General features: G+C 40.0%; 42 protein-coding genes, 2 pseudogenes and 1 riboswitch. Of the genes and pseudogenes, 15 read left to right on the forward strand and 29 right to left on the reverse strand.

The window, feature by feature from the left end; translation table 11 throughout:
• Positions 1-83 precede the first annotated feature (83 nt).
• Complete coding sequence (locus OMHG_RS09055) at positions 84-911, reverse strand: amino acid ABC transporter substrate-binding protein (RefSeq protein WP_010650259.1); 828 nt, start codon at positions 909-911, stop codon at positions 84-86.
• 229 nt (positions 912-1,140) lie between these two features.
• Positions 1,141-1,247: riboswitch (SAM riboswitch) on the forward strand.
• A gap of 168 nt (positions 1,248-1,415) precedes the next feature.
• On the opposite strand from OMHG_RS09055, the gene OMHG_RS09060 reads away from it, so the two are divergent.
• Positions 1,416-2,519 carry a 5-methyltetrahydropteroyltriglutamate--homocysteine S-methyltransferase gene (locus OMHG_RS09060; RefSeq protein WP_010650260.1) on the forward strand — a complete coding sequence of 368 codons (1,104 nt, stop codon included), beginning with the start codon at positions 1,416-1,418 and terminating at the stop codon, positions 2,517-2,519.
• Positions 2,520-2,576: 57 nt separating this feature from the next.
• Positions 2,577-3,680, forward strand: coding sequence for a 5-methyltetrahydropteroyltriglutamate--homocysteine S-methyltransferase (locus tag OMHG_RS09065; RefSeq protein WP_010650261.1), 1,104 nt, complete (start codon positions 2,577-2,579; stop codon positions 3,678-3,680).
• Positions 3,681-3,761: 81 nt separating this feature from the next.
• Here the strand turns inward: OMHG_RS09065 and menC are convergent, their stop codons facing one another.
• The 6 genes from menC to rbsK all read right to left on the reverse strand — a co-directional run bounded on the left by menC (position 3,762) and on the right by rbsK (position 10,007).
• Entirely contained in the window at positions 3,762-4,892 is a 1,131-nt protein-coding gene (gene menC / locus OMHG_RS09070) for an o-succinylbenzoate synthase (RefSeq protein WP_187116583.1), read from the reverse strand.
• Between the two features lie 106 nt (positions 4,893-4,998).
• Positions 4,999-6,141, reverse strand: a complete 1,143-nt coding sequence (locus OMHG_RS09075) for a M20 peptidase aminoacylase family protein (protein WP_010650263.1) — start codon at positions 6,139-6,141, stop codon at positions 4,999-5,001.
• A gap of 130 nt (positions 6,142-6,271) precedes the next feature.
• Positions 6,272-7,519, reverse strand: coding sequence for a glutamate-5-semialdehyde dehydrogenase (locus OMHG_RS09080; protein ID WP_010650264.1), 1,248 nt, complete (start codon positions 7,517-7,519; stop codon positions 6,272-6,274).
• The gene (gene proB / locus OMHG_RS09085; protein ID WP_010650266.1) at positions 7,512-8,714 is read right to left on the reverse strand and encodes a glutamate 5-kinase; all 1,203 of its coding nucleotides are present in this window, start codon (positions 8,712-8,714) and stop codon (positions 7,512-7,514) included. Before proB ends, OMHG_RS09080 begins: the two co-directional genes overlap by 8 nt.
• 111 nt (positions 8,715-8,825) lie before the next feature.
• Positions 8,826-9,011, reverse strand: coding sequence for a hypothetical protein (locus OMHG_RS09090; RefSeq protein WP_010650267.1), 186 nt, complete (start codon positions 9,009-9,011; stop codon positions 8,826-8,828).
• 99 nt (positions 9,012-9,110) lie between these two features.
• Positions 9,111-10,007, reverse strand: coding sequence for a ribokinase (rbsK, locus tag OMHG_RS09095; protein ID WP_010650269.1), 897 nt, complete (start codon positions 10,005-10,007; stop codon positions 9,111-9,113).
• 424 nt (positions 10,008-10,431) lie between these two features.
• Between rbsK and OMHG_RS09100 the strand changes: the two genes are divergently transcribed.
• The 4 genes from OMHG_RS09100 to cydS all read left to right on the forward strand — a co-directional run bounded on the left by OMHG_RS09100 (position 10,432) and on the right by cydS (position 13,940).
• The gene (locus OMHG_RS09100) at positions 10,432-11,202 is read left to right on the forward strand and encodes an NRDE family protein (protein WP_010650270.1); all 771 of its coding nucleotides are present in this window, start codon (positions 10,432-10,434) and stop codon (positions 11,200-11,202) included.
• Positions 11,203-11,464: 262 nt separating this feature from the next.
• Positions 11,465-12,805: a cytochrome ubiquinol oxidase subunit I gene (locus OMHG_RS09105; protein WP_044476889.1), complete on the forward strand. Its 1,341-nt coding sequence runs from the start codon at positions 11,465-11,467 to the stop codon at positions 12,803-12,805.
• On the forward strand, positions 12,802-13,827 hold the full coding sequence (locus OMHG_RS09110; RefSeq protein ID WP_010650273.1) for a cytochrome d ubiquinol oxidase subunit II: 1,026 nt from the start codon (positions 12,802-12,804) through the stop codon (positions 13,825-13,827). The genes OMHG_RS09105 and OMHG_RS09110 overlap by 4 nt, the downstream gene beginning before the upstream one ends.
• Before the next feature lie 5 nt (positions 13,828-13,832).
• Positions 13,833-13,940: a cytochrome bd oxidase small subunit CydS family protein gene (cydS, locus tag OMHG_RS19455; RefSeq protein WP_419720228.1), complete on the forward strand. Its 108-nt coding sequence runs from the start codon at positions 13,833-13,835 to the stop codon at positions 13,938-13,940.
• A 110-nt stretch (positions 13,941-14,050) separates the two neighbouring features.
• On the opposite strand, the gene cydC is transcribed toward cydS, so the two are convergent.
• From cydC to OMHG_RS09125, 3 genes are all read right to left on the reverse strand, one after another.
• On the reverse strand, positions 14,051-15,778 hold the full coding sequence (cydC, locus tag OMHG_RS09115) for a thiol reductant ABC exporter subunit CydC (RefSeq protein ID WP_010650275.1): 1,728 nt from the start codon (positions 15,776-15,778) through the stop codon (positions 14,051-14,053).
• The gene (gene cydD, locus OMHG_RS09120; RefSeq protein WP_010650276.1) at positions 15,775-17,517 is read right to left on the reverse strand and encodes a thiol reductant ABC exporter subunit CydD; all 1,743 of its coding nucleotides are present in this window, start codon (positions 17,515-17,517) and stop codon (positions 15,775-15,777) included. Before cydD ends, cydC begins: the two co-directional genes overlap by 4 nt.
• A 244-nt stretch (positions 17,518-17,761) precedes the next feature.
• Positions 17,762-18,157: a hypothetical protein gene (locus OMHG_RS09125; RefSeq protein ID WP_010650278.1), complete on the reverse strand. Its 396-nt coding sequence runs from the start codon at positions 18,155-18,157 to the stop codon at positions 17,762-17,764.
• A 177-nt stretch (positions 18,158-18,334) separates the two neighbouring features.
• Between OMHG_RS09125 and OMHG_RS09130 the strand changes: the two genes are divergently transcribed.
• Positions 18,335-18,871, forward strand: a complete 537-nt coding sequence (locus OMHG_RS09130) for a ribonuclease H-like YkuK family protein (protein ID WP_010650279.1) — start codon at positions 18,335-18,337, stop codon at positions 18,869-18,871.
• Between the two features lie 545 nt (positions 18,872-19,416).
• Here the strand turns inward: OMHG_RS09130 and OMHG_RS09135 are convergent.
• The 7 genes from OMHG_RS09135 to OMHG_RS09165 all read right to left on the reverse strand — a co-directional run bounded on the left by OMHG_RS09135 (position 19,417) and on the right by OMHG_RS09165 (position 25,720).
• Positions 19,417-20,319: a carbohydrate kinase family protein gene (locus OMHG_RS09135; protein ID WP_010650281.1), complete on the reverse strand. Its 903-nt coding sequence runs from the start codon at positions 20,317-20,319 to the stop codon at positions 19,417-19,419.
• 95 nt (positions 20,320-20,414) lie between these two features.
• Positions 20,415-20,954: a GNAT family N-acetyltransferase gene (locus tag OMHG_RS09140; RefSeq protein WP_010650284.1), complete on the reverse strand. Its 540-nt coding sequence runs from the start codon at positions 20,952-20,954 to the stop codon at positions 20,415-20,417.
• 68 nt (positions 20,955-21,022) lie between these two features.
• Entirely contained in the window at positions 21,023-21,433 is a 411-nt protein-coding gene (locus OMHG_RS09145) for an NUDIX domain-containing protein (RefSeq protein ID WP_010650286.1), read from the reverse strand.
• The gene (locus OMHG_RS09150) at positions 21,433-22,512 is read right to left on the reverse strand and encodes a metallophosphoesterase (RefSeq protein ID WP_010650288.1); all 1,080 of its coding nucleotides are present in this window, start codon (positions 22,510-22,512) and stop codon (positions 21,433-21,435) included. The genes OMHG_RS09145 and OMHG_RS09150 overlap by 1 nt, the downstream gene beginning before the upstream one ends.
• A 42-nt stretch (positions 22,513-22,554) precedes the next feature.
• Positions 22,555-23,433: an aminoglycoside phosphotransferase family protein gene (locus OMHG_RS09155; RefSeq protein WP_010650290.1), complete on the reverse strand. Its 879-nt coding sequence runs from the start codon at positions 23,431-23,433 to the stop codon at positions 22,555-22,557.
• Positions 23,434-23,468: 35 nt separating this feature from the next.
• A complete protein-coding gene (locus OMHG_RS19345; protein WP_010650291.1) occupies positions 23,469-24,665 on the reverse strand; it encodes a GNAT family N-acetyltransferase in 1,197 nt (398 codons plus the stop codon).
• A gap of 500 nt (positions 24,666-25,165) precedes the next feature.
• On the reverse strand, positions 25,166-25,720 hold the full coding sequence (locus OMHG_RS09165) for a GNAT family N-acetyltransferase (protein ID WP_010650292.1): 555 nt from the start codon (positions 25,718-25,720) through the stop codon (positions 25,166-25,168).
• A 403-nt stretch (positions 25,721-26,123) separates the two neighbouring features.
• Here OMHG_RS09165 and OMHG_RS09175 point away from each other — a divergent pair, with 403 nt between their 5' ends.
• Complete coding sequence (locus OMHG_RS09175; RefSeq protein ID WP_010650295.1) at positions 26,124-26,834, forward strand: cytochrome c biogenesis CcdA family protein; 711 nt, start codon at positions 26,124-26,126, stop codon at positions 26,832-26,834.
• Between the two features lie 328 nt (positions 26,835-27,162).
• Here the strand turns inward: OMHG_RS09175 and OMHG_RS09180 are convergent, their stop codons facing one another.
• The 7 genes from OMHG_RS09180 to OMHG_RS09215 all read right to left on the reverse strand — a co-directional run bounded on the left by OMHG_RS09180 (position 27,163) and on the right by OMHG_RS09215 (position 33,811).
• Positions 27,163-27,834 carry an HAD family hydrolase gene (locus OMHG_RS09180; protein ID WP_010650296.1) on the reverse strand — a complete coding sequence of 224 codons (672 nt, stop codon included), beginning with the start codon at positions 27,832-27,834 and terminating at the stop codon, positions 27,163-27,165.
• 560 nt (positions 27,835-28,394) lie between these two features.
• Positions 28,395-28,649: a spore coat protein gene (locus OMHG_RS09190; RefSeq protein ID WP_010650299.1), complete on the reverse strand. Its 255-nt coding sequence runs from the start codon at positions 28,647-28,649 to the stop codon at positions 28,395-28,397.
• A gap of 12 nt (positions 28,650-28,661) precedes the next feature.
• Positions 28,662-28,847: a hypothetical protein gene (locus tag OMHG_RS09195; protein WP_010650300.1), complete on the reverse strand. Its 186-nt coding sequence runs from the start codon at positions 28,845-28,847 to the stop codon at positions 28,662-28,664.
• A gap of 195 nt (positions 28,848-29,042) precedes the next feature.
• Positions 29,043-29,303, reverse strand: a complete 261-nt coding sequence (locus OMHG_RS09200; RefSeq protein WP_010650301.1) for a hypothetical protein — start codon at positions 29,301-29,303, stop codon at positions 29,043-29,045.
• Between the two features lie 299 nt (positions 29,304-29,602).
• A complete protein-coding gene (locus OMHG_RS09205; RefSeq protein WP_261796327.1) occupies positions 29,603-30,169 on the reverse strand; it encodes a GrpB family protein in 567 nt (188 codons plus the stop codon).
• The gene (locus OMHG_RS09210) at positions 30,169-30,963 is read right to left on the reverse strand and encodes a GNAT family N-acetyltransferase (RefSeq protein ID WP_010650305.1); all 795 of its coding nucleotides are present in this window, start codon (positions 30,961-30,963) and stop codon (positions 30,169-30,171) included. Before OMHG_RS09210 ends, OMHG_RS09205 begins: the two co-directional genes overlap by 1 nt.
• A gap of 127 nt (positions 30,964-31,090) precedes the next feature.
• Positions 31,091-33,811, reverse strand: a complete 2,721-nt coding sequence (locus OMHG_RS09215) for a P-loop NTPase family protein (protein WP_010650306.1) — start codon at positions 33,809-33,811, stop codon at positions 31,091-31,093.
• Positions 33,812-34,248: 437 nt separating this feature from the next.
• Here OMHG_RS09215 and OMHG_RS09220 point away from each other — a divergent pair, with 437 nt between their 5' ends.
• Positions 34,249-35,751 carry a glycine betaine uptake BCCT transporter gene (locus OMHG_RS09220; RefSeq protein WP_010650307.1) on the forward strand — a complete coding sequence of 501 codons (1,503 nt, stop codon included), beginning with the start codon at positions 34,249-34,251 and terminating at the stop codon, positions 35,749-35,751.
• 115 nt (positions 35,752-35,866) lie between these two features.
• On the opposite strand, the gene OMHG_RS09225 is transcribed toward OMHG_RS09220, so the two are convergent.
• Together OMHG_RS09225 and OMHG_RS09230 are read right to left on the reverse strand one after the other, a co-directional pair.
• Positions 35,867-37,354: an amidase family protein gene (locus OMHG_RS09225; RefSeq protein ID WP_010650309.1), complete on the reverse strand. Its 1,488-nt coding sequence runs from the start codon at positions 37,352-37,354 to the stop codon at positions 35,867-35,869.
• A 139-nt stretch (positions 37,355-37,493) separates the two neighbouring features.
• Positions 37,494-37,712 (reverse strand): annotated as a pseudogene (locus tag OMHG_RS09230) (YdbC family protein).
• 221 nt (positions 37,713-37,933) lie between these two features.
• On the opposite strand from OMHG_RS09230, the gene OMHG_RS09235 reads away from it, so the two are divergent.
• Positions 37,934-38,188 carry a hypothetical protein gene (locus OMHG_RS09235; protein WP_010650312.1) on the forward strand — a complete coding sequence of 85 codons (255 nt, stop codon included), beginning with the start codon at positions 37,934-37,936 and terminating at the stop codon, positions 38,186-38,188.
• 19 nt (positions 38,189-38,207) lie between these two features.
• Here OMHG_RS09235 and OMHG_RS09240 read toward each other — a convergent pair whose 3' ends face one another.
• Positions 38,208-38,849, reverse strand: a complete 642-nt coding sequence (locus tag OMHG_RS09240) for an endonuclease III domain-containing protein (protein ID WP_010650313.1) — start codon at positions 38,847-38,849, stop codon at positions 38,208-38,210.
• Between the two features lie 165 nt (positions 38,850-39,014).
• Between OMHG_RS09240 and OMHG_RS09245 the strand changes: the two genes are divergently transcribed.
• Entirely contained in the window at positions 39,015-40,052 is a 1,038-nt protein-coding gene (locus OMHG_RS09245) for a C45 family autoproteolytic acyltransferase/hydrolase (protein ID WP_010650316.1), read from the forward strand.
• Positions 40,053-40,112: 60 nt separating this feature from the next.
• Here the strand turns inward: OMHG_RS09245 and OMHG_RS09250 are convergent, their stop codons facing one another.
• A complete protein-coding gene (locus OMHG_RS09250) occupies positions 40,113-41,333 on the reverse strand; it encodes a DUF819 family protein (RefSeq protein ID WP_010650318.1) in 1,221 nt (406 codons plus the stop codon).
• 254 nt (positions 41,334-41,587) lie between these two features.
• Here OMHG_RS09250 and pdxK point away from each other — a divergent pair, with 254 nt between their 5' ends.
• Positions 41,588-42,394, forward strand: coding sequence for a pyridoxine/pyridoxal/pyridoxamine kinase (gene pdxK, locus OMHG_RS09255; RefSeq protein WP_010650319.1), 807 nt, complete (start codon positions 41,588-41,590; stop codon positions 42,392-42,394).
• 144 nt (positions 42,395-42,538) lie between these two features.
• Here pdxK and OMHG_RS09260 read toward each other — a convergent pair.
• Positions 42,539-43,944, reverse strand: a pseudogene (locus OMHG_RS09260) (MDR family MFS transporter).
• Between the two features lie 296 nt (positions 43,945-44,240).
• On the opposite strand from OMHG_RS09260, the gene fbpA reads away from it, so the two are divergent.
• The 3 genes from fbpA to OMHG_RS17525 all read left to right on the forward strand — a co-directional run bounded on the left by fbpA (position 44,241) and on the right by OMHG_RS17525 (position 45,616).
• Complete coding sequence (gene fbpA, locus OMHG_RS18310) at positions 44,241-44,405, forward strand: Fur-regulated basic protein FbpA (RefSeq protein ID WP_147629037.1); 165 nt, start codon at positions 44,241-44,243, stop codon at positions 44,403-44,405.
• A gap of 116 nt (positions 44,406-44,521) precedes the next feature.
• Positions 44,522-44,836, forward strand: coding sequence for a MerR family transcriptional regulator (locus OMHG_RS09265; protein WP_010650320.1), 315 nt, complete (start codon positions 44,522-44,524; stop codon positions 44,834-44,836).
• Positions 44,837-45,097: 261 nt separating this feature from the next.
• On the forward strand, positions 45,098-45,616 hold the full coding sequence (locus OMHG_RS17525) for a YusW family protein (protein WP_010650322.1): 519 nt from the start codon (positions 45,098-45,100) through the stop codon (positions 45,614-45,616).
• The last annotated feature ends 726 nt before the right edge of the window (positions 45,617-46,342 follow it).

Below are 46,342 nucleotides of genomic sequence, written 5' to 3' on the forward strand. Positions count from 1 at the left end.
GTATTGCTCCCGATAGCATTGGCCAAAGGGAGCTTATGAATAGCTCCCATCCCCCCATATCTGCCGTAATTGTAAATAACAGATTATTGTTTAACAGAAACATCTTCACCAAACCAATCCTCGGAAATGGAAGCAAGCGTACCATCTTCACGCATAGCGTCCAGTTGCTCATTAATGGCTTCTACCAGCTCACTATTTCCTTTATTCAATACAAACGCCATTTCTGAAACTTCTTCTGACTCGTCCACTATTTTAATGCTTTCACTTCCTTGCTGATTAATATAATCCAGTACAGCAAGTTTATCATTTACAGTCACATCGGCACGGCCCTGCTTGATTAATTCGATTGCCTGTGCAAGACCTTCAACACCTACCAGTTCTGCATCATATTCTTCAGCAATAGCGCCATAGTTGCTTGTCAACGATTGAGCTGAACTCTTCCCTTCCAAGTCTTCAAAAGAAGTAATATCCTGATTTTCTTCTGGAACTACCACAACTGCTGAAGAGTACGTATATGGGGTGGAGAAGTCATAGTTTGCTTTCCTATCTTCATTTATACCAACCTGGTTGGCAATCAAGTCGAAGCGCTCTGAATTCAGTCCAGCGAATATGGAGTCCCATTGTGTTTCCTGAAACTCTACTTCCAGATCCATCCGACTTGCCACTTCTTTAATTATCTCAACGTCATAGCCAGTAAGGTTTCCTTGTTCATCATGGAAGGTATACGGGGCATAGGTCCCTTCTGTACCTACTGTAAGTACACCGCTTTCCATTACATCGTCATAAAGGCTTGCTGACCCTGATTCCTTTTTGTTATTATCCGCATTTCCATTATTTTCATCTGATGACCCACATGCAGCCAAAATGAAAACCAGGCCAAGCACTGCCAGCCATCCAATTATTTTCTTCATTTCTTAACCCCCAGTATTTTTATCAGAATGATAGTATAATCCACAGACTTAGAACTGTAAATATATTTGATTCAAGCTTAATATTCCCTATTCGTTAAGTCTTACACCACTTGCATAAACCAGTACATTCAATAAAAGATTGTAAAAATTTAAAAATTTACTGAATTCGGCTTGACAGATTTAGTTCTACCCTGTAATCTGTCTATTAACAACAACTAAATACGTAAATTTCTTATCCAGAGAGGTGGAGGGACTGGCCCTTCGAAGCCTCGGCAACAGACTTGTACAAAGTACTGTGCCAATTCCAGAAGCAGATTGATCGCTTGAAGATAAGAAGGGAATTTAGTCATGGCGTCTAACCCTCTTCTTATCGATAAGAAGAGGGTTTTTTGGTATTTTGAAGGCATAGGCTCTTTTCTTAAGGGATTATTGTTTGTATCTTCTAAGTGCTGAAAACCACGAAAAGGTTTAGGAAACAATCAAACTTATAATGAGGTGAGGAAAATGACAAAAACATTGGTAAAAGCACCATTTAAAGCAGATCATGTAGGAAGCCTGCTGCGACCGGAGGCCATACATAAGGCAAGAAATGAATTTAAATCTGGAAATATTACTGCTGAGCAATTAAGAGAAGTGGAAACAAAGGAAATTAAGCGTATTGTAGACAAACAGATTGAAGTGGGGTTACAGGCTGTTACAGATGGAGAATTCAGACGGATGTGGTGGCATTATGATTTCATTGAAAATTTAAATGGAGTGGAAGGATATCAGCCAGATAAAGGGCAGAACTTCCATGGGGTGGAAACAGAGAAATACAGTGTCCGTAATACCGGGAAAATTTCTTTCAATGAAGATCATCCATTTTTGAAAGACTTTATAGAATTGAAAGAAATTGTAGCTGACCGTGCCGTTCCGAAACAGACTATCCCAAGTCCAAATCAGCTATTTATCGCGGGAATAAGGAATACCGAGATTTATCCTGACATTGAAGAATACGCGAATGATGTTATCCAAACATACCGTGATGCATTAAAAGCATTTTATGCTGCTGGTGTCCGTTACTTACAGCTGGATGATGTCTATATTGCCAGGCTCTCTGCAGATAACATACCAGCAATCGATGAGAATTATTCAAGACAGGAATTGATCGATCTAGCCTTGCGCGTTGTGAATGGGGTCCTTGAGGATAAACCCGAGGATTTAATCGTAACAACCCATCTATGCCGTGGTAACTATCAATCCACATGGGCATTTGAAGGCAGCTATGCAAAAATCGCACCTACTCTTTTTGCTAAGGAAAAAGTGGATGGATTCTTCCTGGAATATGATGACGAACGTTCCGGAAGCTTCGAGCCATTAAAATACATTCCAAACGGTGGGGCACAGGTAATCATTGGAGCCATCACTTCTAAATTCGGAGAACTGGAAGATAAAGAAGCTATTAAAGCACGTGTGAAGGAAGCAGCAAAATATATTCCATTCGATCAATTGTGTTTGAGTCCACAATGCGGATTCTCTTCCACACACCATGGTAATAAACTCTCTGAAGAGCAGCAATGGGAGAAATTAAGATTTGTTGTTGAAGTTTCAAAAGAACTTTGGGGATGAGCTTTTCCTCAACTACCTTTGCGTTATACCATTTTATAATAGAAAAGGGGAAATAAAATGACAAAAACGTTAGTCAAAGTTCCATTCAGAGCAGACCATGTGGGCAGCTTCTTGAGGCCAGACAATCTGCATGCTGCCCGAAAAGATTTCGAGGCCGGAAAAATATCCGGGGAAGCTTTACGGGAAATTGAAACGAAGGAGATCAAACGGATTGTGGATAAGCAGATAGAAGCTGGTCTGCAAACCGTTACAGACGGGGAATTCCGCCGCAGCTGGTGGCATCTTGATTTTCTCGAGAACTTAAATGGTATTGAAGGCTATGAAAAGGAAAAAGGCTATATCTTCGAAGGTATTGAGACAGACAAACATCACATCCGAAATATAGGTAAGATTTCATTTGATCCGGATCATTTTTTCATTAAAGATTTCATAGATTTTAAAGAAATCGTTGGTGATCGAGCTATTGCCAAACAGACCATACCGAGTCCAAACCAATTGTTTGAAGCAGGAATCCGCAATCCGGATATCTATCCTGACATTGATGAATATGCCAATGACATCATTAAAACATACCAGGACGCAATAAAGGCATTCTATGATGCAGGAGTTCGCTATTTGCAGCTGGATGATGTCTATATTGCCGGGCTTTCCTCTCCCGATTTCCAATTGACAGAAGGGGGATATTCAAGGGAGCAGTTAATTGATTTGGCATTGCGGGTTGTAAATGGTGCTCTGGAAAACAAACCGGACGACTTGTATGTAACAACACATTTATGCCGGGGAAATTACCGTTCTACATGGGCATTTACTGGAAGCTATGCTGAAATCGCCCCTACTTTATTTGCCAAAGAAAAAGTGGATGGATTTTTCCTGGAGTATGATGACGAGCGCTCCGGAAGCTTTGAACCACTTAAATATGTTCCGGAAGGCGGAGCAAGAGTCGTCATTGGTGCTGTCACTTCTAAATTCGGAAAGCTTGAGGATAAGGAAGAAATCAAAGAACGCATCAAAGCTGCTTCTGAATTCGTGCCGTTGGAGCAACTCTGTCTCAGCCCGCAATGCGGATTCGCTTCGACGCATCATGGCAATGAACTAACCGAAGATGAGCAATGGGCAAAATTAAAATATATAGTAGATTTATCCAAAGAAATCTGGGGATAATCATAAAAGTTAACAAATCAAAGGAACAGCATTTCCATATGGATGCTGTTCCTTATTTTTATAAATCAAAAGGAAAATCAATTAAAAATCATAGACTCTCGTCCACTCAGTAAAATCTTTCATTACTTGCTCATCGATGTCATAGCCTATTCCAGGTCCTTTTGACACATGGATAATTCCATCTTCGACTCGCACTTCAGGTTTGATTATATCTTTTTCCCAATATCTTGAAGATCCTGCTGTATCCCCAGGCAGAACAAATTGCGGCAGAGTAGTTAAGGCAATATTATGTGCCCTGCCCACACCTGCTTCAAGCATTCCGCCGCACCACACTTGTATCCCATGTCTCTGGCACAAATCATGAATTTTTTTCGCTTCAGTAAGTCCGCCTACCCGGCCAATTTTGATATTAATAATGCGGCAGCTGCCCAGTTCAATGGCTTTTCTAGCATCTTCCATAGAGTTTATGCTTTCATCAAGACAAATGGGTGTCTTTAAAGCGGATTGAAGCGTTGCATGATCAACGATATCATCATGGGCCAGCGGCTGTTCAATCATCAACAGATCCAGATCATCCAGTTCCTGCAGATGGTCAATATCCTTAAGCGTATATGCTGAATTTGCATCCGCCATGATTGGCGTGAACGGAAACTGCTTACGGACTTCCCGTAACACTTCCATATCCAATCCAGGCTTAATTTTTAACTTTATCCGCTTATAACCTTCCTCGAGAAAACGCTCGATTTTTTGAATCAAATCTTTCACCGTTGGCTGAATGCCAATGCTGATTCCTACATCGATTTCTTTTTTTGTTCCGCCAAGGGCCTGCGAGAGAGAAATCTGGTTATTTTTTGCATATAAATCCCAAATCGCGCCTTCCACTGCCGCTTTAGCCATATTATTCCGTTTAACTGGATAAAACAGTTCGGACACTTGATCAGGATGACTTATTTCATTCTCCATTAAAATCGGAATTAAAAAATCCTCCATCACATGGAGACTAGTCTGTACAGTCTCTTCCGTGTACCAGGGACTTGAAAATGCAACAGACTCTCCAAAACCATGGTTACCCTTATCATCTATTGCTTCGGTAATAAAGAAATCTTTGTCCTGAACCGTTCCAAAACTAGTCATGAATGGTTCTTTAAGTCGCATTGTTAACTTATGCAGTCTGATTTGTTTGATTGGCAACAAAATGTGCAGCTCCTTCATTAAGATGTAATACGTATAATTTCTATTATAATCTTACCATAGTGGAAACAACTCAATTTAGTGGTGATTATATGGTGAAGGATATCTGCTTTGCTTCCATCTCCGTTTAAGAAGACCTCTTTATCTGGGAGGATTCTAATGTTCTAAATAAAACATCTACTATAATTTCAACAGATTTCGGTATCATAGCATAATTAAACTTCATGTCCGGATGATGCAGTCCTGGAACAAGATCACAGCCGACAGCAAGCATCGTTGACTTAATGGAAGGCCGTTTAATGGTATAAAAATGAAAATCATCTCCACCTGTTGTACTGATTACTGGTGTAAGTTTTTCTTCACCTACACATTCTATGATCGATTGCTGCATGAAAGATATTGCTTCCTTATCAAGTACTGCAGCAGCTATATTGGTTTCTTCCTCGAGAGCAATATCCACATCATGCAAGCTGGCAAGCGAATCCGCAATATGGGTTATCTTTTCAGTCATTTCCTCCATCAGTTCATTCGTCTGTGCTCTTACATCGATTGAAAAGCTGGCATTCCCGGGTATAATATTGAAACTCTTTCCTCCAGCATGGAAGCTTGTCATCTTAACGGATTGGGAAAGCATCGGATCCATCTGAATGCTATTTAAAGCCTGAAAAAACTCAGTACCAATTTGAATCGCATTTACATTAAGATGCGGTCTAGCTCCATGTGCATCTTCTCCCTTAATATTGCCCATCATGATTTTTGCAGCCCCATGCTCAATGGCAGGCGCAAACTGTCCATTTTCCAATTCCTCCTTGGGCCGCAGATGTAACCCATACAGATATTCCACATCGTTTACGACACCTTTTTCCACAAAAGCTAATGCACCTGTCCCCTTCTCCTCTGCAGGTTGAAATATAAACCGGAATGTACCATTATTCGGCCCACCTGCTTCCAGAACCGACAGCAATACACCAATCACAACTGTCATATGGGCATCATGACCGCAAGAATGATTTGCCTGAAACTTGCCATCCACTTCCTGCCACAATGCATCTATGTCCGCTCTTAAGGCAATCACTGGCTTTCCGCTTCCAACATCTATGATTAATCCAGTTGAGTCCTCAAATGTGCGAATGCGGCAATTCTTGTCTTTGAACAATTTTTTTATAAAAGCTGTTGTCTGTTTTTCTTCCCAGCTTATTTCCGGATTCGCATGTAAATGATCGAACACATTTTTCAATATCGGATTTAACCTCTCCCAATTTATCTCCATCATCTAGACTCCTTTCCTAGGGTGCCTGTCACTTCCCGGTTTTTGTCGAATTTTATCAAATGTGATATCTTCTATCTTCCTTGATCCAGTCCATATCCTTCCAGATTTCTGTAGTCATCGATATTTGCTGCTAGTTACGGATTTGTCCATTTCCCTTAATAAAGAATTTGCTGGATGTTAATGCCTTCAGTCCCATTGGTCCTCTTGCATGCAGCTTTTGCGTACTGATCCCAATTTCGGCACCATAGCCAAACTCGAATCCATCCGTAAATCTGGTAGATGCATTATGGTAAACGGCCGCTGCATCAACATTCCGTAAAAACATTTCAGCATGGTTTTCTTCTTCGGTAATTATGGATTCCGAATGCCTCGTGCCGTATTTATTGATATGCTGAATCGCTTCTCCTACATCATCAACGATTTTAACACTTACAGTTAAATCAAGGTATTCTGTATACCAGTCCTCTTCTTTTGCCATTTTTGCCTGTGGGAACACCTGTCTGACTCGCTGATCTGCATAGATTTCCACACCATTTCCTTCAAGCTTTTTCAAAAACGCTGCTCCATTAAGTGCAAACCAATTTGAATGAATCAGAATGGATTCAAGCGCATTGCAAACTGACGGACGCTGCAGCTTTGCATTTAATACAATCTGTGAGACCATTTCAGCCTGTGCTGTTTCATCAATAAAAATATGACAATTTCCTGCACCCGTTTCGATTACAGGGACAGATGCTTCCTTTACTACTGTATCGATTAAATGTTTGCCGCCTCTTGGAATCAGCACATCCAAATAATCATTTAATCGGAATAATTCCTTTGCTGTTTCCCTGCTTGTATCTTCTATTAATTGAACTGCATCCACCGGCACTTTGCTCTTTTTCAGCGCACGGCGAATGGAGTCCACAAGTGCGTTATTCGAGTTTCTTGCTGACGTACTTCCTCGTAAAATAACCGCATTCCCTGTTTTCAGGGTAAGCGCTGCTGCATCGATTGTTACATTTGGTCTTGCTTCATATATTATGCCTATTACACCGATTGGCACCCTTTTTTTCTGGATATAAAGTCCATTATCCTTTTCAATCCGCTCCAGAACTTCCCCAATAGGATCTTCCAGTTCAACCACCTGCCTGATTGCTTCTGTTATTCCTTTAATTCTGGCTTCATCCAGCATAATCCGGTCGAGTACAGATTCTGAAAGCCCCTTATTTTTACCGTCAACAATATCATGTTTATTCTCTTCTAAAATATGTTTGCAATCGATGATTAATTGTTGCGCAATCAGAACCAGAGCAGCATTTTTGTCTTCAGTTGTTAATCCTGTCATCAAATAGCCTGCCTTTTTGGCCAACTTGCCTTTTTGCATGACCTCACTCACTTAAATCTCCCCCTTTTTGTATAGCCCGGGCCCAGCCATGACGATGAATGACTTCTATCGTTGGTGAATTTGGCGATGGTGAATTTGGCGATGCTGAATCTGGAGATGCTGAAGAACCCGGTGAAGCTATGTCTATTGAAGGTAAAAGAATAACCTTTTCATTTCCCATCCTACTGTTAACTAAAGCTGTCAGTTCTTCTGAAGAGCAGCTCACCTGCCCTTTACCCAGCAGTCGATGTGATCCATATACCTCAACCACATCCCCTGTTTGGAAAGTTCCGATTACGTTAGAAACACCTGGAGAAAGCAGGCTCCCCCCTTGATATAATATCGCCTCTTCCGCTCCCTTATCGACGTATATTTTCCCCATCGATTCAGAGTGGAACGCTATCCATTGTCTTCTAGTATTAATAGTAGTATTAGGTATACTTGATATATATGTTCCGTTTCCTCTCCCGTTTAGAATTTCGAGCAGTTTTCCATTCCCATCTCCAATTCCAATAAATACAGGTACACCAAGTGAAATTGCAGTCCTGGCAGCCATCAGCTTCGATTTCATCCCGCCTGTTCCGACCTTGGAACCGCTTGTATCTGCAGCAGCTATCAGCTCATCTGTTATTCCTTCAAGATGGTCGAACTTTTCCGCTGCCCGATCTGTTCGTGGGTCACCACTGTATATACCATTAATGTCAGTCAGAATTATCAGCTGGTCTGCGTGTATGAAACCACTGACAAGCGCAGAGAGCATATCATTGTCTCCAAATGTCAGTTCTTCTACAGACACTGTATCATTTTCATTGATGATTGGTACTATTCCCCTTTCCAATAGCTCTATCATGGTGGCATAAGCATTCTTGAAACGATTACGATTGGAGAAATCTCCCCTCGTCAACAGCAATTGCGCTGATGTAATGTTGTATTCCCCAAAATTATCCATGTATTTCCCGATTAGTAAGCTCTGTCCGACAGCAGCTGCCGCCTGTTTTCCTTTAAGCGTTACTGGTCTTGAAGAATAGCCAAGTTTAGCAAATCCAGCTGCCACTGCACCCGAAGACACCATGATCACTTCATGATTTGCATGACGAAGCGCAGCAAGTGCCCCAACATGATCAGCCAGCTTTCGCTCATCGATTTCGCCTTTATCATTCGTTAAAGAACTACTGCCAATCTTGACTACGATCCGTTTTTTGTCCATCCTTCATACTCCTTTTTTTATCATGGTATTGACCATCAAGTTGAAGACAGTGAATGCCGGCTCCAGTTAGACTTCCGCCTATATCTGAGAAAAATTAACAAAAAAGCCCAATCATCCTATATTATAAGGACGAAAGGGCTTTGCTTCCGCGGTACCACCATTACTTGAATGCTTGAACATTCCGCTTAATCCATAACGCCGGAGGTGCGCCCATGTATTGGCATGGGACTCTGAAGACAGGTTCTGCAGGCTGTATATGACGGTATCTTTCAGCTGGTAGATTCCGCTCTCTTTCATAACATTTCCTGCATACTAATTCTTCATCAACGTTCGCTATTGTTGCTATTATTATGGATACAAATCCGCTTGATGTCAAGATGAATCAATTGATTTTTCTCAATTTTTTGTTTGCTTTTCGCTAATAAGCTTTTCAATCGCATCAATACGTGGCATGGCACCTTGTGCACCGACACCTGTAACGGATAATGCTGCACCTGCGTTTGCAAACATCACGGATTCCTGTAAATTCTTTCCGTCTGCAAGCTGTGCTGCAAGTATTCCATTGAATGTATCTCCTGCACCGGTCGTATCAACTACTTCCACCTTATATCCAGGCAGAGAGCACGCTTTCCCCTCATGATAAAAACGTACCCCCATTTCACCCTTCGTAACAATGAGCTTTTCTATTATCTGCTGTCTATCTGTATCTTTTTGTAATGACGATGCTTCCAGGTCATTAGGTGTTAGGTAGGAAACTCCATCTATAATTTCACTGCTTATTGATTGAAATGGGGCTGGGTTCAACACAACCGGGACGGAATGCTCATTTGCAATTTTGATGGTATGCATCACCGACTCCATCGGGATTTCAAGCTGCATCAAGACTACATCACTTTGTTGAATTATTTGTTTATGCTGATCAATCCAATCTGGGGTAACAACGCTATTGGCACCAGGAGCAACAATAATCCGATTATCATTTTCGGATAGAATAATCGAGGCAATTCCAGTAGGTTTTTCGGCATTGAGTAGGACACCGTCTGTGATGATTCCTTCATTCTTCAGATGCGATAGCAGCTCCTTACCAAAAGTGTCTTCTCCTACAGCTCCAATCATGTTAACCAGTGCACCCGCCCTTGCAGCAGCAACAGCCTGATTTGCCCCTTTCCCTCCAGGATAGGTGGCAAAACTGTCTCCCAGCACTGTTTCACCCTGTTCCGGCATTTTCCCGGTCTTTATTGTTAAATCCATATTGATACTGCCTACAACACACACCTTTTTCTGCTCAGACATCGGCTATTCCCCTTTATATGTATTTTCTACCTGCTATTTATATTAACAAACTGCACAGCTAGTGGAATACTCGACAAAAATTTTTATGTAAAAAAGAGACTGCTTAAAATAAGTCAGTCTCTTCGTATGCGTTATATAATTGTGGCGCAGGATCGTGTGGTTCACATGCACACGTATTGCCTTATCCTTTCGTCTTACACAATTCAGCTCATCGCCTGCTAAGTATAGCATGAATTTATGAATGGTACTAGCTGTATTTTTTACCAGCAATCCACATCTTTGATAATCCCCTCCAATAATCTTTATAATAGGGAAAAGCCGTTTCTTAAAAGTATCACGTTTGCGGCAACGAATATTCGATGCGGACAGTCGCATTTCAGTACCCTTATTTCGGAAAGTTCTTAATGAGAGGAGCTATTTCATTATGTGTCTAATAAATTTTCAATTGAATGACCACCCAAAATATAAATTAATCATTGCAGCAAATAGGGATGAGTTTTATAACCGGCCTACAGCAGCGGCAGCGTTCTGGAATGACTCTCCTGAAATTCTGGCAGGCCGTGATCTACTGCAGATGGGGACTTGGCTTGGAATTACAAAAACTGGACGCATTGCAGCTCTCACCAATTATAGGAATCCAGATCTGGAAGAACCCGGTAAATATTCACGCGGTGAGATTATAACCAACTACTTGATCAGTAATCAATCTCCCGAGGCATACCTCAATGCTTTACGTGCAAAACGAGGTGATTATTCAGGTTTCAACCTTATAGTCGGGAATTCCGAGGCGCTTTTTTACTACAATAATATGGAGGATAAATTTGACTTGATTCCTAATGGAACGCATGCCTTGAGTAATCATTTCCTGAACACACCATGGCCAAAGGTTGTAAAAGGGAGAACCATGTTAAGAGAATATAGCAATAGCCATGATACGGTCGAGATTGAGAAATTATTTGAAATTGTGGCCGATGCTGAAGAAGCAGGTGATAATGATTTGCCACAAACCGGCATTACATTAGACCTCGAAAGGAAACTCTCTCCACTATTTATTCAAACGCCTGATTATGGCACTCGTACTTCCACCATTTTGCTAATTGACAAAAACGATCAGGTTACTTTCGTGGAAAGAACCTGGGATAAAGGAATTTTTGATAGGGATCGACACTTTACTTTTCCATTAATTAAAGATTAACTCTCCTGCCCTTGGGGTAATTTAATTCTAGGGGAGACTGTTTTGAGATAAATTCATTTTTTATTGGTATCTGGGTAAATACCTGCAGATTACATGATAGTACCATATAAGGATACAATGTAATATATGGGGCTAATGTATGAAGTTATGGAATAGATTCAGAATGGACTTTTCTATCAGCTATTCAGGCAGAAATATTATCCTGCTATCCATCATGCATTATGCTCAGTCGTACACTTGGCAGCAGCAAGGAGGAATTGCAATGTTGTTTGATGATCCGGTATATGCCAGCCGTTTATTGACCCTTCTGACCCTATCTTTTCATATTATCTACGCCACAATTGGGGTAGGGGTTCCACTGATGATTATGATTGCCCAGTGGATTGGCATCAAAAAGGACGATATTCATTATATTTTGATGGCGAGGCGATGGGCAAAAGGCTTCGTCGTGACCGTGGCGGTTGGTGTCGTGACCGGTACGGCCATTGGATTACAGCTGTCTTTATTATGGCCAAGCTTTATGGAGCTGGCCGGTAATATCATTGCATTGCCCTTATTTATGGAAGTATTCGCTTTTTTCTTTGAAGCGATTTTCCTTGGAATCTATCTTTACACATGGGATCGATTCGATAACCCAAAAAAACATCTGCTATTATTAATTCCCGTCGCTATCGGCGCGGGGATGTCCGCTTACTTTATCACCGTTGTAAATTCTTTCATGAATTCACCAGCTGGATTCGATATTGTTAACGGACAGCTTACAAATGCTAACCCGATTGCAGCGATGTTCACAGCATCCATGCCAACCAAGGTTTCGCATGTGCTGTCAACAGCCTATATGACAATTGCCTTTATGCTTGCAGCAATTGCAGCCTTTAAATTGATTAGAGGCTACAACCATGAATACCATAAAAAAGCGCTGTTCATGACGATGAAAATCGGATTCGTATTCTCCATTGCCACCGCTCTTATTGGTGACCTTTCCGGTAAATACTTAGCAGCATATCAGCCTGAAAAGCTTGCCGCAGCTGAATGGCATTTTGAAACGGAAGAGGGAGCACCATTGCTGATGTATGGTGTGCTTGATGAAAATCAGGAGGTCAACTATGCCATACGGGTTCCATTTGCGTTAAGTATTCTTGCACATGGGTATCCTTTCTCAGAGGTTACCGGTCTTAACGAATTCCCTGAGGAGGAACAGCCGCCGCTCGTAGTTCATTATTTCTTTGACACGATGGTGACCATTGGCATGTTTATGATTTTCTTATCGCTTGTCTATTGGATAGGCATCAAGCGAAAATGGCCGTTCATTACAGCGAATTGGTACCGGTGGCTTATCGTTCTTGGCGGCCCTCTTTCCTTCCTGGCCATAGAAGCTGGATGGTGGATGGCTGAAGTTGGACGCCAGCCTTGGATTTTGAGAGGTATTATGACAATTGATGAAGCTGCCACTACAAGCGATTATGTTGGATTAATGTTTATCCTTTTCGCTGGGCTATACCTCGTGTTGGGCATTGGTACAGTGGTAGTCCTTCGCAAAATATTTAAAAATTTCCCTCTGGAGAAGGATCTCGAAAAACTGCAAGGTGGTGAACCGTCATGAGTATAGAGATTCTTGGTATTTCAGTACTTTGGTTGTTCCTGTTTGGCTATGTAATTGTCGGTTCCATTGATTATGGTGCAGGATTCTTTAATGCCTATAGTATCATCCGGGGAAAGCAGCATATATTATCCAAAATCATTCAGCGTTACCTCTCCCCGGTGTGGGAAGTAACCAATGTATTTTTTGTATTCTTTTTCGTTGGTATTGTTGGATTCTTTCCACAGACGGCCTATTACTTTGGCACAATACTGCTTGTTCCGGGAAGTCTTGCACTCGTATTGCTTGCAGTCAGGGGCTCCTACTATGCGTTTGAATCCTATGGTGCCAGGGGACATAAAGGATATGCCTTCATGTATGGTGCATCAGGTATTTTAATTCCTGCATCATTATCGATTGTGCTGACTATTTCAGAGGGCGGCTTTGTTTCTATCGTAAATGGCCATCCCGTACTGGATTATACGGCACTATTTACTAGTCCGTTAACATGGGCAATAGTTGTTCTTAGCATTGCGGCAGTCCTATATATCTCTGCGGTTTTCCTGACATGGTATGCGTTTAAAACCGGCGATTCGGCTGCCACTGATTTAATGCGTCAGTATGCAATTGGGTGGTCCTTCCCGCTAATTATCGCTGCAAGCGGCATAATCTTTGAGTTAAGATTCCATAACGAAGAACATTTTTCACGTATGCTCGATCTCTGGTGGATGTTCGGATTGTCATTTCTATTATGGGCTGGAACAGTCTGGCTTCTTTTGAAGCGCAAGAATTATGGACTTGCATTTGGATTGCTTGCAGGCCAATTTGCGTTAGCATTTTTCGCTTACGGTATTTCCCATTATCCTTATTTACTGTATACACAGTTGAATATATATGATGGATTTACGAATATGGCTATGGCAATATCACTTGTATTCGTATTTATTCTGGGGATGGCTCTTTTGATTCCTTCCTTATACTTGCTGCTTAAGCTGTTCCTGTTTGACAAGAACTATGTGCAAGGAAAGACAACTAAAAAGGAGTGATCCGCTTGCTTAACGATTTTCTAATCTTTGTTGCTCCCATTCTGATACTTATCGGGGCCATAGCACTTTCATTTTGGGTTGCCGATAAGGACGGAACAGGAAATAATTCATAACATAAAAAATGGCAGTCAAAACGGGAAGCCTCTCCCATTTGACTGCCATTATTATTTTCCATTCTGCTAATGGGGGTTTGTGTAAAAAGTCTGATTGCATTCTTTTCCCGTCATTCTCCCCGAAACACACTCTGTTCGATTTCCTTCATTCGGTAAAAATATCCGCGCTTGTGCATCAGTTCCTCATATGTTCCCGTCTCGATAACCATCCCTCGTTCCATTACAATAATTTGGTCCATCCTTTCCAATCCTGTCAGACGATGACTAACAAGGACTAGCGTATCATCCTTCGCTGCTTCAAACAGCTGATTATATAGCTCCCGCTCTGTTATAGCATCAATAGAGGATGTCGGCTCATCCAGCAGCCATAATGGAGCCTTTTTCAACAGGACACGGGCCATGGCCAGACGTTGTTTTTCACCGCCTGAAAGATTCTCCCCCTTTTCCAGAACCGGAGAGTCTAGATTGAAATGGTCCAGCTGCACTTTTAGTAGTACTTCTTCCATTTCTCCATCGTGTATACCTTCCTTGGCAAGTGCCAGATTTTCTCTTATTGTCCCATAGAAAAAATGATTGGACTGCAGGATAACGTTTGAGTTTTGCCAGATGCATTCCTGTGAAACTCCGGCAATTGATTGCCCACTAAATGAAATATCTCCGCTTTCAGCAGGATAGAATTTCAGAAGCAGCTGCATAATGGTAGATTTACCAGAACCACTGGGACCAACAATAGCTGTCTTTGATCCTGCGGGTAGTGAGAAAGATAGATTGGTAACTGTGTCACGTGATCCCCCCGGATAGGAGAAGCTAACTTCGCTCATTCGGATAGATGGTGCAGCTTCCACTTGCAAGGCTTCCATGCCAGTCTCTAACGGCACGGCTTGATGCTGTTTACTGACAACAGCAGCAAGCCGTGCTGCAGCCTGGCGACTATCCTGTAGGTGACTGGGATATACAGCCATTGCTGTTGTGTTTTCAAATACGGTCAAAGAAATCATCACAAGCATTGCAAGGAAAATCCCATCCAATTGCCCTATCGTCACCAAATATGACCCCGCAGCAAGTACGATCACAGAAACAAGCAGGGAAGCAAATGTATTGACCGACTCACTAAACAGATTATGGATTCGTTCCTTTTCCTGTTCGTCCATATAATGGTTTGCTGAATCCGATAGTTCCGCTTCCTTCTTAGATAGCTGCTGATAAATCTTCAATTCGCGGAATCCATATAGAAACTCTGTCACATCTGTAGATAACTTTCCCCTGCTATCCCGAACCATCCGATCCACTTTCTGCTGTCTTAAACCAAAAAATGCAGGAATGATAAAGGTCGTCAGCAATAAGCCAAGCAATATAATCATGGCTGCCTGTATCGAAAAAAAGGCAGTCATAAAGATGGTGACCAGAAACACAAGAACGATAACGATAGGAGGATAAAATACCCGCAGGAAGTAATTTTGCAATGTTTCGACATCCCCTATGATTCTTGCGAGCAAATCCCCGCTGCGGTACCTTTGAAAAATGGCCGGTGCCAGCGGTTCCAGCCTTTCATAAAAGTTGACACGCAAATTACCGAGCATTGTAAAGGTTCCACGATGTGAAAAGTACCTTTCACCGTATCTGCTTAATGCCGAGACAATGCCAAGCAGTTTAACAATCGCTACCAATACCATTAAGGTATATATTGGCGGGGCCAATGCAGCCTTGGAAATAAGATACCCGCTGGAAGAGAACAGCCCAACTGCAGCTATCCCAGCGATAAATCCACAGATTATCGAAAGGATAATATCCTTTTTCTCCTTGAGCAGCACCTTGATAACAGTTCCGAGACCTTTCATTGTGCCATCCCTCCCTGCTGAACAGTTATCATATCTCGATACATAACATCAGATTTCAATAGTTCATCATGGGTTCCTGAAGCTATCAATTCTCCCTTGTCCATTAAAAGGATAAGATCGGCATTTTTGATGGTATGCAGCCTGTGTGCCACCGTAATCACTGTAGAACTTTCCCCGAGCTCCTGTATCGCTTTTGTAAGGATTTGCTCTGTCTGCAAATCCAAACCTGTTGTTGGTTCATCAAAAAGGATAATCGAAGGGTGCTTCAGAAAAGACCTGGCAATGGCAATTCGTTGTCTTTCACCACCGGAAAGTCCTCTCCCCGCTTCACCAATTGGTGTGTCATAAGCATCTTCAAGTGAATTGATTAATTCAGCTATCCCAGCCTTTTGGGAAGCATCTATAATTGCTTCTCTTGTTGCCTCTTCCGCCGCACCTATTGCAATATTGTCAGCTATGGTACCCGAAAAGAGATATGGATTCTGTGAAATATAGCTAATGTTATCGAACCAATCTTTTTCCAGAATCTCTTTGCGATTCTTTCCATTAATCCTTATTTCGCCTTCCAATGGGTCGGAAAGGCCAGCTATCATATTAAGCAGGGTTGATTTACCAGACCCGGTTTTCCCAATGATTGCAACCTGATCATATGGCTGAATCACCGTATGAATGTCTTTTAAAGTAAATGCCCCCGCCCCATAGCTAAAACCAGCATGTATTATTTCTAATGTAGGTATTCTTGAATCTGCCGGATTTTCATGGAGACGATTTTCTCCCCACTGAACAGTCTGGCTCATTTCGGATAGCTCTTCTTCCAGCTTTTTCACTGCCCCCATACTAGTCCTCCCCGTATGGAAAGCACTGCCCAAATCCTTTAATTTCGAATAAAACTCTGGGGCGAGGATCAGCATGAGAAATCCGGTATAGAAAGTAATATCCTGAAATATAATCATACGCACCGCAACTTCCAGTGCCACTAGACCAACACTCAGCATGGATATGAACTCCAATGCCAATGAATTAGTGAAGGCTACTTTTAATACATCCATCGTTGCATCTCTAAAGTCGATGCTGCTTTGGCGAATCCTCTCCTTCTGCTCCCTTGAACGACCGAATAATTTTAGTGTCGGCAATCCCTGCAATGTATCAAGGAATATTCCTGAAAAAGCTGCCAGCCTATCCAGCTGTTTTTCCGATTTATCTTTCGTTTTAAATCCTATGACCATCATGAATACCGGAATAAAAGGGGCTGTAATCAAAATAATGACGCCTGTTGTCCAGTGTTCCATAAAAATAATCACCAGCACCATTATTGGTATAATGGACGATTGAATAACCTGTGGAATGTAACTGCTGAAATAACTGTCTACCTCATCCACCGTATCCATTATTAAACTGACCTTTTTCCCTGACTGACCCTGTACCGATGTTTCCATCGGATTACTCGAAAATCTATTTAAAAGAGATCGTCTAAATGTCGCTTTTGCATGTGAGGACATTTTAATCCCTATTCTTCCATTCATAAAGGTGAGAACTGTCCTGGCTAATAAAGCGACCAGCAAACCAACCAGGAAAGGAATAGCTTCTGAAAATCCATAATCTTTTATAAAAATCCGATCTACAATCATCACCAATAAATAACCCTGCCCAATTATAGCCAAACCAGATAGTGCCGCTAAAACGATCAGCAAAATCATTTTGCTTTTCTGTTCCAAGACCATTTGCTTTAATCTGCCCATCAGTGGCGTTACCTCCTCTTAACAAGGTTAGTGAATCCCTTCACATAAGTATACATGAATTGAATCATGGAAGTAAATCTATGCCCCTTGTCTTAACTTTAAGGCAACTATCAGAACATAATAATGGTTTTGGTTTATTTGATGGGAGATAAGAAATGATTAAGATCAATGGTATGCTGCAGCCATTTCGCCCCAAACGGCATATAAAAACGGGCATAATCTATGCCCGCCTGTTTGGATGATGTTATTTCTTTCTATTTTTATTGAGATGAAAAACAAAATAGATAACTGCCGCAATCAGAGCATAAACGAAGAACATAACGAGAAAGCCCCATAGTCCCATCACCGCATCGGCAAATTCCATATTGCCTCGATTGGTAATCGCCTGCTGCAATTCAATGGCGAACACCAGTACAATCATGATTGTAAATGTATAAATAAAAGAGAAAATACTTGTACTCCATTTCATATTTTCAAGAAGCTTAAAGAACAAATAAACCAGAAAAAACATTCCCATTCCGATTATTCCAATCAACCAAAAATGCAGTTCTTTGTCCGACATGCTTAGTCCAAACATATCTATTAAAATATCGTGTATATTATTTACGATTTCTGCCAGTGTAATTACAATTTCTTTCATTAGTACCTCCAGTAAATTGATAGCCTTCTTCTATTTTACTATGTTTACAGGTAAAGCTACATTAATTTATGTAAATAAAAAAACCTTTGATTGAGATGATTAATAGTATAACTATATGAATATAATAAAAAGGAAATGAACGATATCCTAAATTCTCTGAGGAGGGTCTGTTTACATATGGTTGATTTAAAGGTTTTAAATTACACGTTTCAGAATCTGAGTCAAAAGAACATGTCGTTTAACCAAGTATTCCACTATATCAGGCAATTTATGGAGAAGGATCCAACCGGGTGCTATAAGTTAATGTTTGGTACCGATTCACAAATACATCCTGGCCATACGAGATTTATTACAGGTTTGGTAATTCATTGTGAGAGGAAAGGTGCCTGGGCCTGCATTCGAAAAGTAATCATACCTAGAAAAATGCTTAATCTCCACGAACGCATCTCCTTGGAAACAACACTTACAGAAGAAGTCGTTTCGATGTTCACAGAGGATAAGAAAGAAGAGCTTATTGATATTATTTTGCCCAATATATATAAGGGGGCTTCCTTTGCCATTGAGGGGCATATCGACATCGGCTCAGGCAGCAGAAACAAGACCAAAATCTTTGTGGATGAAATGGTTTTGCGGATGGAATCATTAGGAATCGAGCCAAAAATTAAACCAGATTCGTTTGTAGCAAGTTCATATGCAAATCATTATACAAAGTGATACATAGCTTTCTAAAATCTTGTTGTTTCAAGCACATTCTATAAAACTGTGAGGTAACAGACTCTGCCGATTTCCGCTCCGGGCAGTCGCTTTCCGCGGGCAACGCTTCAGCTTCCTCAGAAGCGAGCCCGGCTTCTTGCGGGATCTTCACCTGTTGCTTTTCCCGCTGGAGTCGACTGCCCTATGCTCCAATCCATCAGCTTCATAATCGAATCAGTAATTTGATTCAGAAAGCCAAATCATAGCGGAGGAAATACATGGAGACTCCTGCGGGAAAGCGAAGACGCTAAGACCCCACAGGGAGCGAACTTTGCGAGCGAGGAGGCTTAGCGCGAGCCCGTGGAAAGCGCAGTGTATTTCCGGAGTGTAGATTAAACACCAATCATTTCTTGCTATATCGCAGTTTCAATCAACTGGGAGGTTTAAAAATAGCAATCGTTATTAAAAAATGCATTTAAAAATCTGACTGCAATCCCCCTTGTTTATAGAAATAAGCGCGGGTATTGAGTCGGATTATCTTTATGAATACAGCGCTAGCTCAGCATCTATTCTGTTGTTAATGCTCCAAGCGTTTTCACCGTATTTGAACCTAGTTTATTGGCATATTTCGTATAGAATACCAATTCATCCGCCGTTTTTGGAATTCCATGACGATCAAAACAATGGAGGAGGCCGGCCATAAATGCATCACCAGCACCAGTTGTGTCGACTACCTCTACTTTTTCTGCAGGAACAATGATTTTCTCGTTTCGGTAAAAGACGATCGCGCCATCTTCCCCTCTCGTTATAAATACATATGGTATCTGATAGCTTTTTATTATTTGTAAACCAGCATCCAGGGTTGCTGCTTCTGTCAAGAATAATAATTCTTCCTCAGAAATTTTAAGAATGTCTACATCTGGCAGCATACCCTTCACGTTCGTCTTGCAAGATTCTAAATTGTCCCAGCGTTTCAATCGAATGTTCGGATCAAACGCAATCAGGCTCCGGTGATGTTTCGCTAATTGAATCGCCCTTTTCGTCGTAGTAAAGGCAGTAGGGTGAAATAATGTACCGGACCCAAAATAAAAAAGGAAGGCATTTTCGAAAAGCTTTTCATGCAATTCCGATTCCAAAAGCTGTTCATCTGGCGTTTCATTTATATAGGCATGAAAGTGTCTCTCTCTCATTTCATTCAGATGTATGTAGACACTACAGATCCGCTTCCTCTCAGATTCCATGCAATAATCCGTATTTACGCTTTCCTTTTCCAACTCTCTCCTGATGAACTGACTGGTCTCATCCGTTCCCAGCTTGCATATATAGTGGGATTGTGTCCCAAGCCTTCTTGCTCCAACTGCCACATTAATGGTTGTACCGCCTAGGTAGGTGTTATAAAGCTTATTGGTTCTATCCTGTGCAATATAATCTACGAAAGCTTCCCCATAAGAAATAATCCCCTGATTCATCCTTATTATCCTCTCATTTCGTTATACACCCCCGCTGGAGCGTTTTATTAACTGAATAGTGCTGTCCTTGTCTTTCTATCTATATTCAATACGTGCTAATCTTTTGGGTTGATTATTGCCAATACCTGATGATCCTCCCATTTTCCGTTTATTTTCACATTCTTCTTTGCTAAACCTTCTTTATGGAAGCCAGCTTTTTCCAAGACACGAATGGATCCAATATTATGTGGCATAACACCGGCCTCAATCCGATGTAATTTTAGAACCTCGAATGCATAGGATACCATTAATTTGGCAGCTTCCGTTGTATAACCTTTGCCATTATGTTTTTTATCGAGAAAGTAGCCAATAAAGGCACTCTGCAAAGACCCTCTTAATAAGTGAAAGAGATTGATTGTCCCTACCAGGAGATCATCTTCGTTCTTAAATATACCAAAGTGGCATCCCAGGTCTTGTTCCCTTTCTTCTTCATACTTTTTTATATTCTCTAATTGTGTCTCTTTCGTATAAAAACTGCTGTCACGCAGCATGGAAAATGCTTCAAAAAACGCGCGGTTATGAATCTGCAGTTCAAGCATAGCATCTGCATCACCTGCAGTAAGGGGTTTTAAGTAGATATTTTTGCCTGTCAGCATAGCAATCTCCTTTCTCCTGGATGACCTCATTTAAATGATGTTGCCCTTAGAAATTCACATGAAAATTTCTATTCAAACAACAAACTTATTTTCACTGCCACTTCTCTTGGTTTAATATCTAGAAAGATAAGCTTTTCAATTTCCACCCACATTGGCAGGTATTCACCTCTGTTTCGCTCTAGATCGGTGTATCCTTCACCAGTACCTGTACCAATCGTTCCACTAGCGGCAGCAGCCAGAAAATAGTACTGTGTGCCATTGTCTTCTAGCTTTATCAGGCAGGTATCAATGTTGACCACTAAACCCAATTCTTCGTACGCCTCTCTTATTGCTGCAGCTTCTGGTGTTTCACCATATTCCATGCCGCCACCCGGAAAAACATAATACGTATTCCCTTCTCTTATCCGCTTGATGACCGCTATCTGATTGCCTTCAATAATTAAGACAGACGCCCGGTTCCGCGTATTCTCCCCCCTCATCAGATACACTCCTTTGGTATCCACCCTACCGTCCCATTTACTTTCTTTATCAGCGTGTACCCAGCACACTCATCATCTAATATCCACACTTTTTCATCAAGGCCGACCGATAAAAAAGTAGTACTTAGATCATCCGTGCAATAGACCTGTTCATCTTTAGCTCGTAAATATTCATTCTTTACCCATTGTTGCAGACCTAGTTTACTATTTTCACAAAGCGAAAAAAATTCTTCCTGTCTTATTATTTTCACTTCATAATTTGGATATGTAACCGTTCCGATTCTTCCGGTTGTATCGATATGCCCTTTCGAGACAAACGACTCTTCAGATAATTCATCGACATATGTATAGGAATAGTCGCCATCTTCAATCATTAGGGCATTTAATTGCCCGTCCCTTTTAATCTGGTTCCCTCCGTCTAACGCTATCACTTGTCTATCAAAATCAATTAAAGGATTGTGTGAACTTGCTTGTGCGGAGCGGTAATTAACGACTGGCCAGTGTCCGACAATAACGGTTTTACCTGCATGATGTCCTTGTTCATAAAAGGATGGTGTATACAATGCAACTGATTCCTCCATATTCGGCCAACTTTCATCAATACCTGCATGTATCATGATATGTTCATCCGTTTCATAAGCAATCGGAAGAGATTCCAGCCATTCTATTTCACTATGGAAATGCTTCCGGTAGTAAGCAGCCAATTCTTCTAAACCACTGAAATCATCAATAGATTTATGATTCGCTGCAAGCATTTCATTTAAAAATGAATACTGTCGATTGTTCATATAATTAATTATTCCCTCTTCGCCCTCTAATACGTATCGAAAGACAACATCACAATTTCCTTTTGTCACAAAAACCCGTTCAGAGCTATTGGATAAACTTCTGACATAGCGAATGACATCTAAGCTATTCGGTCCCTTCTCACAAAGATCACCATTAATGAATAAATAATCGTCATCTGAATAGTTCACTTTGTCCAGCAGTTTTTCAAAAAGCTGTAAATTAGCATGTATATCTGAAATAACGATAATGCGCTTTGTTTTATCAAGGTCTATTTTTCTAATATCAATCACGTAAAGTCCCCCAGTTCCATTCAATCCTATTTGTTTCTATTCCTACTCCTGCAAGAAATCCGCAAACCATCCCACACATCGATACGTATTCTCCCAATTCGAATCATTACCTTCTATCGACCAGCAGGCAGATAAGGTACCCATCGCAATGGCCGCCTTCAATAATCGATTCCTGTCCAGCTTCAATTGTTCACAAATTATATCCACCCTCAGCTTCAATATTTCCTTTGGATAGGCCTTTGAATGCAGCTGATTGATTAAAAATGAAACCAGATCAAAATAGCGATCACCTATAACGCCCTTTGGATCAATTGCCAGCCACCCCTTTTCTTTGGAAAACAGGATATTTTCATGATGCAAATCCCCGTGGAGAAGTTCACCACCTACAGATGTATCCATCACATAATCAAAGCTTTCTTCAGCTAAATCAATCGACTTATTCGAGATAGGACCGTCTCCATTCGGAAAGTTACGCAGATACTTCTTTAATCCTTGAAACCATTCCGCAATTGCAGGAGTTCCGTTTTCCTCCAGCGGCCTTCGAATTTCCTTCCAAACGTTTAGATAATGTTCCATAACGACCGTCTCATCCTCTATTTCAGAAAGCATTTTCCCTGGAATAACATGTTCGAGAAGCATTGCCCGGTTTGCAGCATCCTGCTTTATTAAAGCGGCACAACCCTTTCCAGCATATGCTTGAAGAGTCTGTAATTCATTTTCGAATTCATTGCGGAGGACTCCTATTTTGAGGATATAGGGTTTCCCATTGGAATCTGCCACTTTGGCCACATAATTATAGGAAAGGTTCTTTACAGGACCGATCATTGTCATTTGCCATTTATGGAGGACACTTTCTAGTAGTTCTTGTAAATTTGTTAGCCATAACGCTCCTTCATGCCCAAAGGTATTTTTTATTTTCATCTGAAAGTCTTCAGGTATGTTGATGATAATCCCCCCTATCTGAAAATAGATTTTTCAAAAGCAGTAAGTGTTAAGCCTTCCTTTACTTCTATCTCACCAACCTTATGAAATCCACTTTTCAGATAAAAATGAACAGCAGGTAAATTCCTTGATCCAGTTGACACGATAATCTTTTCTATCCCATTTTTTCCTTCTATAAAATTCAATAGCTTCCCGGCAATCCCTTTTCTAAAATGTTTGGGGTGTACGATTAACCTATGTATATCCATAACCATTTCTTCTATTTTTATCGATACAGCGCCACATAATTTGCCGTTATTATAACAGCCGAAAAAGGTCTCCCCGCTTTGCTGCAATGTGGTAATCGTATCTCTAAGCGGCGGCAAATCTTCATATCCAATTAGATTCGCCTCGACCTTATAGGCAGGTATTTGAATGTTCAGCACTGTTTCTGCCAGCACAGGATTTGCAATATCAATCTCCTCTATCCTAAATGATTCCATTTGATTCGATTGGATTTTCCCAATCGTGAAGCCTTCAAATAGTCTCCCGCCATAAGGTTCCAGGACTTTGTCGGCCATTCGGATTACCTTTGCCTTATCCCCTGTTTTATAAAAAGTATCAAAGGCTTCTATAAATCTTCCTGCAAAATCGGCATTATAATTTCTTAAAGAACGAAGGATCCATTTAGAAGAACCAATCCACTTTCTATTTGTTCTCAATATGAATTCACTCACCAATTCAGCAAGTGCATTTGCTATAAATATTTCTTCAGCTCGATGATTGCTTCCAATAAAATCATCCAATACATCTGTAATAAAGTAGCGTTTTACCATAATCGTATCTTCCGGCCATTCCTCTGGACCCTTTTCCAATAATTCGTCGGATTCTTTCTTTATCGCATCCAGAAATCCGGTGTCTTTTAATACAATTCCTTCCGATACCATTCTTGGCATGGAAGGTTTAGCCCGCTCACAATCACTTTTAAAAAAGTGCTTATATGAGCTAAAGTTATGGACAAATACTTCAATGTTCCAGTCAAACACATTCATGGACTCTCGGTAAGATGAACGAATATCCTGATCAAAAATAACAATATCAAGATCCGAAGTTTCCGTTTCTTCTCCCCTCACAACACTTCCGGCCAGTAAAGCACCATTGCAGTCTGGAAAGTATAACGCAACGAATTGCTTTGCTGCTTGAATTGGCATTACTTTATTTCCATTATCCATCCATTCACACCTCAATTATATGTAGTAACCCTTTGGCGGTTAATATGCAAAACCAATACTGCACATCTAGTCAAAAATGCAGCAGCAAATTAGGAACAAGCAATGAACATTGTATTGATTAATGGCACTTTTCAAAAAAGATATTCTTATTATACAAGTAAATTTAAAAAGATGGTATTTTCTTATTTGTTGTTATACTTCTCTTATGAATGTACTATTTGGAGGTTTACCATTAAATACCTAAACACCTTCCAAAATAAGCAAAATCATCATTGATTGCCTTTTGCCAATATCACCTCACTATTCGTAGTTGCTGACATTCCTAACCATTCATCATTTGTACAAAGCGGGATTTCGACCCAATAATCACTGTACTTGCAGACTCTCATAAACAAGCAATTGAATGCTTTTTATTTACAAAAAAGTAACCCAGTTCGACTAGAACGGGGTTACTGCTTTTTAAGTTTCTTACTAAAAGCATCCATTAATTGAAGAGTTAATTACTTATGGTAATCAATTAACCAACAATCCTCATATATACCTTCGTGCAACTCATTCTTAGGAAGTATTTTAACTTTATTAAATCCACATTTCTCATAGCAGCTAATAGCCCTTGCATTTCTGGTCTGAGGGTCCATTACAACTCTTTCCGCTTTCTTTTCTTCTATTAAAAAATTGGTCATAGTTGATACAAGCAATGTTCCAATACCTTTATTCCAATACTCCACTTCACCAATAAATTGGTCTGTACCAAAAACATTTTCTCCAAAATAGCCATAATCTTTTTTTGCTTCATCATCCAGTCGGTAGAATTGAACATATCCAATTGCATTACCATAGAACTCCACAATACATTTAGTTTTACTATCTTCAGGGCGATAAAAAACTTTTTCAACCTTTTCTAAATCAAAGGGATTGTCTCTTCCTTCATAAAATTCAAGAACTCTAGGGTCAGACAGCCATTTTGCTAGCAGAAACTTATCCTTATTTTCTAATTTACAAACCTTGAGATGCCCATTTTGAAAAATTATAACAATACCCCCTCTGATAGCCAACTTTAACCAGAGTCCCTGTTAGCATGTTATTTTTTTAAAGGTATCCATATCTCACTATACATTCCTTATATCTGCCCAATACATCATTTATATCGGTGAGAATTCTTTCCCTGCTATCCAATTAAAAAACGGATGTCATAATTCCTTTCGTCTGCTATACTGAAAAAAATCAATATGCAGGAGATCATCAAAACAAAGACTGGTCATTAACTGTGCAATTTATGGCCTCTGCTTTTATCGGAACTGCGGAGAACTGGTTATTTAAACACATGCAACAACCCCAACTCATAACCAAATCAATTATGCATTATTTGAACGGAATGATATTAAATAATTTCAATATGTTTTTTTATTTAGATAAAATAAATGAAAACGAATATATTGTTAAGAAAGAGGTAATATCATGGAATTAATATTGTTAGCATTTAGTGCTGGTGTTTTGTCATTTCTCTCCCCCTGTACCCTCCCGTTATATCCAACCTATCTTTCTTATATATCGGGTTTATCCGTCGCCCAAATATCTGATCGTACTGGACAAACTACCGATATGAAAAAAGATTTATTTATACATAGTCTATGTTTCGTGTTTGGGTTGGCTCTTGTTTTCTTTTTACTCGGTTCTGTCTTCACTTTGATTGGCGATCTGTTTTTTAGTTATAAAAACTTTATTCGGATGATTGGCGCAATCTTCATCATTACAATGGGACTGTTTTTAATGGGCGTTTTTCAACCTGTTAAAATGATGCAAGAGAAACGATTTAGCAACATAAAAAAGCCTGCTGGATACATGGGCTCGTTCTTTGTCGGTGTGATTTTCAGTGCTGGATGGACACCTTGTATTGGTCCTATACTTTCATCCGTACTATCCTTGTCAGTTGCCAATCCAAATGAAGGGCTATATTACATATCAGCTTATACTTTAGGTTTTGCAATTCCATTCTTGGTATTATCATTCTTTATTGGTAAATCTAGATTACTTCTAAGATATTCTGATAAGGTTATGAAATTCGGTGGCCTTATCATGGTATTTGTTGGGATTTTACTGTTTTTTAATAAAATGGCTTCTCTAGGTTTATGGCTAACAGATCTATTTGGTGGTTTTAGTGGTTTTTAGGAAAAGATGGGGCGCACAAGTTTCCAACCCTCTTTTTATCGTGTGTCAGACATAAAATTTGCTTTTGTCCATTTATAGGACAAGGTATAGACAGCTTACAACTAATGCCCCTATTCCCGAATGTAAAAACCATCTAAAAGTGTTCACATTAATTTTAGATAAACTATAAGCTAACACATTAAGTACCAAAATTGTGAAGAACGCCACTATAAAAGTGAGAATGAAACTCATCATTGATATTCAACTCCTTGATTCTCTTTATTAGAATCTTGTTTATGTAACCTTTTCCGTTTGTTTCTAACCCCCTTCACAGAAAGTGTTTATAGGCCTATAAGGTTCCTACTGAATCATGGCGAATGAGCATATTCAACAGCTCATTTACGTTATGAACTATATACGTTGGCTCTGATTGACGGAGTTCTTCAGGACTTCCATACCCATAAGTTACTCCGATAGAGTCAATTCCCGTGTTTTTCGCTCCGAGAATATCATGCTCCCTATCGCCAATCATCACAAATTCTTCAGGCTTACATTCCTTATATCTGCCCAATATATATTTTATAACATCCGTTTTAGACGTGCGTGTGCCATTGAGGTTACTTCCCGCAATTAGTTCAAAATAAGAATCAATCTTAAAATATTGCAGAATTCGTTCGGCAAACACAGTCGGTTTTGAAGTTGCAATAACCAGTGTATACTGAGTTTGTAATCGTTCAAGCAACAACGTGATCTTCGGATATAGTTCATTCTCAAACATTCCTTTATCCGTAAATCTTTCCCTATAAAGATCAATAGCGCGTTGCGTTTTTTCTTCATCAAATCCATAGTATCTGGCAAATGATTCCTGGAGTGGCGGCCCAATAAAGCCTTCGAGCTTAGTTGCATCTGCCTTAAATATGTTCATCTTCTCCAAAGCATACTGAACAGACTTTGTTATCCCCTCTTTCGGATCTGAAATCGTTCCATCTAAGTCAAAAAGTAATATTTTATAATTATTCATATTAAACTCCTTTTCATCCAATAGGATAGAACACATAAAAAAACTGGTAGTATGGCTAATAATCTATATCCATTTTCGGTTCCGAAAAAGTAGAGAGCAGGCGGGATAAAGGTCATCCCACTCACCAATATTCCCACCCATGACTTCTTCCATATTCCATGTACAAGCGAAACTCCCGATAGTCCTATCAGCAGCCAAAACAAGAGTCCGAACCAATAAAAGTTCATACTTCCACACCTACATTCCTATTCTTTCTACTATCATTATTAATTCGATACTTGTTCCTTGATTCCTGCTTTTCTACGTATATGCAATTAAGGTTTTTGTTATCTTTCCACATCCTATAGTCTCCCTTTTCGGAAAGATGATAAAAAAATCGTCCTAATTCGTATTTGCGGATATACCACCGTTAACGAAAAGGACGATTTAAATCTGAAAGTTTTTATTTTGCGGTGTCTTGGCTTATCAACCACTGAAAAAGACACCCCGATATTTTCTATTTCCCATTAATTGCCTGGAAGGTTCCTTCCCCTTCCGAAAAAGCTAAGTAAAGATTGTTCTTACTGTCCAGAATTCAACTGTGTTTTCAATTGCTGAACGACCTCTTGTGAAGCAGGTGCTGCCGGCTGTGAATACCCTTTTTGCAGCGCATATTCATACATTGTTCTTTGGCGCGTTTCATCCTGATTTCTCAATTGTATTAACGTTTGTCTTAACTGAGCATTGTTTGACTGACTAATGTATCCAGCATATCCCGTTAAACTTGCATTTAACCCCGCTAAATAATCATTTACGATATCCTTATCCTGTAACATATCTTTCCCTCCTTATCCTAAAAACGTCATTAATTGTTGCTTAGCCTGTTTGGCTGCCTGTGCATCCTTTTGCAGCATTGCCTTTAATTCTGGATCGGTACAGCTTTGTGCATAGGTTTCTAATTTAGTCGTAATGGTCCCATGCCCACCGATGATATGACGTAAATGCTCCACTTCAAGTTCTGTCAGGTTATTCACATCTAGCCCTCCTTTATTAAAATCATACTTAATTTACCCACTCGTAAAAAAGTAATACAGACTTCCTCCTTCTTTACGAAGAAACACAGGAAGTCTGTTAGTTGCAGCCGGACTGCAGCTTAAAATAAGTCAAATAGAGAGGATAATTTGATATACTTTGTGAAAGTACACATTTCCCCAGCAAAACTTTAATGACTATCTACTAAAAATCGCACCGAAAAAATAGCCAAAGAACATAAAAATAAAAAAACTAAAAGTCATAAGTGTATTTGAAATAATTCCTACTTTGCTTTTACCTAATACTCCAAATAAAACACCGATTGGGTTAACAAGAAATGTCAGCAGCCAAATGCTATATCCATATTGAAATAAAAAGTTAGGTAACCATAGAACTGCTCCCAATATAAGACAAATAATGGATAATGTACCCCAACGTCTATTTGATATCTTTTCCAAATTACAATACCTCCAATTAAACTGTAAACATTAGCCGAAGAACTAATTGTCTTTTCTCCTATCATCGAGCTTTCTTGAGCAGTAAAAACATAATAAACCAGAAATTAAAGAAATAAGAAAAGGAATGATTGCAAGATAAGGTATAACAATTACCCAGTAAAGTAAATATGTACTTATTGCAAATATAAACCAGCTAACAATTAATAAAAAACTCGAGGCAAATTCTTTTATTGCTTGCAAAGTACCACCTCCCTTTGTATCATTGCTACGGTTACTTGTAAAAATTACTAAATATTATCTTACTTATCAGTTTCTGATTCTAGATCCTTTCCATTACTTATTTCGGCTCCCTCTTTCGTACTGAACCAATTTAACGCCCGTTGCTCAAGTTCCTGGACATATGCCCCTTTTGCTTTACTATACTGACTTGTATGGGTATAATGCCGTGCCAATTCTTCCTTCAGATTACTATAATGCTTTCTCAAATAGTCCCTTACTATGAGATGACGATCAATTTGAGGATTATCATATTGGTATACATGAAGATGATGCGTACGGCTCTCTCCACCTTTACGAAAGAGCCGTCTTCCAGCTATCCCCCACTCACCAGCCGCTTCATAGCCAAGTAATTCCATTTCCTCATTATATTCATCTATTTTTTGGATATCTTTCACCAATCCCAACATATCAATAACAGGTTTTGCCTTCATTTCCGGAACTGAGGTACTTCCGAAATGTTCAAATTTTAGTAGCTCGTTACCAAATGCTGCACTTAATATCTGTACCTCGGTTTCATACATCATTATCCATTTTTCATCATATGCAGATAGTCTGAGTTTCCATTTTCTTCCCTCCTGCTGACTTATTAACGGTAGGTATTCATCATCCAGAGTCCAATATCTTTAAAACCGATTCGTTTATAGATAGCACCTGCTGCAGGATTATCATAAAACAGGCAGAGCTCTTTACCTTCTGCCAAAAGCTCAGTGCAGACTCTCAAGACACACTTGGTTGCATATCCTTTTCCCTTGTATCCCTTCATTGTAGCAACCCCAACAATCATGGCAGATAACGAATTTTCTGCTGTTGTCGAAGCGGTTGATACCATCTTTCCGTCTTCCATTATAAAAAAAGTGCGGGATGTTCCATTTTGCAATCCTCTGCGTTTTCTTTCCGTTGTAATGGTTGTATCTGAGAATTCGGGAATTCCATTCAATAATTCAACGATTGCTTCAGCATCTTCAGGTACAGCTTTCTGTACTTTGGATAACTCTCTGCCATTCGGATTAGATTTTACTTCTATACACTTTGCATAATAGAATTGGCGCTTTCTCTTTAATGGCAGTTTAATATATGGCTCTATCTTATCTGTTATCTCTTTTATACCTGACATCATCTTAAAATGGTTATCGCTGGAGATAATTTCTGCAAATCCTTCTGCATGAAAAGAATCTGTTGCATATGGTATGTAATTTTCCTCATATTTCATTAGGACTGCAATCAGCTCCCCATCCTCATTAAAATCTCCCCATAGCTTTTGGAAATCCTGTTCATAACCATACGCTTCAATATCACCAATAATAAATAAATTTTCAGCACTATTTGTCCGCAATAAATCGAAACATATATCGTGATCCTTTTTTGTCAGCCGTCTTATCATCTTCTCCGCTCCCTCTATTTTTCTAAAATTAGCATTATTCTACAGTAAAAACATTCTTTTGGGAAGAGGCATAGAAGAAATTAGAGCAACACAAAAAAGAGGAAGTCTATTTAACTTCCTCTCATGCTTAATGATATTCATGTACCACCTTGTTGTCAGATGTTTCCATTCTTTCATATTGCAAAAGCTTAAGCCGGAACAAGGTAAGTGGGTCACGGTATTGTTCTGGGTTTTCTCTCATAGTGTTTAGGCTATGTTTGTTTTCTTTCACTTCCTGTTGGGTTTCCTCAACGATTCGATTTAATACTTCAAATGGATTCGCGAAAAACATGTGAACATCTCGGTCCAGTGCGTGCTCAAATAGCTCAAATTGCTGCATGAACCTATCTGTAATCGATTGTGCGGTGCCGCTGTAATCCTTATTTTCGATAAACTGCCTATATTTATTAATGAGTACCCCTTTATTTTGGGAAAATGCGCCAAGCAGCCTCTCCGCACTCTTCATTAATAATTGGGAAGGGTTGGAACGGGTCAGAATAGCTGATTTTTCCAATTGAATACTTCCACGGGTCATTCTGTCTGTGTCCCTGATCCAATCATCCAGGACTTGAAAGTCGCAGGAAAGGGAGAGCTTTTCTTCTCCATACAAATGATTGAAGCTATCGCGTATATCGTCCAAGTATTCTTGAGCGTCCTTTAATTCCTGATTACTTTCCACAATCCAATTTTCCATTGCTTTATGGTAGCTGGTTTGAGCTGTTTCTTCCAAATAAGAATTGATTTTCTGATTCATAGCGTCATTCAGTTTCTTATTAATGTTATCAAAATCAGATTCTTCATCAATCAAATCCGCACAATTCCGAATTAATTCCGGAATCTTGGCCAACAAATCCTCTCTCATTACTGCTTTTATTTCTCTGTATGAACTTTTTAGTGCATTTATTTTCTCATCTTCCATATCCCGCAGCTGGTGGACCGCGCCGGTTAACTTCGTGACCATCTCTTCATTCCATTTTATATTCTCAGCAAGCTGATTTTCCATCTTCACCCTTTTACCTGCAAGATATTCAATGGATTCTTTAACATAATATAGTACTTTTCCGGCACGTTCTTCCTCTAATCTGCTTTCCATCGTTAGCGAATGGAGAAATGTGGATATCTCATCTCTTGCAATACCAGATGATATAGATAGAATCTTGGCATTAGGAAAATAATGATGGATTCTTTTAGTTGTGTCTTCAAGCAATTCACTTTCTGCTTTATTGTTTCTATTTAATAAGAAATGAACAGGCACCATTGGGTTCTTCTCACTGATTGTAACAGCCATATCCAGCTCCTGGCCCGTTAGAGGTGACGCTGCATCCAGTACAAATAACAGTCTATCGGCCATAGGCAGGGATGGGAATGTATCAACCCGTGTCGTGCTTTGACTAGTAATCCTAGGCGAAACAATCAAAGCAAGTTTATTTTGTTCCAGGAACGAAGAAGGTATTTTGCAGCTAATTAGTGTTTGTTGTTTTTTTGCCATTTCCTTCATTTCACCAGTGCCGGAAATCGTAATCGTTTCTTCTTCATTAATGGCATGGTATTCTGCTTCATTCCTGTTTTTAATGAACATTGCTGCTGAAGTGGATGCATCCAGTAAATCATCTTGAAGGAGATTATTCACGATGTCCAAATGCCAGCCTTTGCCTGTCCCGGCTACAAGTAAATGGCTATGTCTAAAGTCGATTAGCTCGTTGAATGTCCATTCAAAACGTTTATCAAGAAATACGCCCTTGTCCAGAGCCCAATTTTTGACGGTTTGAAATAGACGGAGTCCGTCGTCCAAAACATCCAGATGAGCAGAGGACTGGCCTATTTCAGTTTTGGCTAAATCAGTCATCGATACCTCCAAGTCATCCGGAAATAAATCGGACCACGCCAGAAGAGCCGAAGCAGATATCAGTTTATCTGAACCGGAAGAAATTTTCATCCAATTGCTTAGGTAATTTGGAATGATTGGTGACAATTCGCTTATAAGATAATTCCCATCGATCAATGTATTGTATGTTTCATGATAAATTTCCGTAAGCTGATTCCAGCCATAATAATGTGCCGGCTCTTTATCCAGCAGCAGCTGATTGATTTCCTGCAGCCAAGGGAAGAACAAATCCGTTTGTCTGTAGCTTTCCCACTGTGCTGCAGACAGGCTTTCAAAGCTTGCAAGATCAATGTCATATAATGTTTCCAACACTTCCCGGAAATAGCTCGGTTTAATCCCGGCGTTCCGTCCTTCCCTGACATATGTCTCCAGAACAGAAAACCATGATATGGAATGTGTCCGAATGGCTTCATTGCAGGCAAGCTCAATAGCGTTACGATAGTCTTCTCGTTCTTCAAAGAAAGAACGCGCCATATCAGTCACTTCCGGATAATCTGGATTCAGCTCGACTGCATCCTTGATGGATCCTGCTGCCAGTTCAAGCTTACCAAGCCTAACATATAATGAAAAAAGCTGTAGAAGTACTTCCGACTTTAATACGCTAGAATCGGTTTCAATTGCCTTATAATAATCCTCTGCGATTGCGAGCAGGTCCAATTCAAAATGTGCATCGGCAATATTCTTCTGTGCCCATGGAGCCAGTTCATTTGAAATATTTTCCCATTTGAATATTGCTGCTTCATAGTCTTTATATTGAAAATATACTTCTCCCTGAGCGAAGCGAATTGCCGATAAATCAGTCACTTCATTCTGTTGCTCAACCATATACATTTCACCCAGCGCTTCAATCGGATGAACGTTTTCCTTGCTTTCCATGAATGTAATATAGTACGATTTATTGATGAGTTTCTTCTCTAATGTCATTTGGAACCTCCGCTGTCTTATTTAAAGCTTGTTTTCTAAAGATTGTTGTTTTTTGGCAAATAAACTACGAACTGCGACGAAATTTGATAATAAGCTTCATCCACGCTGCAGTTACGCTGCGCTGGTAACTAGTATTATGCTTTTCAACTTCATATTGCTTGAGTTAATCTCACTAAATATTCATTTCAAAATGAGTGAATTCCCGAACGAAGGTTTTCAGTTACTGTTTTTCCCTCAACTGAAAATAAAAAAACAACAATGCTTTCGAAAAGCGCCTATTTTAAAATTATTATACATTAAAGAATGTATTCTTTGTTTCATTTTTATATGTGTGCAATATGAAAAGCATTCTTGCCCTATTTCGATACGGTATAGACTCATTCGTTTGAGAAATACTAACATCAATATTTCGTTAACAGCAAGAAAGGTTGGAGAATATGAAAAAAGTTACATCTGTATTTTGGATCACATTGGCAATAACACTCTCCATTTCTATATGGGGCGTCTTATCTCCCGAAAGTTTTGAAAGTATCTCCAGTGGAATGATGAGTTACATTTCCATTCACTTTGGCTGGTATTATTTATTAGTCGTTACACTATTCGTTGTCGTTTGCTTATATTTGATCTTCAGCCCTTATGGGAAGATTCGACTTGGAAGACATGATGATAAGCCTGAATTTAGTTATCCTTCTTGGTTTGCCATGCTTTTCAGTGCTGGTATGGGAATCGGCCTTGTATTTTACGGAGTTGCTTCGCCGGTTTCGCATTACATAAAGACACCAGCAATGGCTGAAGCGGGTACAACGGAGGCTCTGGAAGATGCCTTGCGCTTGACCTTCTTTCATTATGGCATCCATGCTTGGGCCATTTATGCCATTATCGCCTTAATCATAGCTTATTTCACATTTCGTCACGGTAAAAGAGGCCTAGTCAGTGCTACACTCGAGCCTCTATTCGGAAATAGAATGAACGGACCTTGGGGAAAGACCGTTGATATACTGGCTGTCTTTGCCACCATTGTAGGAGTTGCGACCACGCTTGGCTTTGGCGCAGCACAAATTAATGGAGGTTTGTCCTTCCTGCTCGGAATCGAGAGCACATTTAGAACTCAACTGATCATTATCTTGATTGTGACGGTCTTATTTATGGCTTCTGCCTACTCTGGCTTGAGTAAAGGAATCAAATATTTAAGTAATATCAACATGGCCTTAGCTGCCTTGTTATTCTTAGCTACATTATTCTTAGGCCCTACCCAATACATTCTGAACTCATTAACCCATTCGGTAGGAACATATATCCAGAGTCTGCCTGTAGAAAGCCTCCGTATGGCACCAAATGATCCAGAGGAACGGCAATGGGTCATGGATTGGACTGTTTTCTTCTGGGCATGGTGGATTGCCTGGGCACCATTCGTTGGTATCTTTATTGCCCGGATATCAAGAGGCCGAACTATTAGGGAATTTATTTCCGGCGTATTGATTGTGCCGTCTGTAGTTGGTTTCCTATGGTTCTCCGCATTCGGTATATCGGGAATCAATGCTCAGAAAAATGGAGTGGATATCGCTGGCCTTCCTGACGAACAGGCATTATTTGGATTGTTTGATTCCTTCCCGTTCAGCATTGTTCTATCCATTCTCGCTCTGGCTCTTATCGGTACCTTTTTTATTACATCAGCCGATTCAGCGACCTTCGTTTTAGGAATGCAGACGACAAACGGTTCCTTATCACCAGCAACCTCTGTAAAGTTTGTATGGGGATTTTTCCAGTCGGCAATCGCTGCTGTACTGCTCTATACCGGTGGACTGCAGGCATTGCAGAATGCACTTATCGTTGCCGCCCTGCCATTTTCCTTGATTATGGTTTTCATGGTCATTTCCTTTTATAAGGCATTGCGGAAAGATAGGATTAGAGAAGAGAAAAACCCGAGTAAACATCATTAATGAAAGCAGAAATGCTATATTAGGTTTATGAAGATAGCTGAAGAAAAAAACAACGAGGCTGTCCCAAGTCGGTTAAAGACTAATGGGGACAGCCTCGTTTTATTCTTGCCAAAATCTATTGCTCCGCAAGCAATACGGATGGCTGACAAAAAGATGGTGCCGCTCGATGATGGGTTCCCTGCTCAAAGGAATAGGCTATTTCAAGCAATGCTGGTTCCGTAAAGGCACTGGATGTAAACGTTATGCCAACTGGTTCACCTTCAGCTGAAAACCCTGCCGGTACCGTTATCGATGGGTACCCCGCTTTGGCCGCAATGGACGATCCATAATAGCTCGGAAAGACAATTGCATCCAAATCATGGACCTTTCGTACAGCATCAATCCCATTTTCCCTTGATTGAAAGCCATCCTTCAATAAGCTATCCAGATAAACCGCTTCAGTAAGATTACCACTCGATGCTCCTGCATCAAGCATTATCTTTTGACCATACTTCAGGGCTTTTTCCCCAATCTCTTCATTTTTGCGAATAACATCTTCAATGGAATGGATTCCGTGCTTTGAATCTATTGTATTTAAATAGGCATTCAAGTCACTTTTGAATTCATATAACATGACATTCATATCCCATTCTTCATCTGCAGAAGGTATTTGAATAGGATCGATTACGATTGCTCCAAGTTCTCTTATTTCTTCAATTGCCTTGTCTATAACCTGAACCATCGATTCACTTAAGTTATCGAAATAAGGGCTGCGGGCTACTCCTATTTTCTTCCCCTTCAAACCATCTTTCAAAAGATAGGAAGTGAAATCAATGTGGGTAAGTTCATTGCTAAGGGTGACCTGGTCCTTTTGATCTTCCCCTTGCAGGACATTCAGCAATAATGCCGCATCCTTTACTGTTCTTGCCATTGGTCCTGCAGTATCTTGTGTATGTGAGATAGGGATAATTCCTGAACGGCTGATCAGACCGATTGTAGGTTTAATTCCAACCAATGCATTTTGGCTTGCAGGGCTTAAGATTGATCCAGAAGTTTCCGTACCAACGGAGGCTGCCGCCAAACTGGCTGCGATAGCCGCACCAGATCCCGAACTTGACCCTCCTACTGTAAAATCTTTACCATATGGATTGACGACCTGACCACCTCTTGAACTGTAGCCAGATGGCATATTCTCAGCGATGAAATTTGCCCATTCTGTCAGATTGGTTTTCCCTAGTATAATACCCCCCGCCTTCCGGATTGCTTTTACGACAGTAGCATCTTCCTTCGCATAGGATTCTGCCAAGACAAGGGAGCCTGCACTTGTATGCATTCTATCTGCGGTATCAATGTTATCCTTAATTAATATGGGTATACCGTGCAACGGACCACGGATTCCTTTGGTTTTCCTTTCGTAATCAAGGGCTGCTGCTATCTGAAGTGCTTCCGGATTGATTTCAAGAATCGAATTAATTGCCGGTCCGGATTTATCATAAGCTGCGATTCTATGTAGATACATATAGACTAACTCTTTAGACGTTACTTGATATGCAGTTAATTTTTGCTGTATTTCATCAATGTTTGCTTCGATTAGCCAATCGGACTCCAACTGTGTGCGCTTCATAACATTCCCCTCTCATCAATGAATTTAGAAAGCCATCGATTTCAACATATACCTTTAATTATATATTTTAAAATTTTTCCGTCAATTCACTGTGCTTTTAGCTTGGCTAATTTTTGGTTAACCTTTTATTAGCATTCTATTAGCTTAATCGAGCTAACGCTTCTTTTAATTGAAGCAATTCTTCTGCGGTAAGTGTAACTCCTTTACCCATCTTCTCCTTCTCGGGGGCCCAGTCTCTTAGATCTTACTTAGGATCCCTCCCATTCCAGCTAATTAAATTCAACTCCTTGGTCCATCCTTTCGGGGATTCAGAAAGGACAGCAACTGCTTCCACGATTTCATACTTAAGATCTGCCATTATCAATCGACTCCTTTTCGATATTGTAAGTTAATTTCTATAATTAATCAAAAAAACGATTTACTCTAGAGTTAGAGTTTACAATGAATGAACGATACAGGTTTATAAATTCACACAGTATATGGCAGCCATACTTCCTGTTATTAATCTGGTATATTTGTAAATCTTTCTTTCAACATAACATATGCTACTTTATAAACTTTTTACGGGAGTGCAGGTTGATGAATAATTCACAGAATAGAATCCCCTCCGTTGTTGGCGATAAGCTAATATATTATGGTGGAATGATCTCTACAATCGGAAGTGTCATTTCATTCGTCGGCTCAACCATCATATATGAGAATGATATTATAGGAAGAAATCAAAGCGGGCTTGAAGAAACCGATAGGGCTCTTCAGTTTGAACAAATGCAAAAGCAAATAGATGAAATGCAAAGGAAAATTGACCAGATACAGAACGGGAGAAGTCCTATATAAAATTATAGATTTCCCCTGTTCATTCCAATCTTTGGTCACAAATGGAATGAAGTGGGCAGCCCTTGCAGATTGGACTGGACTTACAGTGGACTTTTGCATGTTCGACGAGTAGTGCATGATACTCATTATACTGTTGCAGATGACTTGGTAATTGCTTTTCTACATCTAATCGAAACCCATCATAGGCTGTGGGCATATCATAACCGATTCTGTAGAAGATTCTCCTTGCGTACGCATCAACGACAAATATCGGCTTGTCAAACGCATACAAAAGCATAACATCTGCAGTCTCTTTGCCAATCCCATTCACTTTCAAAAGTTCGTATCTTAATTGATTACTGTCCATCTTTTTGATTTCTTCTATATTGTAATGGTACCGTTTAAACCAATTCATAAATGCTTTAATTCGCTTTGCTTTTATATTAAAATAGCCGCTTGATCTTATTAACTGTGCAAGCTCATCGATAGAAAGTTCTTCAATTAATTCAGGCCTTAGATAGGGTCTTAATTGCAATAATGCCTTGTCCACGTTCTTCCAATTTGTATTCTGCACCAGTATGGAACCAATCATCATTTCAAACGGACTGTCTGCAGGCCACCAGTTTTGAGGACCATAATATTCATATAGTTTTTCATAGATGGATTGGAAGTTCTGCTGCATCGGTGTTCCTCCTGTTATATATTGTGTATTGCTGCATGGATAGTGAGGATGCTTATCCTATTCCCATACTAAATCAAATTCATTCCCATACTAAATCAAATTCATTCCCATAACAGTAAAAATCAAGTAAACTCGTCCTTAACATGTAATTTGAGGAGAAATAGAATGACGAAGGTTTTTAGTGATATTATACAATTTCGTGGGAATCATTATGAATTCGGATATATGCAAGGTGAATTGCTAAAGGATACTCCCATTTTGCCAAATCGCCGAAAGCAATGGGATTCTCGATGGAGGCATTTTCTTTTTGAAGAAAGGGAGGTGCACGCGGCCTTTTCCCAATTCGCTCCAGGCATCTGGGAAGAGATACATGGTTTAGCTGACGCATTATCTATGGATTTTCAGGATGCCATAAGGGAATTTGGAGGCTATTATTATGAATATGGACGCAGCGGCTGTTCCATTTTTACGGATTCAGATTATCTGGTACGCAACTATGATAACGACCCCATTTCCTATGAAGGAAGGTATGTCCTTTACCAGCCGACAGATCAAGGCTATGCATTTATCGGTCCTTCCATGCAGATAACTGGACGGACAGATGGGATGAATGAGAAGGGACTGGCAATGGGCTATAACTTTGTTAATCGCAAAAAGTCTGATGATGGATTTCTCTGTAATATGGTAGGGCGTATTGTACTTGAAACCTGTGCAACGGTCGAGGAAGCCGCACTACTCTTGAAGGAAATACCGCATCGCCACTCTTTCAGCTATGTGCTGCTCGATCAGACCGGAGTATCTGTTGTCGCTGAGGTTTCCCCTCGTAATGTAAGCATCCGGGAAGCGAATGTGTGTACCAATCATTTCGAACAATTAACCGAAGAAAACCGTTACCAGATGGATGATTCCATCCGAAGGCAGCAAGTACTGGAAACAAAAGCGGGGCATGGGTCAAATCCGTATGAAGGTTATCGTTTATTAAACGATACGGACAAGGGAATCTTTTCTAAAAAATATGGAGCGTGGGCGGGTACCATTCATACAACAGCCTACCTGCCAAAGGATAGGAAGGCTTGGATAGCACTTGGCGGAGATCGGCGTCCGCTCATCTTGGATTTTGAAAAATGGCTTCAAGGCGAGAAGCTTCATTTTACAAAAATTAGAGGAGAATTGGACGCAGCGACCGGTTTCATAAACGCCTAAATCAATACATAAAATAGACGGTCATCCTCATGTGCAAAGACATCAGGGGATGACGAGACATTAAAATGTGCTGAACCAGTATCCGATTACCGTTCCTGCGTAGTTACCGATAATATAGCCGAGGGTCCCAACGATCAATATGGGTGCTACCAGCCTGCTCCATCCTTTTGAAATTGCCATTGCTGCCGCAGTTGTCGGACCACCGATATTGGCATTACTTGCGAGTATAATCTCTTCCAGGTTGAATTTGAATATCTTGCCAAATACAAACGATGCGATCATATTCATACCTACCATGATTAGAACAAAAACTAGCAATAAAGGTGCGTTTTGCAAAATGATCGGCAATGAAGCGGGTACCCCAATCACAACAAAGAATATGTAAATCAAATATGTACCTATCTCCTGGGCACCTTTAATCCGCTCAAAATATCTTGAAAAGACAGTCACAGATATAAGCGTTATCGTTGTCAGCATCAGATAATTATCACCAAGTGCTGCATTTAATATATGGAAGATAAAGTTCACGTCGCTCCCTGATGGAATGATTGCTGAAAATAATTCCGCAAGCTTGAAGGACACAGCAACCAGTACAAAGGCCGTACCAATTGAAAAAGCAATATCTTTTAAGGAAATCTCCTTCCCTTTCCAATAGGCAGCAGCTTGATTTTCGTTTCCTTCCCCATTCTGTTCTACTTCATTTATATGCGGTGTGCCAAATTTGCTCCTAAAGAACCGCATTGCCGGCATTGCCATTAATGCGAGAAAATATAATGCCATCATCATATTGTCCGCTACTACAGTAGATGAAACGACTTCTCCCGGCGTTTCAAAACGAGCAGATAATGCTGCCAGGTTAACACTTCCCCCAATATAAGATCCTGTCATCATACCGCCAATCTTATCGAGACCCGGAATGATATCCTTCAATAAAAAAAATCCGACAATAGCTCCAAAAACTGTGCCGATTGAACTAAGCAGGAACATAATAAGAAGCCGACCGCTCTCATTCCAGATTTTCAAAATATTGGATTGAAAAAGCAACAGTGGCAGGGCCAATGGAACAACATAACTCCAAACGGCATCATATACCGGCGCTGCTGTCGGTATAATGTTAAGATTTGCCAGAAGCATCGCTCCAACCAAGGCTATAATCGCTCCGGATAATTTAGATGCCCAGCTATACTTCTGTTCCAGATGAATGCTGACAGCTGCCCAACCAGCAAGAAAAGCCCATAACAACCATGTATCATCTGTTTGTATAAGAGAAAATAAATACATCAATTCCCACCTCATCCATTTTTTCAACGTTCCTGCTACTTGGACGCATCTTTAATCCGTTTAAATATATTTTTTAATTATACAGAAAAATAGATTCCACCTCAAATTAAATTAAGGAAATACTAATTAAGGGTAGTGATTTCATTCTAAGTCAAAAGCTTTACATCTATATCTAAAAGGATTATTCTTTTAATATCAAAGAGAAATTAATGCAAGAAATAAATATCGCTTTATACAGCAAGGAGGAACCATTAATGACAATGAAAAAAACATTAACACTAGCAGGATCTGACGCAAGCGGAGGAGCAGGTATCGCAGCTGATCTTAAAACATTCCAGGAGCTCGATGTATATGGAATGACCGCCCTTACTTCTATCGTAACGATGAATCCTGAGGGATGGGGACATAATGTAACACCGATCGATGCAGATGTAGTAGAACAACAATTGGATACAATCTTATCTGTTGGTGTGGATGCAATGAAATCAGGTATGCTTGGTTCTGTAGATATTATTAAGCTCGGCGCTAAAAAAATCGACGAATATAATATTGATCAATATGTACTCGATCCAGTCATGGTTTGCAAAGGTGAAGATGAAGTGCTTCAGCCTGAGAATACCGATGCAATGCGTGAATATCTGCTTCCACGTGCTTTAGTAACTACGCCAAACCTTTTTGAAGCCGGACAATTAGCCAAAACTGGCCCACTGAAAACCATTGATGACATGAAAAAAGCAGCAGTTAAAATTCATGAGCTCGGAGCTGAAAATGTTGTTATCAAGGGCGGTAAAGCGCTTGACCATGAGAAAGCCATTGATTTGTTCTACGACGGAAAAGACTTCGAGATTCTGGAACGCGATAAAGTGGATACAACTTATAACCATGGAGCAGGCTGTACATTTGCCGCAGCTATCACCGCAAACCTCGCACAAGGTAAATCGGTAAAAGAATCTGTACTGGTCGCAAAAGATTTTGTCACTGCAGCAATTGCAAATGGCTGGAAACTGAACCAATATGTTGGTCCGGTCATGCATGGTGCATATAACAAAGTAACAAACTAAACCTTTTTCTTTCACCCTTGGACAGCCAGCTCTGCTGCCAAGGGTTTTATTATGGCTTTTTCATTATCATCTTTCCCCTAGCTTCACTTCATAAAAATGGAGCAATCCCTAGCGATGCTTTTAGGACTGCTCCTCATCTTTTCCTTACTTTATTTTAATTCCTCTGCCTGATTCTCTGTCCTTTAAAAAGAAAGATAGTGCAAGTCCGACAATAGCGATAACTCCAGCCACCATAAAGGATATATTTACACCATGAATCATTCCCAGCACACCTTCTTCAGGGATTGCTGCAGTAGTCATGATGGTAATTGGCAATGCCGTTCCAATCGCACCTGAAACTTGACGAAGTGTATTGTTAACTGCTGTTCCATGTGCCATCAATTCCATTGGAAGTACATTTAAACCGGCAGTTGTTACTGGCATCATTGCCATGGCGACACCTAGCATTCTGATTGCATGAACAGCTGAGATATACATAAATGATGTTTCCTCTGTCAGAAACGCAAACATGAAGGTTGTTACAACAATTAACCCCAAACCGATAATCGCCAAATATTTTGCTCCATATAAATCAAACAGCTTCCCTGAAAATGGATTCATAATTCCTTGCAGAACAGCCCCGGCCAGGAGTGCCAGACCAGATTCAAATGCAGAGAATCCGAGCATCGTTTGCATGTATAGCGGCAGCATGACTGCTGCTCCTATCATCACCATAAAAGTAATCATTCCAAGGATAGTTGAGATCGTAAAAACTTTGTACTTAAATACTCTGAATTCCAGGATTGGCTGTTTCAAATTAAACTGTCTTAAAACAAACCATAATATCATCATTGCTCCAACAACCATGGAAATGATTACTTGTCCGCTTGACCAGCCAGCACTGCCGGCAATGCTGAATCCGTAAAGCAACCCGCCAAATCCCAGTGTCGACAATATGATTGATAGTAAATCCAGCTTAGGAAATGTTCGTGTAGTAATATTTTTCAGAATACGTAAGCAATAATAATATCAATTATTGCGATAGGTAAAATCATAAAAAATAACGTTCTCCACGGAAAATGTTCAACAATATAACCTGATAAGGTTGGTCCAATTGCTGGCGCAAATGAAATTACCAGTCCAAATAATCCCATTGCAGTACCGCGTTTTTCAATAGGATAGATCAACATCAGAATCGTCTGCATTAAGGGCATAATAATACCAGCACCTGCCGCTTGAAGAATCCTCCCAGACAGCAGAAATGTAAAGCTAGGAGCAATCGCACATACAAGAGTTCCCGCAGTAAATAGAGCCATTGCCGTCAGAAAGAGGCTTCGTGTTGTATAAGTTCCAATAAGAAACGCTGTAATGGGTATCATAATTCCGTTTACAAGCATAAATATGGATTGTAGCCATTGGACTGTATTGGCATCCAAATGTAAATCGTCCATTATGTGAGGCAGTGCTGTCCCTAATAATGTCTGATTTAATATCGCCACAAAAGCCCCCGATATGAGCACGAGCATGATAGGTGTTCTCTTTATAGGCGCTTCTGAACCTACTGTATTCATAGTTTTCCCTTCTTTCTATTGCATTGCTACCGAATATATTGCATTGAAAAACAATATTTTCAGCACATTGAGATCAAAATCCAATCTTTATGTAAGTTTTATTTACATAAATTATTATATTTTTTAATTAATGTTAGATAATCTAACAGTATAGATGACAAATAATTCAAATTAATTTAAAATAACCAATAACAATTAATCCATGGACAGTACTGCTAATGTTTGCCGCACCCTTTGCATTTCTCAAATATACCGGTTCAACATTAAACTTTATTGGATACTGGAGGTGCTGGTTGATGAACAATCAACTTCGACACGCTGTTGAGGAAGCGAAAAAGTTTTATATCCAAAAACTTTCTGATGCAGGTATATTAAGTAAAACCGATGAAGATTATACATTGATTCCATTAAGTGAGCTGGAAAATATGTATAAAAGCCACAAACAGATAGAAGAGACCTAATTATGATTATTTTCCATCTAGTAATAGGGAAACAGGAATGGAATCCTATATTACTTCCAACCTAAACAGAAATAAACTAGAAATCTTAAAAATGAGAGTCGAGGGAGAAGGATATTTTGGCTTCATATAGAGATAAGAAAGTAATTACAATTGGCATTGTACATGAGTTAACCGGATTATCAGAAAGAAGAATACGTTATTATGAAGAGCGCGGTCTTATCTTTCCGGAAAGAACCACACGCGGTACAAGAAAATATTCCTTTTCAGATATTGAACTGCTTATTAAAATAGCCAATAAACGTGAGGAAGGTGTCCAAACGAATGAAATTAAAAAGGATATGTTAAACGAAAGAAAGAAAAAAGCCATCCACGAAGGTATTATCCAAGGTCAAATAAACGCCCATTTCAAGAGCACCAATAGGCAAGTATAAGATTGTACTGCATTCCTATGCTTTTGAGAGAGCAGGAACAACCTTTATTTTATATTACTCCCCCCGAAATAACTCTAAATGAAACGAAGGCTTTCCTTGTCATAATAGTCTTTGTTTCTCTCCTCTTTTCATACCCTTTTCCAGTTTAATAAAACATATAAAAGGACCCTGCATTTGCAGACTTCTTCAAATCGTTTGTGTTTACTTCAAAGCTATATTGGTAATATTACTAAATAGAATACAACTTGAGAGGTGAACAGAATGTACAAGAAGTCAATCGGATTAATCCTGGTCTCTTTATTGGTACTAGCACTTGCTGCCTGTGGAGGAAATGAAAGCGGAAATGAAGAATCTAATTCTGAAGGAACAGGTCCAGCCGAATCCACAGGGGATGGTACACCAACCGATTCAGGACAGTCGGAAACCACTGAAAACGACAGCACAGTGTCCAACAGTAACAAATATACGTATCAATTTACCAGTTTTGATCTAGAAGCAGACATTGAAGATTCTAATGACGCAGTGGAAGTTGATTACGAAATGGATTCAGATGATTCCGAAGCGTCTTATCTTGATAAAATCCAGGGTATTCGATTAAATGGAGATGAAGCTATGGAAGAACTATCCAACATCTTTTCTTCCTTTGAATTTGATCAGGATACCCCTAACGAGGAAGTATTGAATGCAGTAATGGATGGATTTAACATTCCTGATGACGCAAAGAATGTCGATCTTGAGATCAATTTTGCAGATGGAACGGAAAAAGATTATAAGCAATGATCACCTAACTTGGCTAACCCCCACACAAAAAACAGACCTGAGCTGATAAAGCTCCGGTCTGTTTTTGGATGATTACACTGTCGGGCAGTTGAAACCTTCCTGATCTAGCAATGTCTGCCCACCATCCCTAGATCTACTACCTATTAAAAAAAGGCTGTTTTCTCAAAGTTTGTTGTTTTTACATAAAATATATATATTGCGACGTAACTTGATGATGAGCTTATCTTCACTCCGGAAATACACCGCGCTTTCCACGGGCTCGCGCTAAGCCAGGGTACGACTTGCAATTGCTTCTTTGTTCCCTTGAACCGAGGAAGCATACTGCGAAGCGTAACTAGAAGACGCAGGTGCATCTAGTGGGGTCTTAGCATCTTCGCTTTTCCCGCAGGACAAGGAATGCTTCGTCAGCAATGCAATTTCAAGGAGTCTCCGTGTATTTCCTCCACTAAGATAAAGCTTTCTGAATCAATTTGCTCATATTCGATTATTAAGCTGATTGATTGTAGCGCAGGGCAGTCGACTCCAGCGGGAATAGCAACGGCTGAAGATCCCGCAGGAAGCGGGTTTCTTCCGAGGAAGCTGAAGCGGTGCCCGCGGAAAGCGACTGCCCGGAGCGGAAATCGGCCGGAACAGTTATCGGGTTTACTGACTGCCTTCTTTATTGAATAAATCCAGAGTTAGAAATAACAACAATACTTACGTAAAGAGCCTAAAAAAATGAAAGCC

This window comes from Oceanobacillus massiliensis str. N'diop, from assembly GCF_000285495.1.
GTDB lineage: Bacteria > Bacillota > Bacilli > Bacillales > Amphibacillaceae > Oceanobacillus > Oceanobacillus massiliensis.

Excerpts from the sequence above, each read along its gene's own strand:
- OMHG_RS09055 (WP_010650259.1), bottom strand. The coding sequence starts at position 911 with ATGAAGAAAATAATTGGATGGCTGGCAGTGCTTGGCCTGGTTTTCATT.
- OMHG_RS09060 (WP_010650260.1), top strand. The coding sequence starts at position 1,416 with ATGACAAAAACATTGGTAAAAGCACCATTTAAAGCAGATCATGTAGGA.
- OMHG_RS09065 (WP_010650261.1), top strand. The coding sequence starts at position 2,577 with ATGACAAAAACGTTAGTCAAAGTTCCATTCAGAGCAGACCATGTGGGC.
- menC (WP_187116583.1), bottom strand. The coding sequence starts at position 4,892 with ATGAAGGAGCTGCACATTTTGTTGCCAATCAAACAAATCAGACTGCAT.
- OMHG_RS09075 (WP_010650263.1), bottom strand. The coding sequence starts at position 6,141 with ATGGAGATAAATTGGGAGAGGTTAAATCCGATATTGAAAAATGTGTTC.
- proB (WP_010650266.1), bottom strand. The coding sequence starts at position 8,714 with ATGGACAAAAAACGGATCGTAGTCAAGATTGGCAGTAGTTCTTTAACG.
- OMHG_RS09090 (WP_010650267.1), bottom strand. The coding sequence starts at position 9,011 with ATGAAAGAGAGCGGAATCTACCAGCTGAAAGATACCGTCATATACAGC.
- rbsK (WP_010650269.1), bottom strand. The coding sequence starts at position 10,007 with ATGTCTGAGCAGAAAAAGGTGTGTGTTGTAGGCAGTATCAATATGGAT.
- OMHG_RS09100 (WP_010650270.1), top strand. The coding sequence starts at position 10,432 with ATGTGTCTAATAAATTTTCAATTGAATGACCACCCAAAATATAAATTA.
- OMHG_RS09105 (WP_044476889.1), top strand. The coding sequence starts at position 11,465 with ATGTTGTTTGATGATCCGGTATATGCCAGCCGTTTATTGACCCTTCTG.
- OMHG_RS09110 (WP_010650273.1), top strand. The coding sequence starts at position 12,802 with ATGAGTATAGAGATTCTTGGTATTTCAGTACTTTGGTTGTTCCTGTTT.
- cydC (WP_010650275.1), bottom strand. The coding sequence starts at position 15,778 with ATGAAAGGTCTCGGAACTGTTATCAAGGTGCTGCTCAAGGAGAAAAAG.
- cydD (WP_010650276.1), bottom strand. The coding sequence starts at position 17,517 with ATGGGCAGATTAAAGCAAATGGTCTTGGAACAGAAAAGCAAAATGATT.
- OMHG_RS09125 (WP_010650278.1), bottom strand. The coding sequence starts at position 18,157 with ATGAAAGAAATTGTAATTACACTGGCAGAAATCGTAAATAATATACAC.
- OMHG_RS09130 (WP_010650279.1), top strand. The coding sequence starts at position 18,335 with ATGGTTGATTTAAAGGTTTTAAATTACACGTTTCAGAATCTGAGTCAA.
- OMHG_RS09135 (WP_010650281.1), bottom strand. The coding sequence starts at position 20,319 with ATGAATCAGGGGATTATTTCTTATGGGGAAGCTTTCGTAGATTATATT.
- OMHG_RS09140 (WP_010650284.1), bottom strand. The coding sequence starts at position 20,954 with ATGCTGACAGGCAAAAATATCTACTTAAAACCCCTTACTGCAGGTGAT.
- OMHG_RS09145 (WP_010650286.1), bottom strand. The coding sequence starts at position 21,433 with ATGAGGGGGGAGAATACGCGGAACCGGGCGTCTGTCTTAATTATTGAA.
- OMHG_RS09155 (WP_010650290.1), bottom strand. The coding sequence starts at position 23,433 with ATGAAAATAAAAAATACCTTTGGGCATGAAGGAGCGTTATGGCTAACA.
- OMHG_RS19345 (WP_010650291.1), bottom strand. The coding sequence starts at position 24,665 with ATGGATAATGGAAATAAAGTAATGCCAATTCAAGCAGCAAAGCAATTC.
- OMHG_RS09175 (WP_010650295.1), top strand. The coding sequence starts at position 26,124 with ATGGAATTAATATTGTTAGCATTTAGTGCTGGTGTTTTGTCATTTCTC.
- OMHG_RS09180 (WP_010650296.1), bottom strand. The coding sequence starts at position 27,834 with ATGAATAATTATAAAATATTACTTTTTGACTTAGATGGAACGATTTCA.
- OMHG_RS09190 (WP_010650299.1), bottom strand. The coding sequence starts at position 28,649 with ATGTTACAGGATAAGGATATCGTAAATGATTATTTAGCGGGGTTAAAT.
- OMHG_RS09210 (WP_010650305.1), bottom strand. The coding sequence starts at position 30,963 with ATGATAAGACGGCTGACAAAAAAGGATCACGATATATGTTTCGATTTA.
- OMHG_RS09215 (WP_010650306.1), bottom strand. The coding sequence starts at position 33,811 with ATGACATTAGAGAAGAAACTCATCAATAAATCGTACTATATTACATTC.
- OMHG_RS09220 (WP_010650307.1), top strand. The coding sequence starts at position 34,249 with ATGAAAAAAGTTACATCTGTATTTTGGATCACATTGGCAATAACACTC.
- OMHG_RS09225 (WP_010650309.1), bottom strand. The coding sequence starts at position 37,354 with ATGAAGCGCACACAGTTGGAGTCCGATTGGCTAATCGAAGCAAACATT.
- OMHG_RS09235 (WP_010650312.1), top strand. The coding sequence starts at position 37,934 with ATGAATAATTCACAGAATAGAATCCCCTCCGTTGTTGGCGATAAGCTA.
- OMHG_RS09240 (WP_010650313.1), bottom strand. The coding sequence starts at position 38,849 with ATGCAGCAGAACTTCCAATCCATCTATGAAAAACTATATGAATATTAT.
- OMHG_RS09245 (WP_010650316.1), top strand. The coding sequence starts at position 39,015 with ATGACGAAGGTTTTTAGTGATATTATACAATTTCGTGGGAATCATTAT.
- OMHG_RS09250 (WP_010650318.1), bottom strand. The coding sequence starts at position 41,333 with ATGTATTTATTTTCTCTTATACAAACAGATGATACATGGTTGTTATGG.
- pdxK (WP_010650319.1), top strand. The coding sequence starts at position 41,588 with ATGACAATGAAAAAAACATTAACACTAGCAGGATCTGACGCAAGCGGA.
- fbpA (WP_147629037.1), top strand. The coding sequence starts at position 44,241 with ATGAACAATCAACTTCGACACGCTGTTGAGGAAGCGAAAAAGTTTTAT.
- OMHG_RS17525 (WP_010650322.1), top strand. The coding sequence starts at position 45,098 with ATGTACAAGAAGTCAATCGGATTAATCCTGGTCTCTTTATTGGTACTA.